The sequence below is a fragment of the Neorhizobium galegae genome (assembly GCF_021391675.1).
GTDB classification, from domain to species: domain Bacteria; phylum Pseudomonadota; class Alphaproteobacteria; order Rhizobiales; family Rhizobiaceae; genus Neorhizobium; species Neorhizobium galegae_B.
The window spans coordinates 3,038,875-3,093,865 of the sequence record NZ_CP090095.1 but is presented as its reverse complement, the minus strand read 5'-3'; the positions used below and the strand labels follow the sequence as shown (position 1 = coordinate 3,093,865).

Genomic DNA, 54,991 nt, shown 5'->3' with positions numbered 1-54,991 from the left:
GGTTATCGGCGTGCGCAAAAAGGTGAAGACGGCGCATGGGCTTTCCGTGCCGATCTCGGGAAGCTTCGATCCGAAGGCCGGCGGCTGGCTGGTCGTGCCGGCGATCGCCTGCAAGATGCCGGATGTGCTGGTGCCCGCCCTCGACCGTGCCGAGATCCGTGATGCCGGGGCGGTGCTGCGCGAGGCGAAGGCGGCCGGTTTGAACATCGCCGCGGCTTGCGTCGGCACGTTCGTTCTCGCCGAATCCGGCCTTCTCGACGGGGAGAAATCGACGACGAGTTGGTGGCTCGCGCCGCTCTTCCGCCAGCGTTATCCCTCCGTGCAGCTGGAAGACGGCCGCATGCTGGTGAAATCCGGCGCGCTGGTGACGGCGGGCGCCGCACTCGGCCACATGGACATGGCGCTCTGGCTGGTACGGCAGGTGAGCCCGGAGCTGGCCGGCCTCGTGGCGCGTTACCTGATCGTCGACAACCGGCCGTCCCAGTCCGCTTACGTGATCACCGACCATCTTTCGCATGCCGACCCGCTGGTGCAGCGTTTCGAGCGCTGGGCACGCGGCAGGCTTTCGGAAGGGTTTTCGCTCGACGACGCTGCCGATGTGGTTGGCGCCAGCAAGCGGACGCTGGCGCGGCGCATGCAGCAGGTGCTCGGCAAGACGCCGCTTTCCTATTTCCAGGATCTGAGGGTCGAGCGCGCCGTGCATCTCCTGAAGACCAGCGACAAGAGCCCGGACGAGATCGCAACGCTCGTCGGTTATGCCGACGGCGTCACGCTTCGGGCCTTGCTGCGGCAGAAGACCGGGCGCGGGGTGCGCGAGGTGAGGGCGGGGGGATAGCTCAAACCTCCTTGCGCTTCAGAAGATAATCCAGGCCGCCGACCCGGAACCAGCGATAGGCATAGGCATCGAGCAGGAGCGTATGCTTGCCATTCGCCTCGGCCTTGCTGTTGCCGCCATCGGCGATGTCGATCAGCTTCTCGCCATGGTCGCCGAGACCCACCGAGAACTCCACCTCGACCGGCGTCGAATGCAGGTTGTGGACGACCAGCACCGAATTGTCGCGCCAGTCGTAGCGCAGCGCCAGCACGCCCTGGTCGCTGGTCTGCAGCGGCACGCATTCTCCCCAGCCGATTTCAGGCGCTTCCTTGCGCATGCGGATCAGGCGTTCCATCCAGTTCAGCATCGAGTTCGGATCGCGCCGCTGGTGGGCGACGTTCAGGTGTTCGAACCCGAACGGCCCGCCACTGATCACCGGCAGGACCGGCTTGTCGTTCTTGGTAAAGCCGCCATGCGGCTCGGTCGACCATTGCATCGGCGTGCGGGCGCAGTTGCGCTCCGGCAGCGACAGGTCGTCGCCCATGCCGATCTCGTCGCCGTAGCGGATGACCGGCGTGCCGGGCAGCGAGAACATCAGGCTGTAGGCAAGCTCCAGCCGGCGGCGGTCGCCCTGCAGCATCGGCGCCAGCCGCCTGCGGATGCCGCGGTCGTAAAGCTGCATGTGCTTGTCCGGCCCGAATTCCGAAAACACCTTCTGGCGCTGCTTTTCGCTCAGCCGGCCGAGATCGAGTTCGTCGTGATTGCGCAGGAACAGGCCCCATTGGGCGGTGGCGGGACGCTCGTAGGTGTCGTTGATCGCCTTGACGAGCGGCCGGCTATCGGCGGAGGCGAGCGCATAGAACAGCGCCTGGTTGACGTGGAAGTTGAACATCATCTGCATGCGGTCGCCGTCCTCGCCGAAATAGGCGAGGTTCTCCTTCGGCACCACATTGGCTTCGGCAAGGATGATGCTGTCGCCGAGCCGCCATTGCAGGAATTCGCGAAACGTCCGGAGCATGTCGAACTGCTCCTTCGGCTTTTTCACCTCGGCGCCCTTTTCAGAGATCACGAAGGGGACCGCGTCCATGCGGAAACCGGACACGCCGAGCTGGATCCAGAACCCCATGATCTTCAGGATCTCCGCCTGAACATGCGGGTTGGAGGTGTTGAGGTCCGGCTGGAACTCGTAGAAGCGGTGGAAATAATACTGCTTCGCCTCCTTGTCATGGGTCCAGGTGGTCTTCTGGACGCCCGGAAATACCATGCCCTCGTTGGCATTGGCCGGCTTCTTGTCGGACCAGACATACCAGTCGCGATAGGGGGATTTCGGATCGCTGCGAGCGTCCTGGAACCAGGGATGTTCGTTGGACGTGTGGTTGACCACGAGGTCGATCAGCACCCTTATGCCGCGCTGCTTGGCGCCATGGGTGAATTCGACGAAATCGCCGAGCGTGCCGTAGCGGGGATCGACATTGTAATAGTCAGAGACGTCATACCCGTCGTCGCGGCCGGGCGAGGTCTGGAACGGCATCAGCCAGATGGCGCTGACGCCGAGGCCGGAGAGATAATCCAGCCTGCGCTGCAGCCCCTGGAAATCGCCGATCCCGTCGCCATCGGCATCCATGAAGGTCTCGACGGAGAGACAATAGACGACGGCGTTCTTGTACCAGAGGTCATTGATCACGGGCTTGAGCTCCTCGGGCGGTTGGCGGGTCCGGGGAGGCAATTGCTCAGGCGAGGAAATGTTCCCGTCACGGAACGGTTTGCGGGAGATTTGCGTGACGCGGCTCAGCTGGCCGGTTGCGATATCGCCTTCTGACCCAATCGCCGTTCGGCTGTAACGCACCGGAGGGGGAGAAGGGGGAAGAGGGAGAATGTGGGGAACGGCAGATGGCTCGGGATCGGTTTTGGAGCATGATCGCAATGCACCAATTCGGGATCGAGAACGGTGGCCACAATGCGCCACAAGCGCTCATGATGAGTATCGCAATGAGCACCGGCAAAAGCCTGATGCCTCAGGGATGCTCCCATAGGTCGATTTCTTTGCGCATTTCGCCCATCTGTGGTAATGTCGGTAGAACTATAAAAAGGCAGACGCTGGCTTGAGCGAATTCCATGCCGGGGAAGGCTTTCGCTGCGCGAGCCTCCGGTCCCTCAAAGGGACACTTATCCATGACTATCGTCGCTCCTCTTCCGCCAACAGGTGTGATGAGCCTTGGCCTCGCAATCGTTTCCACCTCCGCCGCGCCGCTATTGCTGCTGGACGGAAAGTTGATGGTGATTGCCGGCAGTTCTTCGTTCTGCCGCGAATTTGAGATCGATCCCGCAACAGTTTCCAACCGCCCGTTTTCCGAGCTTGGCAATGGTGAATGGAACGTACGAAGCCTCGCGTCGCTGCTGGAGGCCACGGCGTCGGGAAGCGCAGATATCCACGCTTATGAAATGGACCTGAAACGAAAAGACCGCGCGCCCCGACACTTGGTATTGAGTGCCCAGAAACTCGATTACGGCGACGTTGAAGGGGTCCGCGTGCTCCTTTCCATCGCCGACGTGACCGATGCGCGCCTCGCCGAGAAGCTCAGAGACGACCTGCTCCGAGAAAAGGAAATCCTGCTGCGGGAAGTCCAGCATCGTGTCGCCAACAGTCTCCAGATCATCGCGAGCATCCTGTTGCAAAGCGCCCGCAAGGTTCAGTCGGAAGAAACCCGCTGGCATTTGACGCTCGCGCATGGACGCGTCATGTCGATCGCTTCGATTCAGCGGCAGCTTGCGGCAACAAATGTTGGCGATGTTGAACTGCGGAGCTACTTCACCCAACTTTGCAAAAGCCTCGCCGCGTCGATGATTTTTGATCCAGAGGAAATATCGATCAAGGTGAATGTGGACGACAGTCTTGCTACGGCGAATGTGTCCGTCAGTCTTGGCCTTATCGTCACGGAACTTGTCATCAACGCGCTGAAGCATGCATTTCCCGACCAGCGAAATGGCAGGATCGTGGTGGATTACCATTCCGACAACGGGGCGTGGTCGCTTTCGGTGGGCGACGACGGCGTCGGTATTCCAGTCGATCCGGCACTTTCAACGCCGGGACTTGGCACGGGGATTGTCGAAGCGATGGCAAAGCAGCTCGATGCGAAATTCACTCTCCAAAGCCTGAACCCCGGCCCCAAGGCCGAAATCACGCACGTCTGAGTTCCTGCCGCCATCAATTTTCAGCATGTCGGATCCAAACAGTCTCTCAGATGTGTCTGTCCGTATGGGTGAGAGTACCGGCAGGCCTCCAATCAACATAATTGTAACCTCGGGTTATCAAACGATCGAAACGAACGCCTTGTCCGCGGTCCCGACCCGAAGCAGGCATGGCAAGCCCGATGGGTGATCGGCACCTCGTCGCAAGGCACTGCGGCTGACGCTGCTATTCGATCAGAAGCAGGCCGCGCTTCCTGTCTCCATCGAGCGTGTCCATTGCCGAGAACAACCGTTCCCGCTCGACAAGCCAGGGCTTGTAGTCTTCGTTGACATCGAGGACGAGCACCAGATCCTCGGCCTCCAGATATCCTCCGATCGGAGAATGGTGACCGGCGCCTGCTCCAAAGATCTTTTCACGCGTGAAATTGACGATGTAGCGGCGACCCGGGTCGTTGGCGTGCTTCATATGCTGGCGGAATTCGTCGGCGGTCAGGTTGCGCAGAACCGAAACCTTCCGCTCGGTTTTCATTCGGGCGAGGTCGGCAAGTTCATCCAGCGTCAGGCCGATGATGCAGAACCCGGTCCAGCACATCCCGGTCCCGTCCAGCACCTCGGCCTCGGTCGTTTCCTCCTCGCCGGCGGAGCGAAACGCATTGGCAATGCTTGCGGGACCGCACCGCGAGCCGTTCGATTGCCAAGTGATGTTTGGGCCAAAGGTTGCCGCCACTGGCAGTGTCCAGGCCCGGTCCATCAGTTCGGGAGAGCGGATGACGGACGACCGGATCGCTTCCGGCGGGACTTTTGTCTGGCCGACCACGACGAATGCCGCTCCGGCGAGCAGGCCTGCGGCGGCGATGACGCCGAAAAATAGACCGCGCTTCATTTCCAGATCCTCGAAGCCAAGGATGATCCGGAAGAATGACTCAAAGAAGTAAGGACATCAATCGGCAGGCAATCCGCGACAGCTCCCCCGTCAGGAACGAGATTGTGCCGAACGGTCGCTGCGGATCGGATGCCAGATCGAAATGTCCCGAGGCCCGGCGAGGAGATCGGCAAGGGCCGCGTGCCATGCCTGGCGATAGGGGCGCTGCAACTGCACGTCCAGGACGTCCTGATGATCCTCCCAGGTCTCGTAGAGCATCACGTGGTTCTCGTTCCCGGGATCGGCATGCAGCATGGCATTGTGGAACATCGGCTCGTGCCGCATGGCATCGAGCACGCCGTTCAGAAGAGCGATGAAGCGGTCGCGCTGGCCTGGGAGGATATCGAAACGAATGACGTAGGTGACGGGCATGGGGCTGATCCTTTCACGCTGCAAAGCTGGATCCTGGATAGATGCCGTCGGTCGCCGGGTCGATTACCTTGGAGGTCATATATCGCACGCGCAATGCGCGCCTGCCGTCAAGGATGACGATCTCCTACCGGAAGAGAGACAGGATGTTTTGCGCGTCCGAATTGGCGATGGAAAGCGACTGGGTCGCGAGTTGCTGCTGGACTTGCAGTGCCTTGAGCCGGCTCGATGCCTCGCTCATATTCGCATCGACGAGGCGTCCAATGCCTCTGTCGAGACTGTCCGCGAGACTGTTTCCAAATGCTTCCTGCATCGCGATCCTCGACCTCAGCGAGCCAAGGTAGGCACCGGCCGATATGACCTTCTGCTGCATCTCGTCGAGAACCAAGGTGATTGTCGGAAAATCGATGTCGGGATCGGTGACGTCGATATCGAGAATATCGATACCCTCCGGCGGCAGCGTCCGGGTGTGGACGGGCGGCTGAACGGTGATCAGCTCTGCGGCGAGAGGAATGGTGGCGCGAAAGAAGATATTCGGCGCGCCGCCCTGAGCCGCAAACAGGATGTCGGGGGGCGCCTTGTTGAGAAACGTTGCCTGCAGGAGGACTTTCGCCCAATCGGCCGTGCTTTCGATATCTCCGTCGAAGCCGTATCCGATTTGGCCTCCGAGCGCCTGGTCGACGACATTCTTGGTGATCACGAACGTATCGTTGGACGTACCCACTGAAAAGGCGACCGTGACGACGTCGAATTTCGTAATCGTGAAGGGCTGGTCGAATACCGGGCCTGGCACGTCGCCATAACCCGATGTCGAAAATCCGAGCAATCCACCGATCGTGCCGAGGCCATGACCCAGATCCGGATCAGGCTCTTTCTGCAGAATTCCGCCGCCGCCATTCTTAAACAGTACGAGTTTCGACAGATCGACGTCGATGGTTCCGACGGAGACGGTTCCATCCTCGCTGCGATTGAACGATGATACGACAGAAGTCTTCGCGCCCGCTTCGCTGGCCTGGCCCTGCATGTCCGACCGCAACCAGTTCTGGCCGGCGAAGCTTGCGGAGTTGGATATCGAGACGATCTGCTGCTTCAACTGCTCCAGTTCTTCCTGGATCTTGTTCTTGTCTATTCCGTCCTGCTGGGCGGAAACGACCTTGGCCATGAACGCCGCCAGAATATCGGTGGTCGCAGCGATGCCTTCATAGGCCGTCTCGACCTTTGCTGCTCCAAGGCCAAGGGCGTCCTGCACGGCCGAGAGGGCGCCATTGTCCGATCGCATGGTGGTGGCGATCGACCAGTAGGCCGCGTTGTCGGAGGCTTGTTCGATACGCAAGCCGGACGCGACCTGCCGCTCTGCCCCGAACATCTGGCTGTCGAGGGAGCGAAGCATTTGGAGCGCAGAAGTAGCTCCAGCATTTGTGAGGATGCTACTCATAGTACTTTACACCGGAAACAACTCCTCACGCCCTAATTAAGCGCCGGATTATACAATCGAAATATGGTTAATATATCATGTATGGTTAATATATAATGAGGGGGCTCGATGCTGGCCGTGCCGGTGCTGTTTCATCCGAAGATGCCACGAGGGGTCCCACCAGGGCACCGTTCTTCCCCCTTCTCCCCCTCCGGTACGTCATTCGACGTATACGGTTTTGCGATGCAGCAACGGATAGTCGCTTAAGCAACGGTTAAGTTCTTCGTTGCGGACGAACGAGAAGAGGGGTTCGAACCAATGACATTCAAATCCAAACTGGGTGGCGCGCTGCTCGCTGCCGTAATGTCAACGACGGCGCTGCAGGGCGCTTTCGCCGCTGACGACACCATCAAGATCGGTGTTCTGCACTCGCTTTCGGGCACCATGGCCATCTCTGAGACCACCCTCAAGGATGTCATGCTGATGCTCATCGCCGAGCAGAACAAGAAGGGCGGCGTGCTCGGCAAGAAGCTCGAAGCCGTCGTCGTCGACCCGGCCTCCGACTGGCCGCTGTTTGCCGAAAAGGCCCGCCAGCTGATTTCCAAGGACAAGGTCGCCGCCGTTTTCGGTTGCTGGACCTCGTCTTCGCGCAAGTCGGTCCTGCCGGTCTTCGAAGAGCTGAACTCGATCCTGTTCTACCCGGTCCAGTACGAGGGTGAGGAATCCTCGCGCAACATCTTCTACACGGGTGCTGCCCCGAACCAGCAGGCTATCCCTGCCGTCGACTATCTGGCGAAGGAAGAGGGCGTCAAGCGCTGGGTTCTCGCCGGTACCGACTACGTCTATCCGCAGACGACCAACAAGATCCTCAAGGCTTATCTGATGTCGAAGGGCGTTGCCGAGTCCGACATCATGATCAACTACACGCCGTTCGGTCATTCCGACTGGCAGACGATCGTCTCCGACATCAAGAAGTTCGGCTCCGCCGGCAAGAAGACCGCCGTCGTCTCGACCATCAACGGCGACGCCAACGTGCCGTTCTACAAGGAACTCGGCAACCAGGGCATCAAGGCTGAAGACATCCCGGTCGTCGCCTTCTCGGTCGGCGAAGAAGAGCTCGCCGGTCTCGACACCAAGCCGCTCGTCGGCCATCTCGCTGCCTGGAACTACTTCCAGTCCGTCGATGCGGACGTCAACGCCGAGTTCATCAAGGAATGGAAGGCGTTCACCAAGAACGACAAGCGCGTCACCAACGACCCGATGGAAGCCGCCTATATCGGCTTCAACGCCTGGGTAAAGGCCGTCGAAGCCGCCGGCACCACCAATACCGACGCCGTGCTGGACTCGATCATCGGCGTCTCCGTTCCGAACCTGTCGGGTGGCACGTCCACCGTCATGCCGAACCACCACATCACCAAGCCGGTGCTGATCGGTGAAATCCAGGCTGATGGCCAGTTCGACATCGTTCAGGAAACTGCGCCTGTGGTCGGCGACGAGTGGTCCGATTACCTGCCGGACAGCAAGAACCTGATCTCCGATTGGCGCAAGCCGATGTCCTGCGGCAACTTCAACGTTGCTTCGGGCAAGTGCGGCGGCAAGGGCAGCTGATCCCAGTCTCTGCTGATTTGATGGGGCAGTCATTGCCCCTCACCCTAACCCTCTCCCCGCTCGCGGGGAGAGGGGAGTGCCTTTCGGCACAACATTTCCTGAACGTCCACTGACGGGCAGGAGGTCGCCACGGATCTCCTTCGCCCCGCTTGGGGGGAGAAGGTGCCGTCAGGCGGATGAGGGGCGATGTCATGATGATAAGATTTTTTCTTCGCGTATTTTTTCTTTGCGTTGTGTCCGCGCTGGCTTCGCCGTCCTATGCACAATCCGGTGCAGGCGCCGATCCCAGGCCGTTGATCGACGCGCTTTCCAAGGCGGACTTCAGCGAAGCCGAAAAACTGATCGGCCAGCTCGCCGCCACCGGCGATGCCCGGCTCGTGCCGGCGCTGAATGCCTTTTCCGAGGGCGACCTCTATTTCCGCAAGTCCGACAACCTGGTGTTCATCGGCAAGGCGGCCGGCTCCAATTACGAGCTGATCGATCCGGTGACGGGCGCCTCCGCCGGACAGGCCGCCAAGAACGCGGTCACCAAGATCAAGATCAACAACAGCCTGCGCCGCGTCATCCGCTCGGCCATGGGCGGCCTGACGCTGATGAGCCCGGACCGCGGGGTCCGGCTGCAGGCGGCCGATGCCGTGCTCCGCTCGCCAAGCGCCGAAAACCTCGAGCTCATCGAAACCGCAATCTCCAAGGAGACGGACGGCGAGGTCAAGGCCCGCATGGTAGAGGCGCGCGCCGTGTCGCTGCTCTCCTCCGACCGCTCCATCGACGAAAAGCGGGCCGCGATCCAGACGATCAAGAATTATGGCGGCCGCAACGCGATCGGCATCCTGATGGGCGCATCCGCCTCGCTCGATCCGAGCCTCAAGGGCGATGTCGATGCGGCGATTGCCAGCATCGAAAGCGGTCAGCGGCTCTGGGATATCGGCCAGAACGTCTGGTACGGCGTGTCGCTCGGTTCGGTCCTGCTCTTGGCGGCGATCGGGCTTGCGATCACCTTCGGCGTCATGGGCATCATCAACATGGCGCATGGCGAAATGGTCATGCTCGGCGCCTATTCCACCTTCGTGGTGCAGCAGCTCATCCGCGACAATGCGCCCGGGCTGTTCGACTGGTCGCTGACGATCGCGCTTCCGGTCGCCTTCCTGGTCACCGGTGCCGTCGGCTTCGTCATCGAACGCGGCGTCATCCGCTTTCTCTACGGCCGGCCGCTCGAAACGCTGCTCGCCACCTGGGGCGTCTCGCTCATCCTGCAGCAATCGATCCGCTCGATCTTCGGGCCTACCAACCAGGAAGTCGGCAATCCGTCCTGGATGTCCGGTTCGTTCCCGGTCGGCGGCATGACGATCACCTGGAACCGCATGTGGATCATCGCCTTCTCGCTGTCGATCTTCGTGGCGCTGCTGGTGGTGATGAAAAAATCCTCCTTCGGCCTCAACATGCGCGCCGTCACCCAGAACCGCCGCATGGCGTCGTCGATGGGCATCAAGACGCCCTGGGTCGATGCCTTTACCTTCGCGCTCGGCTCCGGCATTGCCGGCATTGCGGGTGTGGCGCTGTCCCAGATCGACAACGTCTCGCCGAACCTCGGCCAGAGCTACATCATCGACAGTTTCATGGTCGTAGTGTTCGGCGGCGTCGGCAATCTCTGGGGCACGCTGGTTGGGGCGCTGTCGCTCGGGGTGCTCAACAAGTTCCTCGAACCCTCGGTCGGCGCAGTGCTCGGCAAGATCCTGGTTCTGGTGCTGATCATCCTGTTCATCCAGAAACGTCCGCGCGGTCTCTTCGCGCTCAAGGGAAGGGCGGTGGAAGCATGATTTCCGGCTTTGTCTTCCGCGCCCTCGAAGGCCGTATCGTCGTCGCCGTCGGCATTCTTCTCGGCATCGGCATCCTGGTGCCGGCGCTCAACCTGCTGACCCCGCCCGACAGCGCCCTGCACATCCCGACCTATGCCATGTCGCTGTTCGGCAAGTATCTCTGCTACGCGCTCCTGGCGCTGGCGCTCGATCTCGTCTGGGGTTACTGCGGTATCCTTTCGCTCGGCCACGGCGCCTTCTTCGCGCTCGGCGGTTACGCGATGGGCATGTACCTGATGCGCCAGATCGGCCCGCGCGGCGTCTACGGCAACCCGATCCTGCCGGACTTCATGGTGTTCCTCAACTACAAGGAACTGCCGTGGTTCTGGCATGGCTTCGACTGGTTCATCTTCGCCATGGCGATGGTGATCGTGGTGCCCGGCCTGCTTGCCTTCATCTTCGGCTGGTTCGCCTTCCGCTCCCGCGTCAACGGCGTCTACCTGTCGATCATCACCCAGGCGATGACCTACGCGCTGCTGCTCGCCTTCTTCCGCAACGACATGGGTTTCGGCGGCAATAACGGTCTCACCGACTTCAAGGACATCCTCGGCTTCTCCGTCCAGGCGGACGGCACGCGTGCGGTTCTGTTCTTCATGTCGGCGCTGATGCTGTCGCTCTGCCTCACCCTTGCGTCGGCCATCGTCCGTTCGAAATTCGGCAAGGTGCTGGTCGGCGTGCGCGATGCGGAAAGCCGGGTACGGTTCCTCGGCTTCCGGGTCGAGAACATCAAGCTCTTCACCTTCGTCGTCTCCGCCATGATGGCGGGGATTGCCGGCGCGCTGTTCGTGCCGCAGGTCGGCATCATCAATCCGGGCGAATTCGCGCCGGCCAACTCGATCGAAGTGGTCGTCTGGACGGCCGTCGGCGGCCGCGGCACGCTGATCGGACCGATCATCGGCGCGATCCTCGTCAATGGCGGCAAGAGCTTCTTCACCGGCGCCTTCCCGGAAATCTGGCTGTTTGCGCTGGGGGCCCTTTTCATCTGCGTCACGCTCTTCCTGCCGAGGGGCATTGTCGGAACGATCCAGCATGGTTTCCGATCCCGCAAGGCCTACAAGGCTGCCGCTGAAGCGGAAAAGGGCAGGGATGCTCAGCCGTCCGTCGCCCAGGCCGCGGAATAGGGAGATGGATGATGAATACGATTGCTGAAACACGGAAGAAAAGCCTTCTCTATCTCGACAACGTCTGTGTTGCCTTCGACGGCTTCAAGGCGATCAACTCGCTGTCCTTCGTGATCGAACCCGGCGAGCTTAGGGCAGTCATCGGCCCGAACGGTGCCGGCAAGACAACGATGATGGACATCATCACGGGCAAAACCCGGCCCGACAGCGGAACCGTACTCTTCGAAGACACGATCGACCTTACAAAGAAGGACGAGGCGGATATCGCCCAGCTCGGCATCGGTCGGAAATTCCAGAAGCCGACCGTATTCGAAAGCCACACCGTCTGGGACAATCTGGAACTGGCGCTCAACCGGTCGCGCGGCGTGTTCGCGACGCTGTTCTACACGCTGTCGCCGGAGGACAAGTCGCGTATCGAGGAAATCCTCGAAACGATCCGCATGACCCACCGTAAGGACGAATACGCCGCCAACCTCAGCCACGGCCAGAAACAGTGGCTGGAGATCGGCATGCTGCTCGCCCAGGAGCCGAAGCTCCTTCTGGTCGACGAACCCGTCGCCGGCATGACCGATGCGGAAACGGCGGAGACGGCGGTGCTGCTCAAGGAAATCGCCAAGAGCCGCTCGGTCGTGGTCGTCGAACACGACATGGGCTTCATCCGCGAGCTCGGCGTCAAGGTGACCTGCCTTGCGGAAGGCTCGGTGCTCGCCGAAGGCTCGATCGATTTCGTCTCGAACGATCCGAAGGTGATCGAAAATTACCTGGGGCGGTGAGGGGACCATGAAGAACGTTGCGCCACTGGCACCCCCCTCTGCCCTGCCGGGCATCTCCCCCACAAGGGGGGAGATCGGCTGTGGCGCTGCCGGTTGCCACCAATCTCCCCCTTGTGGGGGAGATGTCACGAAGTGACAGAGGGGGGTGAGCCGCGCGCGCTGGAAGATTTGGGAGAACTGCCATGCTGACAGTCAACAACGTCAATCTTTACTACGGCGCGGCGCAGGCGCTGCGGGGTGTCTCGATTCATGCGGATATGGGCAAGATCACTTGCGTGCTGGGGCGGAACGGCGTGGGGAAGAGTTCTCTTCTCCGCGCCGTCACCGGCCAGCATCCGGTCAGCGCCGGCACGATCAGCTTTCAGGGGGAGGTGCTGAACGGTCTCGCTCCCTATAACCGCGCCAAGCACGGCATTGGCTACGTGCCGCAGGGCCGCGAAATCTTCCCGCTGCTCACCGTCCAGGAAAACCTTGAAAGCGGTTACGCGCCGCTCGCCCGCAAGGACAAGTTCATTCCCGACGAGATCTTCTCGCTGTTTCCGGTGCTGAAATCGATGCTCGGCCGGCGCGGCGGCGACCTGTCCGGCGGCCAGCAGCAGCAATTGGCGATCGGCCGCGCCATGGTCACGAGGCCCAAGATCCTCGTGCTCGACGAGCCGACCGAGGGCATCCAGCCGTCAATCATCAAGGATATCGGCCGGGCGATCCGCTACCTGCGGGATTCAACCGGCATGGCCATTCTGCTGGTGGAACAGTATCTGGACTTCTGCCGGGAGTTGGCCGACCAGGTCTACATCATGGATCGTGGCGAGATTGTGCACGAAGGGGCGGCCGAGACTCTGGATACGGCAGAAGCAAGGCGGCATCTGACCGTCTGAGACTAGTATTTTTACTGGTGAATGTTTGTATCGCGTTGCAGCACTTCGTGCGTTTCAATGCCATCTAATATATGTTAACAACCCCCCACGTTTTCAGGGCATTCCGCAATATTGTTAACAACCCCCGCACCCCATGATGAGGCGCTGATGGTCTTTGCACGCGTTGCTGGTTTCTTCTCTCGTTCCGCTCTTACGCGCATGGTTGCTGTAGGAGCTGTTTTTTTGGGCGCCACGACCTTTCTGGGGTCAATGACCGGCAGCGCCCTTGCCGCAGGCTGCGGCCAGCCAATGCAAGCGGGTCGCCACCCGATCACCATCGAAACCGACGGCGTTGCCCGTTCGGCCATCTATTTCATTCCGTCGTCCTATACCGGCAAGGACAAGGTTCCGCTGGTTTTCGATCTCCATGGTAGCCACAGCAATCCTGAAGGGCAGCTGAACAGAAGCTCGTGGGACAAGGTGGCGGAGAAAAACGGCTTCATCGTTCTGGCGCTGCAGGGCAGCCTGCCCGGAAGCTCGGCAGGAACTTATGCCTGGAACGTGCCCTTCGTCACCGTGCAACAGGGCGGCCTCGACGAGATCGCCTATATCCGGCAGGCAATCGCCACCGCCAAGCAGAAATTCTGCGTCGATGCGGCCCGCATCTATGCCTCGGGTTATTCCGGCGGCGGCCGCATGCTGTCGGCCTATCTCTGCTCCGGTCATGACGATTTCGCAGCCGCCGGCTTCGTGCATTCGCTGCGCGCCGGACGACCGGTCGAGACCGACGGCAAATGGGGTCCGGATACGCAAGGCTGCAATCCGGCCAGGCCCATCTCGATCATGGCGTTTGCCGGCGTCAAGGACGCGGCCAACCCTTATGCGGGCGGCGGCAATACCTATTGGCAATACGGCTTCAAGACCGCCATCCAGCGCTGGACCGAACTCGACGGCTGCAAGGGCAATGGCGACGTAAAGACCGTCGAGGGCGTGACCTTCAGTCTCTACGGTACCTGCAAGAACGGTGCACGCGTCGCATCCTACGTCTTCGCCAACGGCACGCATGACTGGCCGAAACCGGGTGCCGCCACGGAAGCGGTGATCGCCGCCGCCAAGGACGGGGCCGCGAGCGTCACCAAGGTGGCTGCAGTCACGGTGGCCAAGCCTGCTTTCGACGCCAATGTTGATCCGGCCTCGCGGATGTGGGACTTCTTCGGCAAGGCCGACAGCACTGACGTCATCGCCACCGCAGCACCCGCCAAGATCGGTTCTGCGGCCAAGTCTGGCACGGGCGTTGCATCAGGCTGCGGAACCGAAGCAGATCTTCAGGGGACGACGTGCAGCAGCAACCAGCCGATCGATATGCGCCGCAGCGGGCAAGGGGTGCAGGACGCCTTGTAACCAAGGCTTTCGGCGGGCGGACACGGCTCGCCGAATTCTACCAGGAAGGCTGCGCAAAAATTCGCCTTCCGGAAACTTTTTCGCCTGAAATGGAGGCGATCCTCATCAATACGTCAGGGGGACTGACGGGCGGCGACGTGATCGAATGGTCCGTCGCCGCCGCGGCTTCCACAAGACTGACGGTCACCACCCAGGCGAACGAGAAGATCTACAAGGCCGCCGCCGGCACCGCCTCCGTCTCCACCCATGTCACCGTCGGCGAAGACGCCTCGGTCCACTGGCTTCCCCAGGAAACCATTCTCTTCGACCAGGCCTCGCTGACCCGCCGCCTCGACGTCGATCTCTCCGAAACCTCCGAATTTCTGGCCGTCGAAGCGGTCCTGCTCGGCCGCAAGGCGATGGGCGAGGCGGTCGCGCACGGTTTTTTCCGCGACCGTTGGCGAGTGCGGCGCTCCGGCCAGTTGATCCATGCGGAAGAGATGAAATTCGAGGGCGAGATCGAGCAACTTTCCCAGGCCGCCGCCGTGCTTTCCGGCCAGGTCGCCTTCGCGACGCTGTTCTACACCGGCCCGCTCGCCGAAATGCTCTTCCCGAAACTCCGCCAGATTCTCGACGACACACCCGGCGGAGCCAGCCATTGGAACGGCAAGCTGATCGCCCGGCTGGTGGCGCCGACCGGCTTTGAGCTGAGAAAAATCCTGACACCGGCAATTTCCGTATTGCGTAACGGCGCGCCAGTGCCGAAAGTCTGGAACATCTGATCTTACTGCGGGATTCCCATGAACCTGACACCCAGAGAAAAAGACAAACTGCTGATTTCCATGGCGGCGATCGTCGCCCGCCGCCGGCTGGAACGCGGGGTCAAGCTCAACTATCCGGAAGCGATCGCCCTCATCACCGACTATGTGGTGGAAGGCGCGCGCGACGGCCGCTCGGTTGCCGACCTGATGGAAGCGGGCGCCCATGTCGTCACCCGCGACCAGGTGATGGAGGGCATTGCCGAGATGATCCACGACGTGCAGGTGGAGGCGACTTTTCCGGACGGCACCAAGCTCGTCACCGTGCACGAACCGATCCGCTGAGGAGGCAGCCCATGCTGGAACTGCGCCCCAACTGCGAATGCTGCGACAAGGACCTTGCCCCGGACAGCCGCGAGGCGATGGTCTGCACTTTCGAGTGCACGTTCTGCGCCGATTGCGCCACCGCGGTGCTGAAGGGCATCTGCCCGAATTGCGCCGGCGAACTGGTGCGCCGGCCGGTGCGTCCGGCGGCCGCACTGCTAAGCAATCCGGCATCCACCAAACGTGTTCTGAAGGCCGAGGGCTGTGCGCCCAAGGCGGCTTGAAGGAGAGATTCATGATTCCCGGTGAAGTGATTGCCGCAGAAGGCGAAATCGAGCTCAATTCCGGTGCTCCGACCGTGACCATCGAGGTCTCCAATACCGGCGACCGGCCGGTGCAGGTGGGCAGCCATTACCATTTCTTCGAGACCAATAACGGCCTTGCCTTCGATCGCGACAAGGCGCGCGGCATGCGGCTCGATATCCCGGCCGGAACCGCGGTGCGTTTCGAGCCCGGCCAGACCCGGGAAGTGACCCTGATCCCGCTTTCGGGCAAGCGCGAAGTCTACGGTTTCCAGCAGAAGATCATGGGTGCGCTGTGAAATCCGTTTTCGCGGCTGCTGCCGCCTTCCTGGGGTTCTGCGCCCTGTCGGCATTTGCCCAGGAGCCGAAGGCCAATTGCAAGAACCCGCAGACGCAGATCGAGATGAACATCTGCTCGCAGCGGGATTATGATGCAGCCGACAAGGCGCTGAACGCCCAGTACCAGACAACCCGCAAGGCCATGAAGGCGTGGGATGCCGATGCCATGTCGGAGCTCAAGGGGGCCGAGGATGCGCTCGTGAAAGCCCAGCGCGCCTGGGTCGCCTATCGCGATGCGCAGTGCATCTCCACCGGTTTCCAGGCGCATGGCGGCTCGATGGTGCCGATGCTGATTTCGGGATGCCAAGCCGATCTGACCCGCAAGCGCACCGCGGAATTGAAAGAACTGACCGAGGCGATGGGGAACTGATGTTCAGGTATGGAGAAATTGCTCAGGTAAGGAATTTTTGATAAGTAGGGAGAGGTAAGAAAGTCAGGGAACAATGACGATGGGCAGATTTGAGGCAAAGACATCCATGAAGGGGCAAGCCACAATTCCTGTCGAGGTCAGGAGGGCGCTTGGCTTGCCTCCCGGCGGGTTGGTGCAATTCATCGTCGATGACAATGGCAAGGTTTCGGTCGTGGCGAAGAAGAGTGGGCTTTCGCACATCAAGGGGATTTTCGGAAAGGCTGACGGTCCTATCGATATCGATGAGGCTATCGCCGAGACCGTGAGGCGCCGCACGGCTCTCGACCGGCAGGAGGATGATCCTTGATCGGCATCGATACCAATCTGCTGGTGCGCTACGCCCTCGACGATGATCCACACTGGTCGCCGATCGTCACGCGGTTCCTCGATACGCAGCTATCCCCGCAAAGACCTGGTTACGTAAATCCCATCACGCTCGTTGAACTTGTCTGGACGCTGCGGCGCAAGCCCGGATACGATCGCTCCAGGCTTGCCGATCTCATCGAAAGCCTTCTCGCATCGGACAGTGTCGTCCTTGGCGAGGCCGAGGCGGTCGAGCGCGCAGTTGCAGCTTTCAGGCAAGGCGGCGCCGGCTTTGCCGATTATCTGATTGCCGAGCTCAATGAAGCCGCCGGTGCTTCGCCAACCGTTACCATTGATCGCGGTGCGGCCAAGAGGCCGCCTTTCGTTCCACTTTCCGAGAAGGTCTGAACCATGCCCCACAAGATGTCCCGCGCCTCCTATGCCAGCATGTTCGGTCCGACCACGGGCGACAGGGTGCGGCTTGCCGATACCGAACTCTTCATCGAGGTGGAGAAGGATTTCACCATCTATGGCGAAGAGGTGAAGTTCGGCGGCGGCAAGGTCATTCGCGACGGCATGGGCCAGAGCCAGGCGACGCGGGCGGAAGGTGCGGTCGATACGGTCATCACCAATGCGTTGATCGTCGACCATTCGGGCATCTACAAGGCTGACGTCGGTTTGAGGAACGGCCGCATCCACGCGATCGGCAAGGCCGGCAATCCGGATACGCAGCCGGGCGTGACGATCATCGTCGGCCCGTCCACCGAGGCGATCGCCGGCGAGGGCAAGATCCTGACGGCCGGCGCCATGGACGCGCATATCCACTTCATCTGCCCGCAGCAGATCGAGGAGGCGCTGATGAGCGGCGTTACGACCATGCTCGGCGGCGGCTCCGGCCCGGCACACGGCACGCTTGCCACCACCTGCACCGGCGCCTGGCATATCGAGCGGATGATCGAAAGCTTCGACGCCTTTCCGATGAACCTGGCGCTGGCCGGCAAGGGCAATGCCTCGCTGCCGGCTCCACTTGAGGAAATGATCCTCGCTGGTGCCTCGTCGCTGAAGCTTCACGAGGACTGGGGCACGACGCCGGCCGCGATCGACAACTGCCTGACGGTCGCCGACGCCTTCGACGTGCAGGTGATGATCCACACCGATACGCTGAACGAAAGCGGTTTCGTGGAGGATACGGTTGCTGCGATCAGGGGCCGCACCATCCACGCGTTCCACACGGAAGGGGCCGGCGGCGGCCATGCGCCCGACATCATCAAGATCTGCGGCAATCCAAACGTCATTCCGTCTTCCACCAACCCCACCCGGCCCTACACGATCAATACGCTTGCCGAACATCTCGACATGTTGATGGTCTGCCATCACCTGTCGCCATCGATCCCGGAAGACATCGCCTTTGCCGAAAGCCGCATCCGCAAGGAGACGATTGCTGCCGAAGACATCCTCCACGATCTCGGCGCCTTCTCGATCATCTCTTCCGACAGCCAGGCCATGGGCCGCGTCGGGGAAGTGGCGATCCGCACCTGGCAGACCGCCGACAAGATGAAGCGCCAGCGCGGCAGCCTGAAGGAGGAAACGGGCAATAACGACAATTTCCGCGTCAAGCGCTACATTGCCAAATACACGATCAACCCGGCGATCGCCCATGGCGTTTCCCACGAGATCGGCTCGGTGGAAGTCGGCAAGCGGGCGGATCTCGTGCTCTGGAACCCGGCCTTCTTCGGCGTGAAGCCGGAAATGGTGCTGCTCGGCGGTTCGATCGCCGCCGCCCCGATGGGCGATCCGAATGCCTCGATCCCGACCCCGCAGCCGATGCATTATCGCCCGATGTTTGCCGCCTACGGCAAGCTCAGGACCAATTCTTCGGTCACCTTCGTCAGCCAGGCCTCGCTCGATGCCGGCCTGACGCAACGCCTCGGCGTCGCCAAGAGGCTGGTGGCGGTCAAAAACACCCGCTGCGGCATTTCCAAGGCCTCGATGATCCACAATTCGCTGACGCCGCATGTGGAGGTCAACCCGGAGACCTACGAGGTGCGCGCCGACGGCGAGCTGCTGACCTGCGAGCCTGCAACCGTGCTGCCGATGGCGCAGCGTTATTTCCTGTTCTGAGGCGCTGGCGTCTCGGAGCCCATTAATGAAGACGTTTTTGCGCTGGCTCCTCGCTGCGGTTCTGTTCGTGGTTGTCGCGGGGGCCGTCGGGACCTTCATCCCACGGCCGCTGTTTGCGCCGAGCCGGGCGGCGGAACCGGCGGTGCAAAGACGCATCCTGGTTCTGTCCAACCCGATCCACACGGACATTGCCATTCCGCTGGCCGGTGATACCCGCGCTGCCTTTGCTTTTTTGGGGCGGTCCGGAATCCCCGTTGCCAGTCCCGGTGCGGAATGGCTGGTGCTCGGTTGGGGTGGGCGGGCCTTCTATCTTGAAACGCCGACCTGGGCGGACTTGAAGCCGCTTCCGGTGTTGCGGGCACTGACGATCGACAGTTCGGTCATGCATGTGGACGTTGCCGGCGGGATCGATGAAAGTCATCCGGCGGTGATGCCGCTCGACCTGGAGGCGGCGGAATTCCAGCGGCTTTTGGCGTTCATCCAGACGAGTTTCATCCGTCAGGCAGGCGAGGTGGCCGTGGTGCCGGGGGCGGGCTATGGCGATAATGACCGGTTCTTCGAGGCGAACGGCTATTTCAACGCGTTTGCCGGCTGCAACACGTGGGCTGCCGCGGCACTTCGCGCCGCCGGATTGCGCACCGGCCTCTGGAATCCGCTGCCGCAGACGCTTACGCTATCCCTCAAGCTTTTCAATTGATCCCGGAGTTTTCCATGCAGCACGTCCATTCCTATCATCCGGCCGGCGTGGTCACCGATCCGCCCGTCGATATCGTCACGCTGCCGCATGATCTGCGGCATCTGCGCCGCAAGCTGCTGCATCTCTCGAATGGCGAGATGGTGATGCTCGACCTCAAGGAGGCGGTGCTCTTCCATCACGGCGATCGGCTGGTGCTTGAGAACGGCGATACGATCGAGGTACATGCGGCTCCGGAAAAACTCTTCGAGATCAAGGGCCACGATACGCTGCACCTGATCGAACTCGCCTGGCATCTCGGCAACCGGCACCTTCCGGCGCAGATCGAGGAAGGCCGTATCCTCATCCTGCGCGACCACGTGATCCGCGCCATGCTGGAAGGGCTTGGTGCCGCGGTTGCCGAGGTTGAGGAAGGTTTCCAACCGGCCCGCGGTGCCTACCATTCGCATGGTTCCCACGGCCACGACCATCATGGACATTGAGCCTTCGTGACCAACCTCGATACCAAGGTGCTTCTGAGGCTGATGGCCTGGCTCTCGCCGGCCTTTCCGATCGGTGGTTTCGCCTATTCGGGCGGGCTCGAACGGGCGGTGCACGATGGCCTCGTCAAGGATGCGGCAAGCCTGATCGCCTGGCTGACGAGCCTGCTGCGGCACGGCGCCTTGTGGAACGACACCGTGCTGTTCGGCGAAGCCTGGCGGCGGTTCGAGGACGGGGCTGCGTTGAAGGAGATAGCTGAACTGGGGCTGGCGCTTGCCGGCTCCGCAGAGCGCCACGCGGAGACATTGTCGCTCGGCAAGGCATTCGCCGCGGCGGCATCCGCATGGCCTCATCCGGTTCTCGACCGCCTGCCGCCAGCCGTGCCCTTCCCCGTCGCAGTCGGTGCGATTGCGGCAGGGCATGGCGTGCCGGCGGCCCAGGCGCTTGCCGCCTATCTGCATGCCGCCGTTTCGCAATCGGTGTCTGCCGGTATCAGGCTTGGGGTTTCCGGGCAGGTGGAAGGGGTGGCCGTGCTTGCGGACATCGAGAACTTGGTCAGCCAGATTGCAGAGCAGGCCAGCCGGACGACACTCGACGATCTCGGCGGTGCGGCAGTGCAGGCGGAAATCGCCTCTCTCCGGCATGAAACACAGCATTCGCGGCTTTTCCGCTCCTGAAAGCGGGCCTAAGCTGGGATATGAAAGAATGAAAGGACGACACATGAAATCGACGAATGGACCTCTGCGCGTCGGCATCGGCGGCCCTGTCGGCTCGGGCAAGACGGCGTTGACCGAGAAGCTCTGCAAGGCGATGCGAGAGGATTATTCCGTCGCGGTCGTCACCAACGATATCTATACCAAGGAGGATGCCGAAGCACTGGTGCGCTGCCAGGCACTGTCTTCGGATCGCATCGTCGGCGTCGAGACCGGCGGCTGTCCCCACACCGCCATCCGCGAGGACGCGACGATCAATCTGCAGGCGATTGCGGGCCTCAACGAACGCATCCCGGATCTCGACGTGGTTTTCATCGAATCGGGCGGCGACAATCTCGCGGCGACCTTTTCGCCCGATCTTGCCGACATCACCATCTATGTGATTTCCACCTGCCAGGGTGAGGAAATCCCGCGCAAGGGCGGCCCAGGCATCACCCGGTCCGATCTGCTGATCATCAACAAGAAGGATCTCGCGCCTTACGTCGACGTCGATCTCGACGTGATGGACCGTGACGCGTATCGCATGCGCGAGGCCAAGCCGCATCTGTTTACCGATTTGAAGCGCGGCGTCGGCGTGGACCATGTGGTCCGGTTCCTGAAGGAGCAGGGCGGGCTTTAAAGCGTGCGCGATCCTTCGGATCCGCTCGACACGCTTTAACTCTTTGTTTTACGCATGTCGTTGTCGCAAAACCGCTGCACACTTTTGCGCGACATGCTTTAAAAATCGAGGCCGGTGGCCCCTCGAAGCCACCGGCCTTATCTGCATGTCGCGGTCCCGCCGCCAGTGTCGCAACATGCATCCAAAGAAAGCCCGGACCCGCCGTCCGGTCTCGCTTCGTTTGACTTCAGATCTCGCGCAGGGCCTGCACGTCGCCGACCTGGATCACGCGCCCGCGTACCGTCACTCCTGTGCGCCGGAGAGTGGAGAATGCGCGGGAGAGCGCCTCGGGAGCGAGGCCCAGCATGCCTGCGAGCAGGTTCTTCTGGAAAGGCAGGCGAATGGACGCCGGGCCGCCGTCTACCGGGCACCGGGTCAGGATATAGTTTGCCACCCGCTGCGGCGCGGTGTGCAACCTGTCGTTGGCTACGCAGTCCATCGTGGTTATGAGGTGTTTCGACAGCGAGGTGATCACCGCCTTGGCGATATCCCGCTCCTGTTCGGCCAGATCCCGCACCGCCTGCATGTCGAAGCGGGCAAGCGTCGTAGCTTCGGCCGTCTGGGCATGATGGCGGTACTTGGTGCCGCCATAGAGAAGACATTCGGCGAACGTGTCCCCCGGGCTGCAGATGCGGATATCCGCCTCGCGGCCGTCGCGATTGAGCTGGTAAAGTCGTACGTAGCCGCTGAGAACGCAGTAAAAAGCGTCGGCATCCTCGCCCTCGCGAAAGATCGACTTGCGGTTCGTCAGACTGACGACACTCATGGTCGACATCATCCGGACGAGAGAATTGCCGGTCAGGCTGGTCAGGAAAGGCGTCTTCATCAGGACGGCCCGGTCCCTGTTGTTGAGCTTGAAATTGCTGTTCATCATGTCCGCCGTCTCTTCCATAACCTGAACCGCCGCGCATTCCCGATATCGCTAAAATAACAGGTTCATGAAATCTGAATTTGACATCGATCAAATCTGTAATTTTTTTCTGCAATCTCCGCGAGTTGGCCTGTTCCAACGAAAAACGCCGGGCCCAAGGGCCTGGCGCTGTCGAAAATACGGTTTGGAGATGGCGGTTATTCGGCGGCCAGCGGCGGCAGGCGCAGCACCTTGCTGCTGGCTTGAGCGCCGGGAGACCGATCGTCGTTGGCGCTCGTCTGCCGTTCCATCTGGTTGAGGCGTTCTTCCAGGGAGGCGATCGTCTGCGCGTTCTTGCGCGCCTCCTGGCTGAGCTCCTCATTGGAAAGACCGAAGTCTTCCTGTTCCTTCTTGCCGACCATGCGGCCGAAGATCTTGCCGAGCAGGCGCGACAGGTCGTCCATGATCAGGAAGAAGGACGGTACGACGAGAAGCGAGAGCACCGTCGAGACGATGATGCCGCCTATCACCGCGATCGCCATCGGCGCACGGAAGGAGCCGCCTTCGCCGACGCCGAGCGCCGAGGGCAGCATGCCCGCAGACATGGCGATCGACGTCATGATGATCGGACGGGCGCGCTTGCGGCCGGCTTCCACCATGGCATGAACCCGTTCGAGGCCTTGACGCTTCATCTCGATCGCGAAGTCCACCAGAAGGATGGCGTTCTTCGTAACGATGCCCATCAGCATCAGGATACCGATCAGGACCGGCATCGACAGCGCGTTCTGGGTGAGGATCAGTGCCACCGCCACGCCGCCGATCGCAAGCGGCAGCGAGAACAGGATGGTGAAGGGCTGGATGACGTCCTTGAAGAGCAGGATCAGCACCACGAGCACCAGCATCAGGCCCATCAGCATCGCATTGCCGAAGCTCTGCTGCATTTCTCCCTGCACCTTGGCGTCGCCGCTTTCGGCCAAACGAACCGTCTTCGGGAACTCGGTCTCGTCGACGATGCGTTTGAACTCGGCCGAGGCGGTATCGAGCGCCGTGCCGAAGGGCACGTCGGAGCCGATCGCCACGACGCGGTTGCGGTCGTTGCGCTTGATCGAGCTCGGGCCTTCCGAATAGTCGATGTCGGCGACGCTGTAGAGCGGCACGCTGGCACCGGCCGCGGTCTTGATCTTCAAGGCGCGAATGGAGGCCAGATCGCGGCGGACGTCGAGCGAGGCCTGGACGCGGATCGGGATCTGCCGGTCGTCGAGCGAGATCTTGGCAAGGTTGGCATCGACATCGCCGATCGTCGCGACGCGGACGGTCTGGGCGATCTGCTGCGGGGTGATGCCGAGGCGCGAGGCCTCCGCCATACGCGGCCGTATCTGCAGTTCCGGACGGGGCAGGGCGCCTTCCGAGGAGACGTTGAAAAGGACCGGCGAGGCCCGCAGCTTCGATTCCAGCACGCTGACAGCTTCGGTCAGGTCCGCTTCGTTGGTGGAGAGGAAGTTGAACGAAAGATCGCGCTCTGCGCGGTCGTTGACCTTGGAAATCCGCACGTCCGGAATGGAGTGGATGGCGGCAAAAATGTCCTTTTCGACATCCCATTGCGGACGCGTACGGCCATTTTCCTTTATCCTCGGCACAAAGTCGCGGATGATCGGGATCGATCCCAGGCCCTTGTTGACCAGGGTCTTTACCAGCGAATGGTCGATGTTCTGCAGGATGACGCGCACGGTTGCGCGTCGCAGTTCGAGGTCGCCCTTCGGCGAAGCGCCGCCGAGAATGAAGACGCTCTCGACACCGTCGATATGGCGTACGGCATCGTAGATGACGTCGGTGCTCGTAGCCGTCTCGTCGAGGGTCGCATTCGGGGGCAGCTCGACCGACAGCACGACGCGCGAGTTGTCGTCCGGCGGCAGGAAGCTGCCGGGGACCTGGGAGAGCAGCATTACTGAGCCGATCAGAAAGCCGATCGCGGCGAGCATCGTCGTATACCGCCAATACCAGCGGCGGGTCGTGCCGGTGACGAGGCGCGTATAGGCCTTCATGATCCAGCCGTCGTTGTCGTGATGGTCTTCCATCCCGTCTTCGGGGCTCATCAGATAGGCGGCCATCAGCGGCGTGATCAGTCGCGCCACCGCGAGCGAGAAGAACACCGAGAAAGCGACCGTCAGGCCGAACTGGATGAAGTACTGGCCCGGAACGCCCGGCATGAACGAGACCGGCACGAACACGGCGATGATCGTGAAGCTGGTGGCGATGACGGCGAGGCCGATTTCGTCGGCGGCTTCGAGCGCGGCCTTGTAGGGCGATTTACCCATCTTGATATGCCGCGCGATATTCTCGATCTCGACGATCGCGTCGTCGACGAGAATACCGGTCGCGAGCGTCAGCGCCAGGAAGCTTACGAGGTTCAGCGAGAACCCCATGAGGTCCATGATCCAGAAAGTCGGGATCGCCGACAACGGCAGGGCAACCGCTGCGATCAGCGTCGCGCGCCAGTTCCTCAGGAACAGGAACACCACGATGACGGCGAGGACCGAGCCTTCCACCAGCGTATGCAGGGCAGCTTCGTAATTGCCGTAGGTGAAGTAGACGGAGTCGTCGACCATTTCGATCGCGACGTTCGGATTGGCCTTGCGCACTTCGTCGAGGCTGGTGGCGACGGTTTCGGCGACCGAGACTTCGCTTGCGCCCTTGGCGCGGAACACGGCGAAGGTGACCGACGGCGTGCCGTTGAAGCGCGAGAAGGATTTCGGCTCCTCGTAGGTGTCGGTGATGGTGCCGAGTTCGGTCAGCTTGACGAACTGGCCGTTGGGCAGCGTGATGGTCGTGTCGGCAAGCTGAGCGACGCTGCGGGCATCGCCGAGCGTGCGGATCGTCTGTTCGTTGCCGGCCACCTGGCCGCGGCCCGAGCCGAGATCGACGTTGGTGCCGCGCATCTGGGTGCTGACATCGGCAGCGGTAATGCCATAGGCATCCAGCTTGGCGGGGTTCAGCGATACCCGGACTTCACGGTCGGAGCCGCCGTAACGGTCGATACGGCCGACGCCGGGCTGGCCCTGCAGGGCGCGCTTGACCGTGTCGTCGACGAACCAGGAGAGTTCTTCGAGCGTCATGTTCGGCGAGGAGACGGCGAATGTCTGGATCGCCTGACCTTCGACGTCGACCTTGGTGACGACGGGTTCCTCGATGCCGGCCGGCAGGTCGCTGCGAATCTTGTCGATCGCGTCCTTGGTGTCCTGCACGGCCTCGGCGGTCGGCTTTTCGATGCGGAAAACGACGACTGTCTGCGACTGACCATCCGTCACCGTCGACTGGATTTCGTCGATGCCGCTGATCGAGGCGACAGCGTCCTCGATCTCCTTCGTCACCTGCATTTCCAGTTCGGCGGGGGCAGCCCCGCTCTGGGTGACGGTGATCGACACGACAGGAACGTCGATATTCGGGAAACGGGTGATCGGCAGCGCGTAAAAAGACTGAATGCCGACAATAAGCAGCAGGGCAAAACCGAGCATCGGCGCTATCGGATTGCGGATCGACCAGGCAGAGAAGTTCATGCGGCTCAACCTCAGTTCGCTACAGCGGCGGGTTCGTCCGGGACCGGGGCGATCTTGTCGCCGTCCCGAACGAAGGCGCCAGCCTTCGCAACGACAATGTCACCGGCCGTAAGACCGCTGACGACCTGCACGAAACCGCCATCCTGGATGCCGGTTTCAATCTTCACCTGCTTGACCACATTGTCCTCGACCTTGCGGGCGGTGGAACCGTTCCGCCCGGTGGTGACGGCGGAGAGCGGCAGCGCCAGGGCATTGGTCTCGGCGATGACGATCTCGGCGCTGCCATACATGCCCGCGCGTGCACCGCTCTCGTCGTCGATGACGATATGCACTGCGCCGAGGCGGGTGACCGGATCGACCGTCGGGGAGACGAGCCGAACCTTGCCCTCGATCTTCACCTTGCCGCCGGCGACCGTGACGATCGCCTTCTGGCCGGCCTTGATCTTCTGGATGTCGGTCTCGGAAAGATCGGCGACCAACTCGATCGCGCCATCCTTGATGATCGTGAAGAGCGGATTACCGGTGCCGCTGGCGATCGCGCCGACCTTGGCATTGCGGACGGAAATGACACCGCCGACCGGTGCCTTCACGCCGGTGCGGGCGAGCTTCAGGTCGATGTCCTCGATCTGGCTATCCACGACCTTGATGTCCGATTCTCCGACGTTCACGGCCTGCTTGGCGGCGTTCAGCCGCGCCTGGGCGACCTCGAGGGCGGCGGATGCCTGTTCGAGCTGCGACACCGTGCCAGTGCCGCTCTGGCTGAGCTTCTGGAGGCGGTCACGTTGACGGGTCGTGTCGGATACATTCGCCTGGGCCTCGATCACCTGCGCCTTGTACTGCGCAAGACCGGCCTCGGCTTTCGCCTTGTTGGCCTGGAGCTGGCTTTTCTCAAGGATCAGAGCGTCTTCGTTCAACGTGGCGAGCACGCTCTCGGCCTTTACCTCGTCGCCGACATCGGCATTCAGCGTCTTGATCGACAGGGCCTCGACCAGCGGCTGGACATAGACTTCCTCGACGGGCCTGACGGTGCCGGTCGCGATGACGCGATCGACGAGCGGCTTTTCGACCGCTTCCGTCACAATGATCGAGGGCAGCTTGATTTCCGTCTGCGCCGGGGCCGGCTTGGCCGCGTCCTGCGCAACGGCAGAATTGGGGATCAATGCGGAGCCTGCGGCAAGCGCAACGCTTGCGACGAGGGCAAGCTGGCGAGCAGGCATACCGGCAGACTTGGTGAACTTGCGAAACATGCGATTACTTTCAAATTGAAGGTAAGGGGCAAATATTCCGCTGGGAACCGTCCCGATCACGTTGCGCCCCCTCAGCGCACGGTAACCCGGATCAAGGTGGTAACCGCACAAAACGGTTACAAGACCGGCAGCGAAAGATTCATCAACGCCGCAGTTTTACGTGTTTGCGTTGCACAAATCAATCCGTCGCTCTTATGGGATGAATGAGTTTTCGTTATGTTTTGTTTCAGAATATTTTCAAAAACGCGCGGCCGGGAGCCGCGCGTTCTCTTTCAGTGAACCACAGGCGATTATTATTTCAATGCCGCGTCGGTGATCTCGCTCGTATAGGCGCCTTCCGGCTTCTTGGTGATGATCTTCTGGTCGAGCAGCGCCTTGACCGTGCGATCGTAGGTCGCGGTGTCGAGCTTGCCGGTCGCGGTGCCGACCAGCTTGGCCACTTCGCCCATCATGCGCTTCTGGTGGTTCTCGTCCTGGCCGCCATTGTCCATGACGATTTCGGCCGCTTCGCCCGGGTTGGCGATGGCGTATTTCCAGCCCTTCATCGAAGCGCGGACGAACTTCACCATGGTCTCCTTGAACTTCGGGTCCTTGAGCTTGGTGTCCATCACGTAGAGGCCGTCCTCGAGCAGGTCGTTGCCCATGGCGGAGAAGTTGAAGACGGTGAGCTGGTCCGGCTTGAAGCCGGCATCGATCGCCTGCCAGTATTCGTTATAGGTCATGACCGAGATGCAGTCCGCCTGCTTCTGGATGAGCGGCTGCACGTCGAAGCTCTGCTTCAGGACGGTCACGCCGTCCTTGCCGCCGTCGGTCTTGAGGCCGAGCTTGTTCATCCAGGCGAAGAACGGATATTCGTTGCCGAAGAACCAGACGCCGAGCGTGCGGCCCTTGAAGTCGGCTTCGGTCTTCACCGGGCCGTCCTTGGGGCAGATCATCTGCAGGCCGGATTTCTGGTAGGGCTGGGCGATGTTGGTGAGCGGCACGCCCTTTTCGCGGGCAACCAACGCGCCGCCCATCCAGTCGACGATCACGTCGGCGCCGCCGCCGGCGATCACCTGTTCGGGCGCGATGTCCGGGCCGCCCGGCTTGATCGTGACGTCGAGGCCTTCTTCCTTGTAGAAGCCCTTGTCCTTGGCGACGTAGTAGCCGCCGAACTGGCCTTGAGCCACCCATTTCAGCTGCAGGGTCACCTTGTCGGCGGCCATCGCCGCCTGGGCTGCTGCAAGCGACATGGCGCCTGCCATCAGCGCAACGAGAATTTTTCTCATGTTTTTTATCCTTCCCTCTGAGGTTTGCCGGCTCCGCCGAAACGGGCCGGATTTTTCGCGTTTAACCACCGCGGTTAGACGGATGCCAGAACGTCGTCGCTCTTTCGCCAAGCGCCACGACACCATAAAAAACCGATCCGATGAGCGCTGCAACAGCGATTTCGGCCCAGACCATGTCGACATTCATGCGGCCGATCTCGGTCGAGATCCGGAACCCCATGCCGACGATCGGCGTGCCGAAGAATTCCGCGACGATCGCGCCGATCAGCGCCAGTGTCGAGTTGATCTTCAGCGCATTGAAGACGAAGGGCATGGCGGCCGGCAGGCGCAGTTTCATCAGGGTCTGCCAGTAATCGGAGGCGTAGGAGCGCATCAGGTCGCGTTCCATGGCGCCCGAGGCTGCGAGCCCCGCCACCGTGTTCACCAGCATCGGGAAGAAGGTCATGATGATGACGACCGCAGCCTTCGACTGCCAGTCGAAACCGAACCACATGACCATGATCGGTGCGACGCCGATGATCGGCAGTGCCGAGACCATGTTGCCGATCGGCAGCAGCCCGCGGCGCAGGAACGCGACGCGGTCGGCAAGGATCGCGACGACAAATCCGGAAGCGCAGCCGACCACGTAACCGAAGAGCACCGCCTTGAAGATCGTCTGCTGCACGTCGGCCCAGAGGATCGGCACCGAAGAGGCGAGCCTTGCGCCGATCGAGGACGGCGGCGGCAGGATGATGAAGGGAATGCCGGCACCGCGCGTCGCCGCTTCCCAGAGGATCAGGATCCAGGCGCCGAAGATGGCGGGAATCAGGAGGCGGAGGAACGTATCGCCCGCCTGGGATTTTGGGCGGATGCCGGAGAGTACCGAGACGCAGCGCCAGGCGAGCAGCCAGCAGGCCGCGACCAGCAGGAAGAAGGCAAGTGTCGCCTTGCCCTCGTTGCCGGTCATGCCGGCGAGCAGCAGCCAGACGGCAAGATGGGCCGCGACGAACGGGATCGTGGCGAGGAGGGGCTGGGAGAGCTTCGTGAACGACACCAGCGCCGCACCGGCGACGAGCAGGACGATCACGGTGACGGTGCCCGCGCCGAAGGGCGCGGGGGCATCCGCTGCCATCAGCGGCAGGGAGGCGAGGGCGAGGAGGCAAAGGATCAGGGCAACGGCGCCCTGCCAGGAGCGAAGAACCAGGGTCATGCCGGCCTCCCGCCCATGGAGCGATCGACGATTTTCGCGATGATGCCGACGATGGTGACCAGAAGTGCCGCAAGCACCGAGCCGGCGATCAGTGCCGCCCAGATATCGATCGTCTGGCTGTAATAGGCCGCGGCCAGCAGTTTCGAGCCGATGCCGGCGACGGCCCCGGTCGGCAGCTCGCCGACGATCGCGCCGACCAGGCTCGCGGCAATCGCCACCTTCATCGAAGTGAACAGGAACGGTATCGAGGCCGGTACCCGGAGTTTCCAGAATGTCTGGGCGCCGCTCGCATAATAGGTGCGCATCAGGTCGAGCTGGATGATCTCAGGCGAGCGCAGCCCCTTCACCATGCCGACCGCGACGGGGAAGAAGGAGAGATAGGTGGAGATCAGTGCCTTCGGGAGGAGGCCGGTGATGTTGACCGCGCCGAGCACGACGATCACCATCGGCGCCACCGCCAGGATCGGCACGGTCTGCGAGGCGATGATCCACGGCATCAGGCTGCGGTCGAGCGCCTTCAGATGCACGATGCCGACCGCGATCAGGATGCCGGTCAGCGTGCCCATGGTGAAGCCGAGGACGGTCGAGGAGAGCGTCACCCAGGCATGGTAGACGAGGCTGCGGTTGGACGTGACGCTACGCAGAAAGGTGTTCTCGAAGACGTTGCTGACCACCTGATGCGGCGCCGGCAAAATCGGCTTCGGCTGCACCATGGTCTTGCCGATGAATTCCATGGTGGTGGAGGTGACATCAGCCCGACGGTCGAGATCGCGCTGGAACGGCGCGTTCATGAAATAGGCGGCGACGTACCAGATGGCGACGATGGCGATGAGGATGGTGAGGACGGGGATGATGCGGTTCTTGAGGGAGTCGGGTTTCATGCCGCGGTCCTCCAAGGTTTCGGGGCGTGGCCACCCCCCTCTGTCCTGCCGGACATCTCCCCCACAAGGGGGGAGATCGGATAGTAACGATGCCTCGCCCTCAATATGGACTCGAGATTGCCGCTATGGCGTTGAATGCGCTCAATGTTCCGGGAAGCGGGTGCGCCTTGCCAATCTCCCCCCTTGTGGGGGAGATGTCCGGCAGGACAGAGGGGGGTATGCCCCGAACGCAGAAAGTTATTCCTCATAACTATGCCCCGCCCTCAGTCCCTCGCGCACCCGATGGGCAATCTCCAGGAACTCCGGCGTCTCGCGGATTTCGAGCGGGCGTTCCTTGGGCAAGGTCGATTCGATGACATCCGTCACCCGGCCGGGCCGCGGCGACATGACGACGATGCGGGTCGAGAGGTAGACCGCCTCCGGAATGGAGTGGGTGACGAAACAGATGGTCTTCTGCGTCCGCGCCCATAGTTTCAGGAGTTGTTCGTTCAGGTGATCGCGGACGATCTCGTCCAGCGCGCCGAAGGGTTCGTCCATCAACAGCAGGTCGGCGTCGAAGGCGAGTGCGCGGGCGATCGAGGCGCGCTGCTGCATGCCGCCGGAGAGCTGCCAGGGGTATTTCTTGCCGAAGCCGGAGAGGTTGACGAGGTCGAGGGTGCGCTCGATGCGGGCTTTGCGGTCGGCTGCCGAATAGCCCATGATTTCGAGCGGCAGGGCGATGTTCTTCTCGATCGTCCGCCAGGGATAGAGCGCCGGCGCCTGGAAGACGTAACCGTAGGAGCGCGACTTGCGTGCCTCTTCCGGCGTCATGCCGTTGACGGTGATCTCGCCGGCCGTCGCCTTTTCGAGATCGGCGATGACACGCAGGAACGTGGTCTTGCCGCAGCCGGACGGGCCGATGAAGGAGACGAAATCGCCCTTGTTCACCGTGAGATCGACATTCGACAGCGCGTGAACCGGGCCGTCACTGGTCTCGAAGGTGAGGCCGAGTTTTTTGGCCGAGACGACGGAGGATGGAGCATTGTTCATCGGCATTTGGGCATGGGTCCGAGTTTGGTGCCGTCCGGGAAGCTGACGGTATAGCCTTTGGCGGATTTGGTGATCGTAGCGGTGTCTTCCGGTCCGACTTCCCCTTCGGCCTCGCACGCTGCCTTGATGGTGAAACCGTTCGCCGTCTTCTTCGGCATGCCCTTGAATTCGCATGCGGAAACGGAAGTCGTCACGCCGTCGTCGTTGAGCAGCAGGAAATCGTCGGCACCCGACGATTCGCCGGTCTTGGCGTAAGTGCAGCCTTCCTTGCTGCCGTAGGCGCCGTCGAGGAAGGTCGCGCCCTTGGCGGGAGCGGCAATCGACATTGCGGCAATGACTGCCGATGCAATGCGAAAGCGGATCGTATTCAATGACATTTCTCGAAAGGCCCCCATTCAAGTCCGTCTGCCAAGCGTACAGTATAGATATCGCCGTTGCGCAGGATAGCGATCATTGCCGCGTGCAAGAGCCCTCTCTTTTCGGTTGCCCCGGCTCCCGTCCTCGGCGCGCGATGATATGCTGAGGGCAGATCCCGTTCGACAGAGGAATTTTGCAATGGACAGTGCATCAAAACCCACCTGCCGTGTCGTCAAGCCCGGCGCTGCCTACGACGGCAAGCAGGGCCTGAGCTATTTCGAGGGGATCGCGGCGGAAACCGTCGGCTCCAGGGGCATTTGCATGCATCTCCTCACCATCCCGCCGGGCGCGCGGGCTAAGGCCCATCTGCACGAAACCCACGAGACGGCCATCTACGTGCTCTCCGGCTCCGCCGTCACCTGGTATGGCGACCGGCTTGAGGAATGTGCCGAACTCTCGGCCGGCGAGATGATGTACATCCCCGCCGGCGTGCCGCACCTGCCGGCCAACATTTCCGACGCGCCCTGTTCGGCGGTAATCGCCCGCACCGACCCGAACGAACAGGAAAGCGTCGTGCTGCTGCCGGAGCTGGACGGGCTGGTGAAGGGGTAACGGCCGGATCGATGTCTTCGCCGTGCCACCCCCCTCTGCCCTCCCGGGCATCTCCCCCACAAGGGGGGAGATCGATATGCCGCGCCAGTTTCGCCAATTATCGAACGAATTCGAATTGGTTCCGGCAGGCTCCGGCTTTTGTTGAGAGCGAGGCCTCGCCGCTATCCGATCTCCCCCCTTGTGGGGGAGATGCCCGGCAGGGCAGAGGGGGGTATTCCGCGGAAAGAACATTGTTTCCCGTTCAAACCCCGCTGACCGGAATGCCTGACCGCTCCACCTTGCGCGGCGAGGTCAGTTCCTTCCAGGTCGACAGCGCCTTGTTGACCGCAGGATAAGGCTCGCGCTTGACGAACTGGCCGTGGCCTTCCTGCGTCTTGATCGCCCCATCCTCGATCGCCACCACGCCGCGGGTCAATGTGTAGCGCGGCAGGCCGCTGACTTCCTTGCCCTCGAAGACGTTGTAGTCGATCGCCGACTGCTGGCTCTTGGCGGTGATGGTCTTCGAACGCTTCGGGTCCCAGACGACGATATCCGCGTCGGCACCGACCAGGATGGCGCCCTTCCTCGGATAGACGTTGAGGATCTTGGCGATATTGGTCGAGGTCACTGCCACGAACTCGTTCATGGTGATGCGGCCGGTTGCAACGCCATAGGTCCAGAGCATCGGCAGGCGGTCTTCAAGGCCGCCGGTGCCGTTCGGGATCTTGCGGAAATCGCCGAGGCCGGTGCGCTTCTGGTCGGTCGTGAAGGCGCAGTGGTCGGTCGCCACCACCTGCAGCGAGCCGGAGGCAAGGCCTGCCCAGAGGCTGTCCTGATGCTGCTTGCTGCGGAAGGGGGGCGACATCACGCGGCGGGCCGAATGATCCCAGTCCTTGTTGAAATATTCGCTCTCGTCGAGCGTCAAGTGCTGGATCAGCGGCTCGCCATAAACGCGCATGCCGTTCTGACGGGCGCGGCGGATCGCTTCATGGGCCTGTTCGCAGGAGGTGTGGACGACATAGAGGGGGACGCCTGCCATGTCGGCGATGATGATGGCGCGGTTGGTCGCCTCGCCCTCGACGGAGGGTGGCCTAGAATAGGCATGCGCCTCGGGGCCGTTATTGCCCTCGTCCATCAGCTTGGTCTGCATGGCGGCGACGACGTCGCCGTTTTCCGCATGCACCAGCGGCAGGGCGCCGAGCTCAGCGCAGCGGGAGAAGGAGGCGAACATCTCGTCATCGTTCACCATCAGCGCGCCCTTATAGGCCATGAAATGCTTGAAGGTGTTGATGCCGTGATGAGCAACGACCGCCTTCATCTCGTTGAAGACCTGTTCGCCCCACCAGGTGACCGACATGTGGAAGGAATAGTCGCAATTGGCGCGGGTCGCCTTGTTGTCCCAGCGCTTCAGCGCATCGAGCAGCGACTGACCGGGCTCGGGCAGGCAGAAATCGACGACCATGGTCGTGCCGCCGGCAAGGGCTGCCCGCGTGCCGCTCTCGAAATCGTCGGCGGAATAGGTGCCCATGAACGGCATTTCCAGATGCACATGCGGATCGATGCCGCCCGGCATGACGTAACAGCCCGCCGCATCCAGCGTGGTATCGCCCACAAGGTTCGGGCCGATCTCGATGATTTTGCCGCCGTCGATCTTCACGTCCGCCTTGTAGGTCAGGTCGGCCGTGACGATAGTTCCACCCTTGATGACTGTGGTCATTGTTGTTCCCCTGTTCGTTCGTTCATCGGAAGGGGCAGGATTGCCTGCCTCAAGCCTGTGATGTTTATCAAGGCCGCTTCGAGCCTCCACATATCCTGATCGCCCAGCCGACCGATCACCTGAGAGATCGCGGTCTTGCGCAGGTGCGTCACCTTATCGACCATGATCTGTGAGACGGCCTGCAGGCCATTTTCGGCAGAAGGAGCAATTGTAGGTCGAAAGTTCGGTGAATCGGCAAGATAGGTCGTCAGCGGACAGAGAATCAGCGTCTCATGTGCATCGATATATTCGTCGGCATGGAGAATGACCGCAGGTCGAGGCTTTCCTAGGTCACCTTGGAACGCCGCCGTCACCATGTTGCCGCGCTTGAAAGTCACTCTTTGTCCCAGTCTCGGTGAGCGTCCTCGTCAACCAGTTCGAGGATGCCAGCCTGCCGATCTGCCTCCACCGCGGCGCGTGCCTGCCTTTCCGCCTCCCTGCGGTAGGCTTCACTCGTCGTGTCTTGCACCCAAATCTCGATCGGCCGATATCCCTGGCGGATCAGTTCGGCCCGTTCTTCGGGTGATATTTCCCTCGGTCGTCCCATTGTCCGTTTCCTGTCTCAAGGTGGCGGTTGCAATGCTACTCCACAATCTCCGCCGTCTCCAGCACGGCATGGAACAGCACGTCCGCTCCCGCCGCCGCCCATTCCTTGGAAATCTCCTCGGCCTCGTTGTGGCTGAGCCCGCCGACGCAGGGGCACATGATCATCGTCGAGGGCGCCACCTTGGCGGCCCAGCAGGCGTCGTGGCCGGCGCCGGAGATGATGTTCATATGGCTGTAGCCGAGCTTTTCGGCCGCTTCGCGAACACGGCCGACCAGCACCGGATCGAAGGTCACCGGGTCGAAATGGCCGACCGCCTCGACAGAACAGCCGACGCCGAGCGGTTCGCAGATCTCGGCCGCCTGTTTCTCGATCGTCGCCCGCATGCGGTCGAGCTTTTCCTGGGATGGCGTGCGGATGTCGACGGTGAAGACCACCTTGCCCGGTAGTACGTTGCGGGAATTCGGCGAGAAGAACACCTGGCCCACCCCGCCGACGGCGCCCGGCTGTTCGGACATCGCCACCGCCTGCACCATTTCGAGGATGCGGCCGAAGGCAAGGCCGGCATTGACGCGCAGGTTCATCGGCGTCGAGCCGGTATGCGCCTCGCGGCCGGTCAGCGTGAATTCCAGCCACCAGAGGCCCTGACAGTGGGTGACGACGCCGATCTGCTTGTTCTCGGCTTCGAGGATTGGCCCCTGTTCGATATGATATTCGAAATAGGCATGCATCTTTCTGGCGCCGACCTCCTCGTCGCCGAGCCAGCCGATGCGCTTCAGTTCGTCGCCATAGGTCTTGCCGTCCGGATCCTTGCGGCCGTAGGCGTAGTCGATCGAATGCACGCCGGCGAAAACGCCGGATGCCAGCATGGCCGGCGCAAACCGCGCGCCTTCCTCGTTCGCCCAGTTGGTGACCACGATCGGGTGCTTGGTCTTGATGCCGAGGTCGTTCATGGTGCGCACCACTTCCAGCGCGCCGAGCACGCCGAGAACGCCGTCATATTTGCCGCCGGTCGGCTGGGTGTCGAGGTGGCTGCCGACATAGACCGGCAGCGCATCCGGATCGGTGCCGGCGCGGGTCGCAAACATCGTGCCCATCCTGTCGACGCCGACGCTCAAACCTTCGGCCTCGCACCACCTCTTGAAGAGGTGGCGGCCTTCACCGTCCGCATCGGTCAGCGTCTGGCGATTGTTGCCGCCGGCAATGCCGGGGCCGATCTTCGCCATGTCCATGAGCATGTCCCACAGACGATCGCCGTTGATGCGCAAGTTCTCGCCGGGTGCTGCCACCATTTTTTAGTCCTCGCCTGTTTTACGTCCACCCGGTGTGGGCGGAATGCTTTTCGTTCCCATCGGTCCTTCGTGCCCGCTTTGAAAAGAGGCATGCGAAGATCGGCATTGCGTTTATTCCGCTTGTCGCCGATAATTTGACCGCTTGGTAAAACATTACTATTTCCGCCGCGCCACTCAAGACGAAAATCACGAAAAATCCAGAGGAATTTCGAAAGCGCCGGGTGGACGCGGAAGAGGGCAAGGACAGGCATGGCCATCCCGAGGGCGGCGAAGACGCAGAGACGCACGCGCATCCAGGAGGAGAAGGAGGAGCGCATCCTCGAAGCGGCGCTCGACGTGTTTTCCCAGAACGGTTTTCGCGGCGCCACGATCGACCAGATCGCCGAGGCGGCCGGCATGTCGAAACCCAATCTCCTCTATTATTTCCGCACCAAGGAGGCGATCCACCGCCAGCTGATCGACCGGGTCCTGTCCACCTGGCTGGAGCCGCTGCGCGCCTTCGATGCGGAGGGCAATCCGGAATCGGAGATCCGCTCCTATATCCGCCGCAAGCTCGAAATGGCCCGCGATTTCCCGCGCGAAAGCCGGCTTTTCGCCAATGAAGTGCTGCAGGGCGCGCCGCATATCGAGGACGAGCTGAAAGGCCCGTTGAAGGCGCTTGTCGACGAAAAGGCGGAGGTGATCCGCGCCTGGGCGCGGTCCGGCAAGATCGCCAAATGCGATCCCTACCACCTGATCTTCTCGATCTGGTCGACCACCCAGCACTATGCCGACTTCGACGTGCAGGTGCGCGCCGTGCTCGGCCAAAACTATGCGGGCGAGGGGCGTTTCGAGGATGCGGCTCGGTTCCTGGAACAGCTCTTCATAGATGGGCTGCGGGCGCGCAACGCCTGAGCTTCCTTCGTAAACTCGAAAACGAAAAACGCCGGCGCTGAGGCCGGCGTCTTCTTACTTACCGATTGCCGAGCCTGGTATTATCAGGCGGCGGCGGAAGCCCGGTTGGTCGGGACTTCGGCGATCGTCTTCAGAACCTGGGAAGCGATCTGGTAGGGGTCGCCCTGGGAGTTCGGACGGCGGTCTTCCAGATAGCCCTTGTAGTCGTTCTTGACGAACGAGTGCGGCACGCGGATCGAAGCACCGCGGTCGGCAACGCCGTAGGAGAACTTGTTCCAAGGAGCCGTTTCGTGCTTGCCGGTGAGGCGCTTGTCGTTGTCCGGTCCGTAGACGGCGATGTGGTCCATCAGGTTCTTGTCGAAGGCAGCCATGAGGGCTTCGAAATAGTCCTTGCCGCCGACTTCGCGCATGTACTTGGTGGAGAAGTTGCAGTGCATGCCCGAGCCGTTCCAGTCGGTGTCGCCGAGCGGCTTGCAGTGATATTCGATGTCGATGCCGTACTTTTCAGTCAGGCGTTGCAGCAGGTAGCGTGCCATCCAGATCTGGTCGGCGGCCTTCTTGGAGCCCTTGCCGAAAACCTGGAATTCCCACTGGCCCTTGGCCACTTCGGCATTGATGCCTTCGTGGTTGATGCCGGCGGCGAGGCAAAGGTCGAGATGCTCTTCGACGATTTCGCGGGCGACGTCACCAACGTTCGAGTAACCAACGCCGGTGTAATACGGGCCCTGCGGAGCGGGGTAGCCCTGTTCCGGGAAGCCGAGCGGACGGCCGTTCTGGTAGAAGAAGTATTCCTGCTCGAAACCGAACCACGCATCCTCGTCGTCGAGAATGGTCGCGCGGGCGTTAGTCGCATGCGGCGTGACGCCATCCGGCATCATGACTTCGCACATGACGAGCGCGCCGTTGGTGCGGGCCGGATCCGGATAAAGCGCAACCGGCTTCAGCACGCAATCGGACGAGCGGCCTTCGGCCTGCATGGTCGACGAACCGTCAAAGCCCCACAGCGGCAGCTGTTCGAGCGTCGGGAAGGTGTCGAATTCCTTGATCTGCGTCTTGCCACGCAGGTTCGGTACCGGGGTGTACCCGTCGAGCCAGATGTACTCGAGCTTATACTTGGTCATATTTTATCTCTCAGGCCGTGACGTTCATGGTTGAGCCATCCTGAGGAAGCGGCATCGCGACGATACCGCGCCTCCGGGGTAACCAGAAGAACGCATTTCCCGTGCCAGTTTGCATCGGAGCGACGGTTCTGGATTAAAAAAGTGTAAACGAAGGGTCGCAGGCGGAGCGCTGAGAGCGACTAAAGGTCCTGTAGATCAGCACGGTCTCATGAAATCTCCGGGTTTTAAAGGTTCTATCAAGATTGCTCGGAACCGGGGTCGGTTGGCACACGTTTCCCCGCTAGAGGTTCCTGCGAGCAAAATAGATCGCCGGGACCGCGCTGCCGCTAAATTAGCGCCTAGCGCGAGTCGAAAAAATGATATAAAATCGTGCAATAAGCACAAAAAATGTGCAGATTTGTGCTCTGTGCGTGTTTGGATGCACTTTTGAAGTTAGGAGACGATAGGATGACAATTCACATCCATCGTGAGTCAGCAACGATCTATCAGTTTCCGGTCCGCCCGAGACGGCGGCTGGAGGACGGCCGGACCGTGCCGACCGGAATCCATGATGTAACCTTCAGCGTCGTAGATACCAATTGCTGGTATCATGACGAGGCAGTGCGGGATTCCGAGCCGAAGAACGACCAGCCGAAACCCTGCTGACCCATAGATGACGAAAAGGCCGCGCCATTGATGACGCGGCCCCTATCCCTTCGATCCGTTTTTCCTCAGAATGCGAACAGCTTCAGCATCGCGTAGCCGAAAACCGCGATGAACAGCCAGCCGAACGCGCCGAGTGCGAGCGGCCGCCAGCCTTCCGCCTTCAGCTTGCGGATGTCGGTCTGCAGTCCCATGGCAGCAAGCGCCATGGACAGGAGGAAGCTCGTCGCGGTCACGAGCGTCTGGCTCACGCCCGCCGGAATGGCGACTGCGCTGTTGACCAGCATCATCCCGATGAACCCAAGCACGAACCACGGCATCGGCGCCGAGGCCTTCGATGGGCCTTCCGCGCCGGAGCGCATGGCGAGCGCCAGCGTCATGATCAGCGGCGCCAGCATGACGACGCGGGCGAGCTTGGAAATGGTGCCGAACTGCCCGGCGACATCGCCGCCCTGGAAGGCGGCGGCCACGACCTGCGCGACCTCATGGATGGTGGAGCCGGTCCATAGGCCATAACCGCGGGCGTCGAGCCCGAGCGGGGCGGCGAGCAGCGGATAGGCAAGCATCGACAGCGACCCAAACAGTGTCACGCAGGCGACCGCATAGGCGACATGCTCCTGCTTGCCACGCACCACCGTATTGGCGGCGATGACCGCCGAGGCGCCGCAGACCGAGGTGCCGGCGGCAATCAGGTCGGTCAGCGACCTGTCGACACCCATGGCCCGGCCAACCAGCCGGATCGCCACGAAGGTGGTCACGAGTGTCACGGCTACCATCGCAAGGCCAGCGCCGCCGAGCGAGAGAATCTGGCCGGCCGTCACCTGCAGGCCGAGCAGCACGATGCCGAAGCGCAGGATACGCTTCAGCGAAAAGCCGATGCCGGGCTCGACAGCTGCCGGAACCGGCAAGGCGTTGCGGATCAGCATGCCGAAGACGATCGACAGGATGAGCGGGCTCAGCGTCATCCAGCCTGTCAGGTTGCGGACGGTGAGGGCGACCGTAGCAATCGCGGCGGTCAGGAGAAGTCCGGGAAGAAGCTGAGTGAAAGCCGGCCAATAGGGAGAGGAGAGGTTGGCGCGCTGTTCCGCAGTCGGCTGGCTCGGCTTCATGATTTTTCCACGAGAGTCTCTATTCGTCGAAAATCATTCTCCCTTTTGCAGAAACACAAATCCAATTGATAAGTTTTCTGATATCGTTCGATAAAAGCGAATGGTTTTGGACAATGACCCTCGATCAGCTTCGAATTTTTCTGGAAGTCGCCGCGCGCGAACATGTGACCCGTGCGGCGGAGGTGCTGAACCTCACCCAGTCGGCGGTGAGTGCGGCGATCTCGGCGCTGGAGGCGCGGCATGCCGTGATCCTGTTCAACCGGGTCGGGCGGCGGATCGAACTCACGGAAGCTGGAAAACTGTTCGTGCCGGAGGCGCGCGCCGTTTTGGAGCGGTCACAGACCGCCGAGCACGTGCTTGCCGATCTCGGCGGGTCGGCCTCGGGCATCCTGCGGATCCATGCCAGCCAGACGGTCGCGAGCTACTGGCTGCCGGCCCGGCTGGTCAGCTATCACGAGCGGTTTCCGCGCGTCGATCTGCGGCTCACCGTCGGCAATACCCAGAGCGCGGCCGAAGCGGTGCTGACCGGGGCGGCGGAACTCGCGGTCGTCGAAGGCGAAGTGTTTCTGGCCGGGCTCAAACGCCGAAAGGTGGCGGAGGACAGGCTGGTGCTGGTCGTGGGCAGCCGCCATCCTTGGGCGGACGGTCGCAAGATCCGCTCCAGCGATCTTCTCGAAACCAACTGGATCATGCGCGAACTGGGATCGGGCACTCGCTCCGCCTTCGAGGCGCAGCTCATCAATCTCGGCATCGAGCCGCAGTCATTGTCCGTTGTCCTTGAAATGCCGTCGAACGAAGCGGCGATGGCGGCGGTGGAGGCGGGGTTGAGCGCCACGGTGCTTTCAAGCCGGGCAGCATCGTCCCACTCCTTTTCCGGTCGGCTTCACATTGCCGATTTCCCGATGCCGCTCCGTCAGTTCTCGGCGATCTTTCATGGTGAGCGGCACGTCACCCGGGCGCTGCGCGCCATGCTCGACCTGTTGAACGAGCCCGCTGAAGACAGCTCCCGCTGATCCCCCGGCCAAATCCCCCCACGTAGGTGCATGCTCTCCGTGTGAACGATAAAATTTAAATCGTTCGATATTTGCGAACAATACGTCCGCAACTTGCTGTCTATTCCCGGCGGCCGACTTGCACCATCTTGAGCATCAGAAGCGCGGCAACGAGCTTCGGAAGACAAGATCAAACACACAGAGGGGCTTCGAGAAACTCGGCTCCACCACATGCAAGGAACAAGACAATGACCAGAATTTCCTCCGCCATCGCCGCAGCCCTCATCGCTTCGGCTTCGTTCGCTACCGTCGCTCTTGCCGAAGGCGACTATTATGAAGGCGCCTCCAAGGCTTCCGCTGCCGTCGACCACGTTCAGACCGGCAGCATCGGCCAGAAGGCCGACGCTCAGAAGGCCAACATCCAGGCAGACGTCAACAACGGTGACTATTTCGACGGCGCCAACCGCCCGAACTAAAAATCGTTCGAGGCCGTGAAACTGAAATCCATCCGGCTCCGTATCCCACACCGCAGGTAACGCAGACCGGACTTCCAAACCTAAAAGGACAAAGACAATGACCAAGATCACTTCCGCAATCGCCGCAGCCTTCATCGCTTCGGTTTCGTTCACCGGTGCAGCTTTCGCTGACGAAGGCGACTATTTCCAGGGCGTTTCCAAGGCTTCCGCCATGGTCGACCACATGCAGACCGGCAGCATTGCCAAGGACCAGCAGAACGCCGACCAGATCCCGGCTCCGATCGGCCGTGGCGACTACTTTGAAGGCGCAAACCGCCCGAACTAATCGCAGCTCATTCAAGACCCCGAAACAACCATCCGCAGGCCAGGTCGCAAACTTAAAGCCGCGGAACACTCTGAAAGGATTACCACAATGACCAGGATCACTTCCGCAATCGCCGCAGCCCTTATCGCTTCGGCCTCCTTCGCTTCCGTCGCTCTTGCCGAAGGCGACTATTACGAAGGCGCCTCCAAGGCTTCCGCTGCCGTCGACCACGTTCAGACCGGCAGCATCGCCAAGGACCAGCAGGACGCCAACCAGATCCCCGCTCCGATCGGCCGCGGTGACTATTTTGAAGGCGCAAACCGCCCGAGCTAACCTGGATTACACACAGACGAAGAAGGTCCGGCAACCGCCGGGCCTCTTTGCGTTCGCACCCCGTCCTCAGATAATTCGCATATGCCCCGGGTCGTGATATAATCGCCGCATCGAAAGAAGTCTTGGGAGGCAAAAGCCATGGAGAGACTACTTTTTAGGAACCTGCGGCCGGTATATGGCTGGCTTTTCATCGTCGCCTGGTTCGCCATTCTCGGATTGATGACCTGGGTGTTTTTCCGCAACAGCGGCGTAGCGCAAGAACCGTTCAGGGCGCTCATCCTCGCCTTCTTCTGGGGGCTGGGCGGCTGGCTGGCGTCCGAATCCCTTGCCCGGCCGATCGTCTCGGTCCGGCAGGAAAGCGATGGCAGCTGGATCGTCATCCGCCGTTGGCCCTGGACCCATGACGAGGAGCGTATCGATCCCGACCGCCTGCCGCCGCCAACGGTCGAGGCAGAAAGCGACGGGGAGGGCGGCATGCACTACCGCTGCCTTTTGAAGACGCCGGAACACGGCTCCGTGGAATTCAGCGAACACCTCAAGCTCGACAGGGCCGCGCTCGCCCGTGACCGGATGGCATCGCTGATCAGGAGCGCCAGAACGAAAATGCCCCGGCCGAGCTGACCGGGGCAGAGGATATGGGTTACTCGGCGGCCTGCCTTGCCATCGGGTTGTTCGGATGCTGGGTCCAGTTGGCGTAGGTCGGATCGACCACCTTGCCGGTGCGCTTGTCGAGTTCGCCGGCGGGCAGCGCTTCCATGGTGATGCAGTTCTCGACCGGACAGACGTTGACGCAGAGATTGCAGCCGACGCATTCCTCTTCCATCACCTCAAAATGGCGCACACCGTCGACCATGCTGGTGATCGCCTGGTGGGACGTGTCCTCGCAGGCGATGTGGCAGCGGCCGCACTTGATGCAGGCGTCCTGGTCGATATGCGCCTTGGCGATGTAGTTGAGGTTGAGATATTGCCAGTCGGTGACGTTGGGGACCGCGCGACAGATGATGTCGTCGAGCGAGCGATGGCCTTTTTCGTCCATCCAGTCGGAAAGACCGGTGATCATCTCCTCAACGATCTTGAAGCCGTAGGTCATTGCCGCCGTGCAGACCTGTACGTTGCCGGCGCCGAGCGCCAGGAATTCGGCCGCGTCACGCCAGGTGGTGATGCCGCCGATGCCGGAGATCGGCAGGCCATAGGTTTCCGGATCGCGGGCGATCTCGGCCACCATGTTGAGCGCGATCGGCTTCACCGCCGGGCCGCAATAACCGCCATGGCTGCCCTTGCCACCGACGGACGGGTTGGGCGAGAAGGTGTCGAGATCGACGGAGATGATCGACGAGATCGTATTGATCAGCGAGACGGCGTCAGTACCGCCGCGCTTGGCGGCACGAGCGGGGTGACGGATATCGCTGATATTGGGCGTCAGCTTGGTGATGACCGGCATGCGGGTGTACTGCTTGCACCAGCGCACCACCATCTCGATATATTCCGGCACCTGGCCGACCGCGGAGCCCATGCCGCGCTCGGACATGCCGTGCGGACAGCCGAAATTGAGCTCGATGCCGTCGACCTCGGTCTCTTCGACCAGCGGCAGGATCGCCTTCCAGGCCTGTTCCTCGCAGGGAACCATGATCGAGGCGACGATCGCCCGGTCCGGCCAGTTCTTCTTCACTTCCTTCATTTCGCGAAGGTTGGTGTAGAGGTCGCGGTCGGTGATCAACTCGATATTGTTGAGGCCAAGCAGCCGGCGGTCGGCGCCCCAGATTGCGCCGTAGCGCGGGCCGTTGACGTTGACGACCGGCGGGCCTTCCTCGCCGAGCGTCTTCCAGACCACGCCGCCCCAGCCCGCCTTGAAGGCGCGCTCGACATTGTAGGCCTTGTCGGTCGGCGGTGCGGACGCCAGCCAGAACGGGTTCGGGGATTTGATGCCGACGAAATTGTTGCGGATATCAGCCATTGTCTAGATCTCCCCTCAAGCCACTGCGGTTGCCGGCTGCGCTGCGGCAGCCAGGGCTTTTGCGATGCTTTCTGCGGCGTCGCGCCCTTGCGCGACGGCCGAGACGGTCAGGTCCTCGCCGGTGCCAATACAGTCACCGCCGGCCCAGACGCCCTCGATCGAGGTGCGGCCTTCGCCATCGACGACGATCTTGCCCTTCTCGAACTGCAGCGCGCCGAGGCCCGAGGCGGAGAAGGTCTGGCCGATCGCCTTGAAAATCTGGTCGGCGGCGATGACGCCGGTCTCGCCGGTGCCGATCAGCTTGCCGTCGCGCATCGCGGTATATTCCACCTCGATGCCGGCGACCTTGCCGTCCTTGCCGATGATCGATTTCGGCGCCAGCCAGTGGCGGATGATGACGCCGTTGGCGGTCGCCAGATCCTGCTCGTAGGGCGAGGCGTTCATGTTGTCCTTGCCGCGGCGATAGCAGATCGTCACCTCTTCGGCGCCGAGCAGTTTTGACTGGATCGCGGCGTCGATTGCGGTCATGCCGCCGCCGAGCACGACGACCCGCCGTCCGATCGGCAGTACGCTCTTGTCCTTCGCCTGGCGAAGGGCGGCGATGAAATCGACCGCGTCCTCGACGCCGGTTAGCGCCTCGCCCTCGATGCCGAGGCCGTTGACGCCGGCCAAACCCATGCCGAGGAAGACGGCGTCATATTTGGCGGAGAGGTCGGAAAGCGAAAAATCCCGGCCGAGCGCCTGGCCGTTGACGATCTCGATGCCGCCGATCGCGGTCACGTAATCGACCTCGCGGGCGGCGAAGTCGTCGACCGCCTTGTAGGTGGCGATGCCGTATTCGTTGAGGCCGCCGGCCTTTTCGCGGGCTTCGAGAATGGTGACGGAATGGCCGTGCATGGCGAGCCGGTGCGCGGCGGCAAGGCCGGCGGGGCCTGCGCCGACGACCGCGATCGTCTTGCCGGTCGGAGCCTTGCGGCTGTAGAACTGCCGGCCCTGTTCCATGGCGATGTCGGTGGAATAACGCTGCAGCTTGCCGATCTCGACCGGCTTGTCCTCGGCCGTGTTGCGCACGCAAGCCTGTTCGCAGAGCGTTTCGGTGGGACAGACGCGGGCGCACATGCCCCCTAAAATGTTCTGGTCGAAGATGGTCTTCGCCGAACCGATCGGATTGCCCGTCTGTATCTGTCTTATGAACAGCGGGATATCGATGGAGGTGGGACAGGCCGTCATGCACGGCGCGTCGTAGCAGAAATAACAGCGATCGGATTCGACCAGCGCCTCGTGCCTGTCGAGACGCGGGTGGAGATCGGCGAAATTCGCCTCATACTCCGCCGATGAAAGACGACCGGCCTCAATGCCGGCCTGCGGACCGTTTCCCAGTCGTTCCATCCTAAGTTCCCTCTTTTATGGATTCATGGACAACTATTGGGCAAAAGGTACCACAGCATAAAAATTTATCAAACGGTAAATTTTTGGAAGTGATGAGGTCGTATCAGGTCGCCCAATATATCATGATAAAAAGAGTCCACTTTAATCTTTACTCTGAAATTCAACTTTAATATGGTGCCGGCCATCGAGGAACCGAAGCGTAAGCAGAATCGGCGGCGAGGGGCGTATGGCCAAGAAGCAGAAGCAGAAGAACGGCAATTCCGGCGCGGAGGCGAAGAGCGCCGAAACGCGGGGACCGGCAGTGACTGACGTCCGCAGTTTTCTCTATGTCGGCGGCCGTGACTGTCAGGTGGCGCACCTGAGGGAGATCGCCAGCAATTTCGGCGCCGAGCTGATCCACCACGACGGCGGACTTCGCGAGGCGGTCTCCCGCATCGACACGGTGCTGCCGTCGGTCGACTGCGTCTTCTGCCCCATCGACTGTATCAGCCACGATGCGTGTCTGAGGGTGAAGACCGGCTGCAAGAAGTTCGGTGTCACCTTCGTGCCGCTCCGCAACGGCTCCAAATCCAGTCTGGAGCGGGCGCTTCAGACCATGAAGGAACGCAATGATGAACGAAGAACGTCGTGACGCCAGCCTTTTCATCGGCCTGCACAAGCTTGCCGAACAGAACGGCGACGGGCTGGTGCCGGAACTTTACGCGCTGCTGACGAGGCGAGCCGAAGCGGCTGCGGACATGACCAATGTGGTGGTGCTGCCGAAGGCTGAACGGGGGACTGTGGTGGAAGCTGCGTCGGCCGAGAGCGCTCGGGTGCTGTCGTTTAAGCGGTAGGGACAAGTCCCCTCTGTGTACGGGTTTGGAAACCCCTCCCGCCTGCCGGCCACCCTCCCCACAAGGGGGAGGGTTAGGGACGCTGCACCGCCTCAGGTCCCATATGCGAAGGGGGAGGGCTAACCCAGCCGCACCCACTCTGGATTGAGGCAAGGCCGTGCCACGAGTCTTCTCCCCCCTTGTGGGGGAGATGGCCGGCAGGCCAGAAGGGGTCTTAAACCTCCCGCACCTTCAAAAACGCTCCCACCGCGACGATCAGCCAGCCCAGCATCATCCCCGTCCCGCCGACCGGCGCCGCCATCGGAAACAGCCGGTCGCCGAGATAGTGGCGCGAGACGAGATCGCCGGCGAAGACGATCGTGCCGAGACCGAGCACCAGCGCGGCAAGCGTCGCCGTGCGAAAATACCGGTAACCGAGATAGAGCCCCAGCAGGACCGGCGCATGCGCCAGGCACATGGTCGAGGCGGAGCCTAAGAAAACCGTGTCGCCGCCATGGCTTGCCGCCGCCGCCAGAGCGACGCCCGCGGCGCCCATCAGTCCGCTCACAAACAGAATCAACGGCCGCAATTTATGGAGTCTTTCCAACGGCCTATTCCTTGTTCTGCATATGGAAGGCCAGCCGCTCGATCGGCGGCCAGATGATCTCGCGCAGTTTCGGGTTTTGGATCGTCTCGTCCATGGCGCGGCGGAAGCAGAGCATCCATTCGTCGCGTTCGAGAGGCCCGATCGCCGCGCCGAAATGGCGCGACCGTAGCCGCGGGTGGCCGTGTTTTTCCACGTAGACCGGCGGGCCACCGAGATAGCCGGTCAGATAGTCGTAGAGTTTCGCTTCGCTGCCTTCGAGGCTCGGCGGATGGACGGCGCGGCAATGGGCCGCTTCCGGCAGCGTGTCCATCAGCTCGTAGAAGCGCTTCACCAGCGCCCGCACCGTCGCGTCGCCGCCGATCGCCTCGTAAAGTGTGATGGTCTCGTTCGCCATGCCCGTCCGGCCCGCTCGTTCTGATTGTTCCGAACGGTGTTACCGATCCGTGCCCGAGCGGGCAAGCGCCACGGCGTCGCAGATAGCCTTCTTGTGCGGCCATGCGGCGCCGAATAGATCGTTTGCTATTCCGACCCTGCGTCCACTTCTTTGGCATCGGGTTCGGCCAGCGAGCCGGCGCCGGGCGTCTTCTCCCTGTCGATCAGACGCTCCTTGGCATACGGGCCGGCCGGCGAATGTCTCGCAGTCCTTACCGGTTTTCCCCTGTGCTCGATGACTTCCTGTGCAGTCCGTTCTTCTGGCATTTTGTTCCTCCGTGTTGGGGTTTCAGAAAGGCCAACGTTGGGGGAGGAGAGGAGTTCCAAGATGCAGGACTGGCAACAGCCTGCCGATTTCGCAACGGGACGCGGCCTGCTGTGAAGGGATGAAGGCGGAACCGGGAAGCCCGGTTCCGCCTCTGCGCCACCCTTGATCAGCGGCGGGCTTCAAAGGGCGGGGCAATTCTGTCTGGCAGTCACGCCACTTTCATGGCGCCGGGGCCGGGCGTGGCGCCGGGCGGCACCTTGCCGAGGATGATCATGCCGAGCACTTCGTCCTTGGTGACGTCCTCGGTGCGGGCATGGCCGACCACCTTGCCGTTCTTCATCACGAAGACGCGGTCGGCGAGGTCGAAGACGTCGTGGATGTCGTGGCTGATCAGGAAGATGCCGATGCCTTCGCGCTTCAGCTGCTTGATGAGGTCGCCCACCTGCGCCGTTTCCTGCGGCCCAAGCGCTGCCGTCGGCTCGTCCATGATCAGGATGCGGGCGTCGAACAGGATGGCGCGAGCGATTGCCACCGACTGCCGCTGGCCGCCGGAGAGTGCCTTCACCGGCTCCTTGAAGCGCTTGAAGTTGGGGTTCAAACGGCCCATCACCTCGCGGGTGCTGGCCTCCATGGCGACGTCGTCGAGCGTGCCCCACTTCGTCTGCAGCTCGCGGCCGAGATAGAGATTGGCGGCGGCATCGACATTGTCGGCAACGGCAAGCGTCTGGTAGATCGTCTCGATGCCGTATTTCTTGGCGTCGCGCGGGTTGCGGATGTCGGCCGTCTCGCCGTTGATCATGATGTCGCCGTTGTCGCGCTTGTAGGCGCCCGACAGGATCTTGATCAGCGTCGATTTTCCGGCGCCGTTATGGCCGAGCAGCGCCACGACCTCGCCGGGGAAAAGATCGACCGAGGCATTCTCGACAGCGTGGATCCCGCCGAAGGAGATGGAAATGTTCTTCATTTCCACGAGCGGAGTGGTTTGTTCCGTCACGATGAAAACTCCTGTTATTTGGCGCGAGAGCGATAGACGGTGTCGAGCCAGACGGCCGTGACGAGCACCATGCCGACGACGATGCGCTGGAATGGCGAGTCGATGCCGAGCAGCACCATGCCGGACTGAAGCGACTGCATGACGAGCGCGCCGAGCATGGCGCCGGCGATCGACCCCATGCCGCCGGCAAGCGAGGTGCCGCCGATGACCGCAGCCGCGATCGTGTAGAGCTCGTCGAGCTCGCCTTGCGCATTGGTGGCGGCGTTGAGGCGGGCAGTCGAGATTGCCGCGGCGATGGCGCAGAGCATGCCCATCAGTGCGAAGATCTTGACCGTAACCCAGCGGGTCTTGATGCCCGCGAGTTCCGCGGCTTCGGGATTGCCGCCGATGGCGAAGACATAGCGGCCGAAGCGCAGGCGGGTGGCGATGAAGGTCATGACGATGCCGACCGCGATTGCCATCAGCACCGGGATGGCGATCCCCTGCGAGATGAACAGGCCGCCTTCCGGCCAGGCGATGTTGTTCGCTTCGGCGTAACGGCGGGCGATAGCTTCCGGCCAGGGATAATCGTTGGCGATATAAACTGCGCCGAGCACGACGACGCAGCCGAGCGCGACCAGCACGTATTCTGCCCAGACCGGACGCCGCGGGAAGGAGAAGCGCTTGCGCTGATGGCGGGCGTTGATGATCGCCGCGATGATGGCGAGACAGGCGAGGATGCCGACGACCCAGCTCCAGGTGGCGCCGATAGAGCCTTCCGTGCCGCCGCCCATCAGGCGGAAGTTGACGTCCATCGGCGCGACCGTCTGGCCGCTCGTCACGAACCAGGTGGCGCCGCGCCAGATGAGCAGGCCGCCCAGGGTAACGATGAAGGAGGGCACGCCCATGAAGGCGATTATCACGCCGTGCAAGGCGCCGATCAGCGCGCCGATAAGCATGCCGCAGACAAGCGAAACGATCCAGATCGCTGGATGATCAAAGCCGAGCAGCTCGGGGAGCAACCGTGACTGAAGAACGCCCATGATCATGCCGGTGAAACCGAGTACCGAACCCACGGAAAGGTCGATGTTGCGGGTGACGATGATAAGGACCATGCCCGTCGCCATCACCGCCACCGAGGCGGTCTGTACGGACAGGTTCCAGAGGTTGCGCGGCGTCAGGAAGAGGCCACCTTCGTCGGTGAAGAAACCGCCCGTCAGGATATGGAACCCGACCCAGATGATCAGCAGCGCGCCGATCATGCCGAGCATACGCGTGTCGATCTCGGTCGCGCGGAAGAAGCGGGCAACGATATTGCCTTCCGCCTGTCCTGCCGCTCCCGATGTCTTGGAATTCGTTGTGGACTGTATTGTCTCGGCCATGATTCGCCGTTCCCCACTTTAGCGAGGCGCTGCGGCTCGAAGATGTCGAACCGGATCGCACCTGCGCGACGTTCAGCCGCCGAGTAACCCGCCGGGGGGTACCTTTTGTGCGGCCGCGCCATCTTACGCCGAAAACCGACGCCGCGGCAGAAGTGCTGCGGCGTCGGTGAGTTTATCGTCTGTGCAAAGCCATGCGTTACTTGCAGGCAGCCACTGCGCCGGCCTTGACGCCCTTGCAGGCTTCGGCCTTGCTGATCCAGCCCGCGTCGATGACGACGTTCAGGTTGTCCTTGGTGATTGCCTGCGGCTTCAGGAAGACCGACTGCATCTTCACCTTCTTCGGACCGCCTTCGAAGGTCTGGACGCCCTTGATCTCGGTCAGCTTCTTGCCGCCGGCAAGTGCCAGAGCGATTTCAGCGGCGTTCTTGCCGAGTTCTCGGCTGTCCTTCCAGACGGATACGGTCTGGGTGCCGAGCGCCACGCGGTTCAGGGCTGCCTTGTCGGCGTCCTGGCCGGAAACCGGAACCGAACCTGCCAACCCCTGGGCGTCGAGCGCCGCGATCGCACCGCCGGCAGTGCCGTCGTTGGATGCCACGACCGCATTGACCTTGTTGTTGTTCTTGGTCAGGAACTGTTCCATGTTCTTCTGGGCGTTTTCGGGCTTCCAGCCGTCGGTATAGGCTTCGCCGACATTCTTGATCTTGCCGGCGTCGATCGCCGCCTTCAGCACTTCCATCTGGCCGGCGAACAGGAAGTCCGCGTTCGGATCGGAGGAAGAACCCTTGATGAAGACATAGTTGCCTTCAGGCTTTGCCTTGAAGACGCCCTGAGCCTGCAGGCGGCCGACTTCCTTGTTGTCGAAGGTGATGTAGAACGCAGCCGGATTTTCGATCAGGCGGTCGTAACCGACGACCGGGATGCCTTCGGCTGCTGCCTTTTCGACGGCCGGGCCGATGGCGCTCGAATCCTGCGCCAGAACGATCAGGGCGTTGGCGCCCTGCGAGATCAGCGACTCGACGTCGGTGAGCTGCTTTGCGGCGGACGACTGGGCATCAGCGGAAATATACTTGGCGCCGGCAGCTGCAAGCGCCTTCTTGATGGCGGCTTCGTCGGTCTTCCAACGCTCTTCCTGGAAGTTCGACCAGGAAACGCCGACGACGAGATTGGCCGCCATGGTGGCGGAATGCATGGAAACGAGGATGGCCGCGCCGGCCATCAGCTTTACGAATGATCTCATAATGTCCTCCCGAGTGACGGCGGATGGGCGCTAGCCTCCGTGCTCTCCCCCCGCCAGATAATCTGCCGGAGAAAGCATTCAGCTTTTTTCTCGACAGTCGAGAAATTAGATGTCAGAGATTCCGAGGGCTGTCAATCGGCACTTGTGGAGGGGAAGGCACTGCCGTATCGACAGATGGAGTGAGGGAGGCTGCAGGCGGAATGCTGGCGAAATCGAGCACGGAACTGGTCCGGCAGCAGAACAGCGCGCTCGTGCTGTCTGCGCTGCGTCGCCACGGCCGGCTCGCGCATACGGAAATCTCGGATGCGACCGGGCTGGCGTCGGCCACGATCTCCTCGATCACCGCCGACCTGGAGCGCGCCCGCATCATCGAAAAGAGCGAGCAGCAGGCGACCGTCGGCCGCGGACGGCCGCGCGTGCTGTTCAGCCAGCGCCGCAATTGCGGTTATCTCATCACCGTCATCATCTCGTCGGACCTGATTCAATATTCGCTGATCGATTATGCAGGCACGCTGCTCGACCGGTTCGGCGAACCCCGCGGCGAGGGCGGCACGGCAGCCTTCCTGGCGGCCATCTCGGCGGGCCTGGAACGGGCCGTCGAACGCTCCCGCATCGACCGCGGCAGCGTGCTCCTCGTATCGGTCAGCAGCAAGGGGCTGGCGCATCCGAGCGAACCGGTGCTCGTCTGGTCGCCGGTCTTCGGTTCCCAGCCGGTGGATTTTGCCGCGGCGTTGAAAGACGGCTGGCACGCCAAGGTCATCCTCAACAACGAGACGCTGCTGGTGGCGGGCGCGCTGCTCGAACGCCAGGTGAAGATGCAGGGCGGCGGCGAGCCTGTTCTCGCGGCGCTTTCGCTCGGCCACAGCATCGGGCTCGGGATCGCACGCCGGGTCGCCGGCGGGGTTCCTGAAATCTCGGCGCCCAATTTCGGGCACATGCTGCATATGCCGAATGGCGGGCTTTGTCGCTGCGGTGCGCGCGGCTGCGTCGAGGCCTATGCCGGCTTCTATGCCATCCTGCGCGCCGCCTTCGAGGTGCCGGTGGATACGATCCCCGCGAAATTCGTGCCGGTCGCCGAAATCGACAAGATCGCCGCCCGGGCCCGGCAGGGCAATCGGATGGCCCAACTCGCATTCCGCAATGCGGGTGCAGCGTTGGGCTATGGCCTCTCGCGGCTGCTCAGCCTGCATGGGCATATGCCGGTCTTCATCACCGGTCCGGGCACCCGCCCGCTATCAGGATCTGCTGCAGGCGGGCATCGAGGAGGGGCTGGCGCAGACGCATGTGGTGCGGCTCGGCGGCATGCCGGGCCTGACCGTCGTGCCGGACGAGCCTTCCCTGGTATTCGAGGGACATCTCAACCTTGCATTTTCGATCGTCGACCAGGATATCATCGGTTCACGCCAGAGCATGCAGGCCGCCGGGGAATGACTGGTGGCAAAAAGACTGGCCGGGAGTGAAGACCATGATCGATCCGAACCATCCCTTCTACGAGCCGCTCTGGCGCCGGGTGCTGATCCCGGCGGTCTGCGCCGCCTGGGCGATATTCGAACTGGTCGCCGGAGAGCCGTTCTGGGCGGTCATCATCGGCGGCCTGGGCGCCTACGCCGCCTACAAACTGTTCATCGAAAGGAAAAAGCCGCCGGCGGAGAGACCTGCCGACGAGCCGCAGGACCAGGATTTGATCTAGCGCCAGAACAGGCCTTTGATCGCGGTGTCGATCAGCAGGTTGGCGGTCTTCATGCGGGTATTGGCGTTCTCCCGGAATTCCGGTGCGACCCCGTCGGGATGGTTGGCCTTGGCGAAATGCCGGCGTTTTTCGCCGAGCGTCGCCTCCGTGTCGGCAGCCGTGATGTCAAGCTCCGAGGCGATCTCCTCGGTCGTCAGCCGCAACAGGTGGGCGGGGATGACCGGTGCCGGCGGCTGCTCTTGCGCCAGCACCGATTCGATTGCGATCTCGGCAACGTCGGGAAGGAAAGCGAAATAGGCCTCGGTCCCGGTGGCCGTCACCACCGGGCCGTCATCCTGCGGCGCGACGAAACCCATGCCGAGCCCCTTGATGCGGAAACCCGTGCCTGCCTCCTCGGCCTCGCCTTCGCCATGCTCCTGCTTCAGTCGCGTCAGGACCGACTGGAAGACCGATTGCCCAAACAGCATGCGCCACCTCTTTTATGGGGCGGCACCAGAACATGCGAAGGTGGCGTCGAGCTTGTGCGGGCATATCGGCGGCTATCGGATGAGCCCCTTCGGGGGTTCATCGAGGCGTCAGGCTCATATCAGCGCACGATGGGCTCGCCGTGATATCTGCGCTTTGAGGGTTTCGATACGCCGAACCCGACTTCCATCATGAGACGCGGGTGATGTTTTGCCACCGTCCCCATATGGAAGCCGAAGGGGTCTTCGACGAACCCATAGCCCGCCTTGCCCGTCAGGGTGACGGCGCTTTCCTCTCCGTAGAATTCGAGCACTTCTTCCGCCGGATGCCCAACCAGCAGGGTCAACTGGTGCTTGAGACGCCGCTTGTTGTGGCTGCCGCGCATATAGACGTGCGGTCCCGCGTCCTCATCGACATTCGACAGGTAGAAGAAAAATTTCAGCATCCGCCAGTCGTCCAGATCGAAATGAAACTTGAAGGAGGCACGGCTGAGATCGGCCTCCGAAGCGGATTGCGTGGGAAAGCTCCACCACGTCCGGGTGGTGATGAGCTTGGCTTCGCCACCGAGATAGTGCTTTGCGATATCGAGAAGAAGAGGATCCTGCTGCACCGCGACCGCCGCCTCGCAATCGGCGATCCTTTCGAAATGGTGGCCGCTCAAGATCGCCCGCCCGAATCGGCGTTCCGCTTCCGCATGTTCGTCGGCACGGAATTCGAGTTTCCGCTCGAAATTGCCGAAACAAGGGGTTTCGGATGAAAAACGGGCAATCTCCTGCCTAATCGCATCGGGCAGGACCAGGCCGGTGAAGATTCCGTTCCGTCTGAGTTCGTCGGCGACCTTATCGGCTTCGATATCGCCGAACATCGATGTCTCCGTCGGCACGGACTTCGAGACGCGCCGGGCGGTTAGCCAATGCGCCCGCCTGAACGGAATTGTCCGGGCCAAAAGGAACATCGGAAGCCAAGCCGGGTTTTCCCGCAGGTCGGTAAGATAAGTGGGCAGGCGTGCGGCCATTCGCCGGAAAGTTCCGCCATGGCGCGCGATCGATTCGAGATCCTGCGGCTTGGTTTTGGACGTCTCAAGCATCTGGTATCCTCATTCGGGCATGGCATTTGCCATGCGTTTCGGTAACCCGCAGCCCCGCGCATCGTAGGCAGCAATAGTCCATGCCGCAATGCAGCATAGATTGCCGCCTCCGGAATCTTCAACCCTTGAACTGCTTGAAAAATCGGGAATGCCGTCCGTGGTTAACAAACCATTGCGCCGCACAACGGTGTGAGCCGGTGATTTTACGGTCGGCCGAGAACGCCTGCCATGCCGGACGGCGTCCCCGGTCTTGGCGCGTTTGTTACCCTTGGGACTGCGTCTGGCCCTGCTGGCTTTGGCTTTGCGCCACCGTCAGCGAAACCTTGAGGTTTTCGCCGGCCGGGCCGAGGCGCATGCCGGAGACGGGGGCGCAATCGCGGTAGCAGAGGCCGGAAGCGACCCGAACGTAACTGTCGTTCGGGCAGATCTTGTTCGACGTGTCGAAGCCGACCCAGCCGAGGCCCGGCAGATGCACTTCCGCCCAGGCATGGGTTGCGGCCTGTTCGGTCTCGCCTTCCATCAGCAGGTAGCCGGAAATGTAGCGCGCCGGGATATCCAGCAGGCGGGCGGCAGTGATGAAGATATGGGTATGGTCCTGGCAGACGCCGGTCTTTGCCTCCAGCGCCTGTTCGGCAGTCGTCTCGGTGCCCGTCGCGCCCGGCACATAGGCAACGGTCTCGTGGATCGCCTCCATGAGCGCGTGCATCTTGGCAAGCTCGCTGTCGCCCTTGAGGCTTTTGGCGAGTTCGCGGATGAGCTTGCCGGGCTTGGTCAGCGCCGTGTCGCGCAGGAACAGCCAGAGCGGGCAGAACCCCTGGTGCGGGCCGAAGACGCCGGCGCGGTCCTGGGTCTCCACCTCGCC

General features: G+C 62.0%; 60 protein-coding genes and 1 pseudogene (2 of these 61 running past the window's edge). 32 read left to right on the top strand and 29 right to left on the bottom strand.

Features of this window, described 5'->3' with window-relative positions; all coding sequences use genetic code 11:
• Nucleotides 1-835 carry the 3' portion of a GlxA family transcriptional regulator gene (locus tag LZK81_RS15400; protein WP_233953830.1) on the top strand. 128 nt of this gene lie to the left of the window's left edge, so the window shows 835 of its 963 coding nt (coding positions 129-963); the start codon falls outside the window, past its left edge; the stop codon is at nt 833-835.
• A gap of 1 nt (nt 836) precedes the next feature.
• Here LZK81_RS15400 and LZK81_RS15395 read toward each other — a convergent pair whose 3' ends face one another.
• Nucleotides 837-2,498 carry an alpha-amylase family protein gene (locus LZK81_RS15395; RefSeq protein WP_046603666.1) on the bottom strand — a complete coding sequence of 554 codons (1,662 nt, stop codon included), beginning with the start codon at nt 2,496-2,498 and terminating at the stop codon, nt 837-839.
• 488 nt (nt 2,499-2,986) lie between these two features.
• Here LZK81_RS15395 and LZK81_RS15390 point away from each other — a divergent pair, with 488 nt between their 5' ends.
• Nucleotides 2,987-4,006 carry a sensor histidine kinase gene (locus LZK81_RS15390; protein ID WP_233953829.1) on the top strand — a complete coding sequence of 340 codons (1,020 nt, stop codon included), beginning with the start codon at nt 2,987-2,989 and terminating at the stop codon, nt 4,004-4,006.
• Between the two features lie 223 nt (nt 4,007-4,229).
• On the opposite strand, the gene LZK81_RS15385 is transcribed toward LZK81_RS15390, so the two are convergent.
• The 3 genes from LZK81_RS15385 to LZK81_RS15375 form a co-directional block, all read right to left on the bottom strand.
• Nucleotides 4,230-4,886, bottom strand: coding sequence for a phytochelatin synthase family protein (locus tag LZK81_RS15385; RefSeq protein ID WP_233953828.1), 657 nt, complete (start codon nt 4,884-4,886; stop codon nt 4,230-4,232).
• A gap of 90 nt (nt 4,887-4,976) precedes the next feature.
• Nucleotides 4,977-5,297 carry a putative quinol monooxygenase gene (locus tag LZK81_RS15380; RefSeq protein WP_233953827.1) on the bottom strand — a complete coding sequence of 107 codons (321 nt, stop codon included), beginning with the start codon at nt 5,295-5,297 and terminating at the stop codon, nt 4,977-4,979.
• Nucleotides 5,298-5,421: 124 nt separating this feature from the next.
• Nucleotides 5,422-6,684: a flagellin gene (locus LZK81_RS15375; protein WP_233953826.1), complete on the bottom strand. Its 1,263-nt coding sequence runs from the start codon at nt 6,682-6,684 to the stop codon at nt 5,422-5,424.
• Nucleotides 6,685-7,026: 342 nt separating this feature from the next.
• Here LZK81_RS15375 and urtA point away from each other — a divergent pair, with 342 nt between their 5' ends.
• The 18 genes from urtA to ureG all read left to right on the top strand — a co-directional run bounded on the left by urtA (nt 7,027) and on the right by ureG (nt 21,365).
• A complete protein-coding gene (gene urtA / locus LZK81_RS15370) occupies nt 7,027-8,316 on the top strand; it encodes an urea ABC transporter substrate-binding protein (RefSeq protein WP_046603671.1) in 1,290 nt (429 codons plus the stop codon).
• Nucleotides 8,317-8,507: 191 nt separating this feature from the next.
• A complete protein-coding gene (gene urtB / locus LZK81_RS15365; protein ID WP_046610155.1) occupies nt 8,508-10,133 on the top strand; it encodes an urea ABC transporter permease subunit UrtB in 1,626 nt (541 codons plus the stop codon).
• The gene (urtC, locus tag LZK81_RS15360) at nt 10,130-11,293 is read left to right on the top strand and encodes an urea ABC transporter permease subunit UrtC (protein ID WP_233953825.1); all 1,164 of its coding nucleotides are present in this window, start codon (nt 10,130-10,132) and stop codon (nt 11,291-11,293) included. The genes urtB and urtC overlap by 4 nt, the downstream gene beginning before the upstream one ends.
• Before the next feature lie 11 nt (nt 11,294-11,304).
• Entirely contained in the window at nt 11,305-12,066 is a 762-nt protein-coding gene (gene urtD / locus LZK81_RS15355; protein ID WP_233953824.1) for an urea ABC transporter ATP-binding protein UrtD, read from the top strand.
• Nucleotides 12,067-12,248: 182 nt separating this feature from the next.
• Nucleotides 12,249-12,944 carry an urea ABC transporter ATP-binding subunit UrtE gene (gene urtE / locus LZK81_RS15350; RefSeq protein WP_233953823.1) on the top strand — a complete coding sequence of 232 codons (696 nt, stop codon included), beginning with the start codon at nt 12,249-12,251 and terminating at the stop codon, nt 12,942-12,944.
• Between the two features lie 222 nt (nt 12,945-13,166).
• Nucleotides 13,167-14,324, top strand: a complete 1,158-nt coding sequence (locus LZK81_RS15345; protein WP_233953822.1) for an alpha/beta hydrolase family esterase — start codon at nt 13,167-13,169, stop codon at nt 14,322-14,324.
• A complete protein-coding gene (locus LZK81_RS15340) occupies nt 14,261-15,085 on the top strand; it encodes an urease accessory protein UreD (protein WP_233953821.1) in 825 nt (274 codons plus the stop codon). The genes LZK81_RS15345 and LZK81_RS15340 overlap by 64 nt, the downstream gene beginning before the upstream one ends.
• An 18-nt stretch (nt 15,086-15,103) precedes the next feature.
• Nucleotides 15,104-15,406 (top strand): urease subunit gamma, encoded by a 303-nt coding sequence (locus LZK81_RS15335; protein WP_007773806.1) that lies wholly within the window; start codon nt 15,104-15,106, stop codon nt 15,404-15,406.
• 11 nt (nt 15,407-15,417) lie between these two features.
• Nucleotides 15,418-15,669, top strand: a complete 252-nt coding sequence (locus LZK81_RS15330) for a DUF1272 domain-containing protein (protein ID WP_233953820.1) — start codon at nt 15,418-15,420, stop codon at nt 15,667-15,669.
• 11 nt (nt 15,670-15,680) lie between these two features.
• The gene (locus tag LZK81_RS15325; RefSeq protein ID WP_046603676.1) at nt 15,681-15,986 is read left to right on the top strand and encodes an urease subunit beta; all 306 of its coding nucleotides are present in this window, start codon (nt 15,681-15,683) and stop codon (nt 15,984-15,986) included.
• On the top strand, nt 15,983-16,396 hold the full coding sequence (locus LZK81_RS15320; RefSeq protein WP_233953819.1) for a lysozyme inhibitor LprI family protein: 414 nt from the start codon (nt 15,983-15,985) through the stop codon (nt 16,394-16,396). The genes LZK81_RS15325 and LZK81_RS15320 overlap by 4 nt, the downstream gene beginning before the upstream one ends.
• Nucleotides 16,397-16,502: 106 nt before the next feature.
• Entirely contained in the window at nt 16,503-16,742 is a 240-nt protein-coding gene (locus LZK81_RS15315) for an AbrB/MazE/SpoVT family DNA-binding domain-containing protein (RefSeq protein ID WP_233953818.1), read from the top strand.
• Nucleotides 16,739-17,146, top strand: coding sequence for a PIN domain-containing protein (locus LZK81_RS15310; RefSeq protein WP_233953817.1), 408 nt, complete (start codon nt 16,739-16,741; stop codon nt 17,144-17,146). Before LZK81_RS15315 ends, LZK81_RS15310 begins: the two co-directional genes overlap by 4 nt.
• A gap of 3 nt (nt 17,147-17,149) precedes the next feature.
• Entirely contained in the window at nt 17,150-18,859 is a 1,710-nt protein-coding gene (gene ureC / locus LZK81_RS15305) for an urease subunit alpha (protein WP_233953816.1), read from the top strand.
• Between the two features lie 25 nt (nt 18,860-18,884).
• Nucleotides 18,885-19,556 (top strand): TIGR02117 family protein, encoded by a 672-nt coding sequence (locus LZK81_RS15300; protein ID WP_233953815.1) that lies wholly within the window; start codon nt 18,885-18,887, stop codon nt 19,554-19,556.
• A gap of 14 nt (nt 19,557-19,570) precedes the next feature.
• Entirely contained in the window at nt 19,571-20,035 is a 465-nt protein-coding gene (ureE, locus tag LZK81_RS15295) for an urease accessory protein UreE (RefSeq protein WP_233953814.1), read from the top strand.
• 42 nt (nt 20,036-20,077) lie between these two features.
• The gene (locus LZK81_RS15290; protein ID WP_233956581.1) at nt 20,078-20,710 is read left to right on the top strand and encodes an urease accessory protein UreF; all 633 of its coding nucleotides are present in this window, start codon (nt 20,078-20,080) and stop codon (nt 20,708-20,710) included.
• Nucleotides 20,711-20,753: 43 nt separating this feature from the next.
• A complete protein-coding gene (gene ureG, locus LZK81_RS15285) occupies nt 20,754-21,365 on the top strand; it encodes an urease accessory protein UreG (protein WP_046603682.1) in 612 nt (203 codons plus the stop codon).
• Nucleotides 21,366-21,591: 226 nt separating this feature from the next.
• Here the strand turns inward: ureG and LZK81_RS15280 are convergent, their stop codons facing one another.
• From LZK81_RS15280 to LZK81_RS15245, 8 genes are all read right to left on the bottom strand, one after another.
• Nucleotides 21,592-22,275, bottom strand: a complete 684-nt coding sequence (locus LZK81_RS15280; protein WP_046604096.1) for a Crp/Fnr family transcriptional regulator — start codon at nt 22,273-22,275, stop codon at nt 21,592-21,594.
• A 197-nt stretch (nt 22,276-22,472) separates the two neighbouring features.
• On the bottom strand, nt 22,473-25,808 hold the full coding sequence (locus tag LZK81_RS15275) for an efflux RND transporter permease subunit (protein ID WP_233953813.1): 3,336 nt from the start codon (nt 25,806-25,808) through the stop codon (nt 22,473-22,475).
• Between the two features lie 11 nt (nt 25,809-25,819).
• Nucleotides 25,820-27,025, bottom strand: coding sequence for an efflux RND transporter periplasmic adaptor subunit (locus LZK81_RS15270; RefSeq protein ID WP_046625338.1), 1,206 nt, complete (start codon nt 27,023-27,025; stop codon nt 25,820-25,822).
• A gap of 323 nt (nt 27,026-27,348) precedes the next feature.
• Nucleotides 27,349-28,323 (bottom strand): ABC transporter substrate-binding protein, encoded by a 975-nt coding sequence (locus LZK81_RS15265; RefSeq protein WP_233953812.1) that lies wholly within the window; start codon nt 28,321-28,323, stop codon nt 27,349-27,351.
• Between the two features lie 61 nt (nt 28,324-28,384).
• Nucleotides 28,385-29,512 (bottom strand): ABC transporter permease, encoded by a 1,128-nt coding sequence (locus LZK81_RS15260; RefSeq protein ID WP_233953811.1) that lies wholly within the window; start codon nt 29,510-29,512, stop codon nt 28,385-28,387.
• The gene (locus LZK81_RS15255; protein WP_233953810.1) at nt 29,509-30,393 is read right to left on the bottom strand and encodes an ABC transporter permease; all 885 of its coding nucleotides are present in this window, start codon (nt 30,391-30,393) and stop codon (nt 29,509-29,511) included. The genes LZK81_RS15260 and LZK81_RS15255 overlap by 4 nt, the downstream gene beginning before the upstream one ends.
• Nucleotides 30,394-30,630: 237 nt before the next feature.
• Nucleotides 30,631-31,422 carry an ABC transporter ATP-binding protein gene (locus tag LZK81_RS15250; RefSeq protein ID WP_046625339.1) on the bottom strand — a complete coding sequence of 264 codons (792 nt, stop codon included), beginning with the start codon at nt 31,420-31,422 and terminating at the stop codon, nt 30,631-30,633.
• The gene (locus tag LZK81_RS15245; protein WP_233953809.1) at nt 31,419-31,793 is read right to left on the bottom strand and encodes a hypothetical protein; all 375 of its coding nucleotides are present in this window, start codon (nt 31,791-31,793) and stop codon (nt 31,419-31,421) included. The genes LZK81_RS15250 and LZK81_RS15245 overlap by 4 nt, the downstream gene beginning before the upstream one ends.
• A 184-nt stretch (nt 31,794-31,977) precedes the next feature.
• On the opposite strand from LZK81_RS15245, the gene LZK81_RS15240 reads away from it, so the two are divergent.
• Nucleotides 31,978-32,391: a cupin domain-containing protein gene (locus LZK81_RS15240; RefSeq protein WP_233953808.1), complete on the top strand. Its 414-nt coding sequence runs from the start codon at nt 31,978-31,980 to the stop codon at nt 32,389-32,391.
• 241 nt (nt 32,392-32,632) lie between these two features.
• Here the strand turns inward: LZK81_RS15240 and hydA are convergent, their stop codons facing one another.
• Genes hydA through LZK81_RS15220 form a run of 4 tightly spaced genes read right to left on the bottom strand, consistent with a single transcriptional unit; the run spans nt 32,633 to nt 35,962 of the window.
• Nucleotides 32,633-34,087 (bottom strand): dihydropyrimidinase, encoded by a 1,455-nt coding sequence (hydA, locus tag LZK81_RS15235; RefSeq protein ID WP_233953807.1) that lies wholly within the window; start codon nt 34,085-34,087, stop codon nt 32,633-32,635.
• A complete protein-coding gene (locus LZK81_RS15230; protein ID WP_233953806.1) occupies nt 34,084-34,464 on the bottom strand; it encodes a type II toxin-antitoxin system PemK/MazF family toxin in 381 nt (126 codons plus the stop codon). Before LZK81_RS15230 ends, hydA begins: the two co-directional genes overlap by 4 nt.
• Nucleotides 34,461-34,673, bottom strand: a complete 213-nt coding sequence (locus LZK81_RS15225) for an antitoxin MazE-like protein (protein ID WP_046603689.1) — start codon at nt 34,671-34,673, stop codon at nt 34,461-34,463. The genes LZK81_RS15230 and LZK81_RS15225 overlap by 4 nt, the downstream gene beginning before the upstream one ends.
• Before the next feature lie 35 nt (nt 34,674-34,708).
• Nucleotides 34,709-35,962: a Zn-dependent hydrolase gene (locus tag LZK81_RS15220; protein ID WP_233953805.1), complete on the bottom strand. Its 1,254-nt coding sequence runs from the start codon at nt 35,960-35,962 to the stop codon at nt 34,709-34,711.
• A 249-nt stretch (nt 35,963-36,211) separates the two neighbouring features.
• On the opposite strand from LZK81_RS15220, the gene rutR reads away from it, so the two are divergent.
• Nucleotides 36,212-36,856 carry an HTH-type transcriptional regulator RutR gene (gene rutR / locus LZK81_RS15215; RefSeq protein ID WP_233953804.1) on the top strand — a complete coding sequence of 215 codons (645 nt, stop codon included), beginning with the start codon at nt 36,212-36,214 and terminating at the stop codon, nt 36,854-36,856.
• A gap of 83 nt (nt 36,857-36,939) precedes the next feature.
• Here rutR and LZK81_RS15210 read toward each other — a convergent pair whose 3' ends face one another.
• Nucleotides 36,940-37,977, bottom strand: a complete 1,038-nt coding sequence (locus tag LZK81_RS15210; protein ID WP_046603692.1) for a glutamine synthetase beta-grasp domain-containing protein — start codon at nt 37,975-37,977, stop codon at nt 36,940-36,942.
• Between the two features lie 447 nt (nt 37,978-38,424).
• Between LZK81_RS15210 and LZK81_RS15205 the strand changes: the two genes are divergently transcribed.
• Nucleotides 38,425-38,622: a DUF2735 domain-containing protein gene (locus LZK81_RS15205; RefSeq protein WP_046625238.1), complete on the top strand. Its 198-nt coding sequence runs from the start codon at nt 38,425-38,427 to the stop codon at nt 38,620-38,622.
• A gap of 65 nt (nt 38,623-38,687) precedes the next feature.
• Here LZK81_RS15205 and LZK81_RS15200 read toward each other — a convergent pair whose 3' ends face one another.
• A complete protein-coding gene (locus LZK81_RS15200) occupies nt 38,688-39,728 on the bottom strand; it encodes a YeiH family protein (protein ID WP_233953803.1) in 1,041 nt (346 codons plus the stop codon).
• Nucleotides 39,729-39,841: 113 nt separating this feature from the next.
• Between LZK81_RS15200 and LZK81_RS15195 the strand changes: the two genes are divergently transcribed.
• From LZK81_RS15195 to LZK81_RS15175, 5 genes are all read left to right on the top strand, one after another.
• Nucleotides 39,842-40,741 (top strand): LysR substrate-binding domain-containing protein, encoded by a 900-nt coding sequence (locus tag LZK81_RS15195; RefSeq protein ID WP_233953802.1) that lies wholly within the window; start codon nt 39,842-39,844, stop codon nt 40,739-40,741.
• A 227-nt stretch (nt 40,742-40,968) separates the two neighbouring features.
• Nucleotides 40,969-41,196: a hypothetical protein gene (locus tag LZK81_RS15190; RefSeq protein WP_233953801.1), complete on the top strand. Its 228-nt coding sequence runs from the start codon at nt 40,969-40,971 to the stop codon at nt 41,194-41,196.
• A 97-nt stretch (nt 41,197-41,293) separates the two neighbouring features.
• Nucleotides 41,294-41,521 (top strand): hypothetical protein, encoded by a 228-nt coding sequence (locus tag LZK81_RS15185; RefSeq protein WP_233953800.1) that lies wholly within the window; start codon nt 41,294-41,296, stop codon nt 41,519-41,521.
• Between the two features lie 87 nt (nt 41,522-41,608).
• The gene (locus LZK81_RS15180; protein WP_046609136.1) at nt 41,609-41,833 is read left to right on the top strand and encodes a hypothetical protein; all 225 of its coding nucleotides are present in this window, start codon (nt 41,609-41,611) and stop codon (nt 41,831-41,833) included.
• A 138-nt stretch (nt 41,834-41,971) separates the two neighbouring features.
• Complete coding sequence (locus LZK81_RS15175) at nt 41,972-42,454, top strand: hypothetical protein (protein ID WP_046609137.1); 483 nt, start codon at nt 41,972-41,974, stop codon at nt 42,452-42,454.
• 19 nt (nt 42,455-42,473) lie between these two features.
• On the opposite strand, the gene preA is transcribed toward LZK81_RS15175, so the two are convergent.
• Both preA and LZK81_RS15165 read right to left on the bottom strand, forming a co-directional pair.
• A complete protein-coding gene (gene preA / locus LZK81_RS15170) occupies nt 42,474-43,787 on the bottom strand; it encodes an NAD-dependent dihydropyrimidine dehydrogenase subunit PreA (protein WP_046603699.1) in 1,314 nt (437 codons plus the stop codon).
• Nucleotides 43,788-43,802: 15 nt separating this feature from the next.
• Nucleotides 43,803-45,176: an NAD(P)-dependent oxidoreductase gene (locus tag LZK81_RS15165; protein ID WP_233953799.1), complete on the bottom strand. Its 1,374-nt coding sequence runs from the start codon at nt 45,174-45,176 to the stop codon at nt 43,803-43,805.
• 226 nt (nt 45,177-45,402) lie between these two features.
• Between LZK81_RS15165 and LZK81_RS15160 the strand changes: the two genes are divergently transcribed.
• Together LZK81_RS15160 and LZK81_RS15155 are read left to right on the top strand one after the other, a co-directional pair.
• Nucleotides 45,403-45,807 carry a DUF2325 domain-containing protein gene (locus LZK81_RS15160; RefSeq protein WP_007769752.1) on the top strand — a complete coding sequence of 135 codons (405 nt, stop codon included), beginning with the start codon at nt 45,403-45,405 and terminating at the stop codon, nt 45,805-45,807.
• Nucleotides 45,788-46,009, top strand: a complete 222-nt coding sequence (locus LZK81_RS15155) for a hypothetical protein (protein WP_233953798.1) — start codon at nt 45,788-45,790, stop codon at nt 46,007-46,009. The genes LZK81_RS15160 and LZK81_RS15155 overlap by 20 nt, the downstream gene beginning before the upstream one ends.
• Nucleotides 46,010-46,223: 214 nt before the next feature.
• Here the strand turns inward: LZK81_RS15155 and LZK81_RS15150 are convergent, their stop codons facing one another.
• From LZK81_RS15150 to xylF, 6 genes are all read right to left on the bottom strand, one after another.
• A complete protein-coding gene (locus tag LZK81_RS15150) occupies nt 46,224-46,544 on the bottom strand; it encodes a DUF423 domain-containing protein (protein WP_233956580.1) in 321 nt (106 codons plus the stop codon).
• 55 nt (nt 46,545-46,599) lie between these two features.
• Nucleotides 46,600-46,989 (bottom strand): group II truncated hemoglobin, encoded by a 390-nt coding sequence (locus LZK81_RS15145; RefSeq protein ID WP_233953797.1) that lies wholly within the window; start codon nt 46,987-46,989, stop codon nt 46,600-46,602.
• A gap of 125 nt (nt 46,990-47,114) precedes the next feature.
• Nucleotides 47,115-47,294, bottom strand: a complete 180-nt coding sequence (locus LZK81_RS15140) for a hypothetical protein (RefSeq protein ID WP_046603704.1) — start codon at nt 47,292-47,294, stop codon at nt 47,115-47,117.
• Between the two features lie 209 nt (nt 47,295-47,503).
• Nucleotides 47,504-48,289 (bottom strand): ATP-binding cassette domain-containing protein, encoded by a 786-nt coding sequence (locus LZK81_RS15135; RefSeq protein ID WP_233953796.1) that lies wholly within the window; start codon nt 48,287-48,289, stop codon nt 47,504-47,506.
• A 14-nt stretch (nt 48,290-48,303) separates the two neighbouring features.
• Nucleotides 48,304-49,650, bottom strand: coding sequence for a sugar ABC transporter permease (locus tag LZK81_RS15130; protein ID WP_233953795.1), 1,347 nt, complete (start codon nt 49,648-49,650; stop codon nt 48,304-48,306).
• A 196-nt stretch (nt 49,651-49,846) separates the two neighbouring features.
• On the bottom strand, nt 49,847-50,887 hold the full coding sequence (gene xylF, locus LZK81_RS15125) for a D-xylose ABC transporter substrate-binding protein (RefSeq protein WP_233953794.1): 1,041 nt from the start codon (nt 50,885-50,887) through the stop codon (nt 49,847-49,849).
• Between the two features lie 200 nt (nt 50,888-51,087).
• Between xylF and LZK81_RS15120 the strand changes: the two are divergent.
• Both LZK81_RS15120 and LZK81_RS15115 read left to right on the top strand, forming a co-directional pair.
• Nucleotides 51,088-52,318, top strand: a pseudogene (locus LZK81_RS15120) (ROK family protein).
• A 34-nt stretch (nt 52,319-52,352) separates the two neighbouring features.
• Nucleotides 52,353-52,577 carry a DUF3329 domain-containing protein gene (locus LZK81_RS15115; RefSeq protein WP_233953793.1) on the top strand — a complete coding sequence of 75 codons (225 nt, stop codon included), beginning with the start codon at nt 52,353-52,355 and terminating at the stop codon, nt 52,575-52,577.
• Here the strand turns inward: LZK81_RS15115 and LZK81_RS15110 are convergent.
• From LZK81_RS15110 to LZK81_RS15100, 3 genes are all read right to left on the bottom strand, one after another.
• Entirely contained in the window at nt 52,574-53,044 is a 471-nt protein-coding gene (locus LZK81_RS15110; protein ID WP_233953792.1) for a hypothetical protein, read from the bottom strand. The genes LZK81_RS15115 and LZK81_RS15110 overlap by 4 nt on opposite strands.
• Nucleotides 53,045-53,163: 119 nt before the next feature.
• Entirely contained in the window at nt 53,164-54,129 is a 966-nt protein-coding gene (locus tag LZK81_RS15105; RefSeq protein ID WP_233953791.1) for a hypothetical protein, read from the bottom strand.
• Nucleotides 54,130-54,391: 262 nt separating this feature from the next.
• Nucleotides 54,392-54,991 carry the 3' portion of a transglutaminase family protein gene (locus tag LZK81_RS15100; RefSeq protein ID WP_233953790.1) on the bottom strand. 231 nt of this gene lie beyond the right edge of the window, so only the last 600 of its 831 coding nucleotides appear in the window; its start codon lies off the right edge, out of view; the stop codon is at nt 54,392-54,394.

Excerpts from the sequence above, each read along its gene's own strand:
- LZK81_RS15150 (WP_233956580.1), bottom strand. The coding sequence starts at position 46,544 with ATGGGCGCCGCGGGCGTCGCTCTGGCGGCGGCGGCAAGCCATGGCGGC.
- ureC (WP_233953816.1), top strand. The coding sequence starts at position 17,150 with ATGCCCCACAAGATGTCCCGCGCCTCCTATGCCAGCATGTTCGGTCCG.
- LZK81_RS15145 (WP_233953797.1), bottom strand. The coding sequence starts at position 46,989 with ATGGCGAACGAGACCATCACACTTTACGAGGCGATCGGCGGCGACGCG.
- LZK81_RS15385 (WP_233953828.1), bottom strand. The coding sequence starts at position 4,886 with ATGAAGCGCGGTCTATTTTTCGGCGTCATCGCCGCCGCAGGCCTGCTC.
- ureG (WP_046603682.1), top strand. The coding sequence starts at position 20,754 with ATGAAATCGACGAATGGACCTCTGCGCGTCGGCATCGGCGGCCCTGTC.
- urtC (WP_233953825.1), top strand. The coding sequence starts at position 10,130 with ATGATTTCCGGCTTTGTCTTCCGCGCCCTCGAAGGCCGTATCGTCGTC.
- LZK81_RS15185 (WP_233953800.1), top strand. The coding sequence starts at position 41,294 with ATGACCAAGATCACTTCCGCAATCGCCGCAGCCTTCATCGCTTCGGTT.
- LZK81_RS15220 (WP_233953805.1), bottom strand. The coding sequence starts at position 35,962 with ATGGTGGCAGCACCCGGCGAGAACTTGCGCATCAACGGCGATCGTCTG.
- LZK81_RS15330 (WP_233953820.1), top strand. The coding sequence starts at position 15,418 with ATGCTGGAACTGCGCCCCAACTGCGAATGCTGCGACAAGGACCTTGCC.
- LZK81_RS15265 (WP_233953812.1), bottom strand. The coding sequence starts at position 28,323 with ATGAGAAAAATTCTCGTTGCGCTGATGGCAGGCGCCATGTCGCTTGCA.
- rutR (WP_233953804.1), top strand. The coding sequence starts at position 36,212 with ATGGCCATCCCGAGGGCGGCGAAGACGCAGAGACGCACGCGCATCCAG.
- LZK81_RS15130 (WP_233953795.1), bottom strand. The coding sequence starts at position 49,650 with ATGGCCGAGACAATACAGTCCACAACGAATTCCAAGACATCGGGAGCG.
- LZK81_RS15110 (WP_233953792.1), bottom strand. The coding sequence starts at position 53,044 with ATGCTGTTTGGGCAATCGGTCTTCCAGTCGGTCCTGACGCGACTGAAG.
- LZK81_RS15290 (WP_233956581.1), top strand. The coding sequence starts at position 20,078 with ATGGCCTGGCTCTCGCCGGCCTTTCCGATCGGTGGTTTCGCCTATTCG.
- LZK81_RS15280 (WP_046604096.1), bottom strand. The coding sequence starts at position 22,275 with ATGAACAGCAATTTCAAGCTCAACAACAGGGACCGGGCCGTCCTGATG.
- LZK81_RS15260 (WP_233953811.1), bottom strand. The coding sequence starts at position 29,512 with ATGACCCTGGTTCTTCGCTCCTGGCAGGGCGCCGTTGCCCTGATCCTT.
- LZK81_RS15380 (WP_233953827.1), bottom strand. The coding sequence starts at position 5,297 with ATGCCCGTCACCTACGTCATTCGTTTCGATATCCTCCCAGGCCAGCGC.
- preA (WP_046603699.1), bottom strand. The coding sequence starts at position 43,787 with ATGGCTGATATCCGCAACAATTTCGTCGGCATCAAATCCCCGAACCCG.
- LZK81_RS15180 (WP_046609136.1), top strand. The coding sequence starts at position 41,609 with ATGACCAGGATCACTTCCGCAATCGCCGCAGCCCTTATCGCTTCGGCC.
- xylF (WP_233953794.1), bottom strand. The coding sequence starts at position 50,887 with ATGAGATCATTCGTAAAGCTGATGGCCGGCGCGGCCATCCTCGTTTCC.
- LZK81_RS15225 (WP_046603689.1), bottom strand. The coding sequence starts at position 34,673 with ATGGGACGACCGAGGGAAATATCACCCGAAGAACGGGCCGAACTGATC.
- LZK81_RS15375 (WP_233953826.1), bottom strand. The coding sequence starts at position 6,684 with ATGCTTCGCTCCCTCGACAGCCAGATGTTCGGGGCAGAGCGGCAGGTC.
- LZK81_RS15390 (WP_233953829.1), top strand. The coding sequence starts at position 2,987 with ATGACTATCGTCGCTCCTCTTCCGCCAACAGGTGTGATGAGCCTTGGC.
- LZK81_RS15140 (WP_046603704.1), bottom strand. The coding sequence starts at position 47,294 with ATGCCAGAAGAACGGACTGCACAGGAAGTCATCGAGCACAGGGGAAAA.
- LZK81_RS15195 (WP_233953802.1), top strand. The coding sequence starts at position 39,842 with ATGACCCTCGATCAGCTTCGAATTTTTCTGGAAGTCGCCGCGCGCGAA.
- LZK81_RS15165 (WP_233953799.1), bottom strand. The coding sequence starts at position 45,176 with ATGGAACGACTGGGAAACGGTCCGCAGGCCGGCATTGAGGCCGGTCGT.
- LZK81_RS15210 (WP_046603692.1), bottom strand. The coding sequence starts at position 37,977 with ATGACCAAGTATAAGCTCGAGTACATCTGGCTCGACGGGTACACCCCG.
- LZK81_RS15270 (WP_046625338.1), bottom strand. The coding sequence starts at position 27,025 with ATGCCTGCTCGCCAGCTTGCCCTCGTCGCAAGCGTTGCGCTTGCCGCA.
- LZK81_RS15255 (WP_233953810.1), bottom strand. The coding sequence starts at position 30,393 with ATGAAACCCGACTCCCTCAAGAACCGCATCATCCCCGTCCTCACCATC.
- LZK81_RS15155 (WP_233953798.1), top strand. The coding sequence starts at position 45,788 with ATGAACGAAGAACGTCGTGACGCCAGCCTTTTCATCGGCCTGCACAAG.
- urtA (WP_046603671.1), top strand. The coding sequence starts at position 7,027 with ATGACATTCAAATCCAAACTGGGTGGCGCGCTGCTCGCTGCCGTAATG.
- urtD (WP_233953824.1), top strand. The coding sequence starts at position 11,305 with ATGAATACGATTGCTGAAACACGGAAGAAAAGCCTTCTCTATCTCGAC.
- LZK81_RS15115 (WP_233953793.1), top strand. The coding sequence starts at position 52,353 with ATGATCGATCCGAACCATCCCTTCTACGAGCCGCTCTGGCGCCGGGTG.
- LZK81_RS15240 (WP_233953808.1), top strand. The coding sequence starts at position 31,978 with ATGGACAGTGCATCAAAACCCACCTGCCGTGTCGTCAAGCCCGGCGCT.
- LZK81_RS15335 (WP_007773806.1), top strand. The coding sequence starts at position 15,104 with ATGAACCTGACACCCAGAGAAAAAGACAAACTGCTGATTTCCATGGCG.
- LZK81_RS15250 (WP_046625339.1), bottom strand. The coding sequence starts at position 31,422 with ATGAACAATGCTCCATCCTCCGTCGTCTCGGCCAAAAAACTCGGCCTC.
- LZK81_RS15325 (WP_046603676.1), top strand. The coding sequence starts at position 15,681 with ATGATTCCCGGTGAAGTGATTGCCGCAGAAGGCGAAATCGAGCTCAAT.
- LZK81_RS15205 (WP_046625238.1), top strand. The coding sequence starts at position 38,425 with ATGACAATTCACATCCATCGTGAGTCAGCAACGATCTATCAGTTTCCG.
- urtB (WP_046610155.1), top strand. The coding sequence starts at position 8,508 with ATGATGATAAGATTTTTTCTTCGCGTATTTTTTCTTTGCGTTGTGTCC.
- urtE (WP_233953823.1), top strand. The coding sequence starts at position 12,249 with ATGCTGACAGTCAACAACGTCAATCTTTACTACGGCGCGGCGCAGGCG.
- ureE (WP_233953814.1), top strand. The coding sequence starts at position 19,571 with ATGCAGCACGTCCATTCCTATCATCCGGCCGGCGTGGTCACCGATCCG.
- LZK81_RS15190 (WP_233953801.1), top strand. The coding sequence starts at position 40,969 with ATGACCAGAATTTCCTCCGCCATCGCCGCAGCCCTCATCGCTTCGGCT.
- hydA (WP_233953807.1), bottom strand. The coding sequence starts at position 34,087 with ATGACCACAGTCATCAAGGGTGGAACTATCGTCACGGCCGACCTGACC.
- LZK81_RS15200 (WP_233953803.1), bottom strand. The coding sequence starts at position 39,728 with ATGAAGCCGAGCCAGCCGACTGCGGAACAGCGCGCCAACCTCTCCTCT.
- LZK81_RS15160 (WP_007769752.1), top strand. The coding sequence starts at position 45,403 with ATGGCCAAGAAGCAGAAGCAGAAGAACGGCAATTCCGGCGCGGAGGCG.
- LZK81_RS15315 (WP_233953818.1), top strand. The coding sequence starts at position 16,503 with ATGAAGGGGCAAGCCACAATTCCTGTCGAGGTCAGGAGGGCGCTTGGC.
- LZK81_RS15105 (WP_233953791.1), bottom strand. The coding sequence starts at position 54,129 with ATGCTTGAGACGTCCAAAACCAAGCCGCAGGATCTCGAATCGATCGCG.
- LZK81_RS15300 (WP_233953815.1), top strand. The coding sequence starts at position 18,885 with ATGAAGACGTTTTTGCGCTGGCTCCTCGCTGCGGTTCTGTTCGTGGTT.
- LZK81_RS15275 (WP_233953813.1), bottom strand. The coding sequence starts at position 25,808 with ATGAACTTCTCTGCCTGGTCGATCCGCAATCCGATAGCGCCGATGCTC.
- LZK81_RS15175 (WP_046609137.1), top strand. The coding sequence starts at position 41,972 with ATGGAGAGACTACTTTTTAGGAACCTGCGGCCGGTATATGGCTGGCTT.